Source organism: Verrucomicrobiales bacterium, assembly GCA_016793885.1.
Lineage (GTDB): Bacteria > Verrucomicrobiota > Verrucomicrobiia > Limisphaerales > UBA11320 > UBA11320.
Window position 1 is genome coordinate 115,344 of the sequence record JAEUHE010000103.1, and the last position, 57,671, is coordinate 173,014.

Here is a 57,671-nt window from a genome sequence, read left to right on the forward strand (position 1 = left end):
CGAAAATCATTCGGATCGATGTTGGGAGTCAGCTGCAACTCCTTCATCTGTCGGGAAGGCTGTTTGGCCGCCGACTCCTTCTTCCGTTTGGCCTCTTCGTATTGGAATTTGCCGTACTCAATGATCCGGCACACGGGTGGCGTGGCCGTGGCAGCAATTTCGATCAAATCCATCCCCTTGCTCTGCGCCAGCTTCAAAGCCTCGCCCAAGGACATAACGCCTAGGGGCTGCTTCATCTCATCCAGCACACGCACTTCGCGGGCTCGGATCTTTCCATTGCGGCGGTGACTAGGTTCCCGCGAGGGAAACGGTCGGAAGCCAAAGGGGCGACTCAATGAGCCCTCGAAGGTTGAAATGATTTCATGCGATCGGCTATGGGACTGGTATTTGGAGCGAACCTGCACCACTACACGGGGCGCAGAGAAGGATCCGGCAGCGTTGAACTGCCCGTTGATTGTTGTGGTTTGCGAACAACTGGCGTCAACCATGCCGCGGTTTCGGCCCCGGCACAAGGTTAATGACTCCGAGAATCCGCGCCGCGAACCATCACCGCATCGCAGGCTCCCACTCAAACCAGCCTTCCGGCTTCACACCCGTTGTGGCTTAGATACTTCAGGGAGAAACCAGGTCATCAAGCCGATCAACGGGAGGAAAGAGCTGGCCAGAATAACAAATTCAATGCTCGTCGCGTCCGCCAACCTGCCCAGCACCGCAGAGCCGATACCAGCCAGCCCAAAGGCTAACCCAAAGAAGAGCCCAGCAATCAGCCCCACCTTCCCTGGAACAAGCTCGGTGGCATACACCAAAATCGCGGGAAACGCCGAAGCCGCGATCATCCCAATCACCACGGAGAGTGTGGCCGTCCAAAAGAGGCTGGCGTGAGGAAGCATCAAGGCAAAGGGGGCAATCCCAAGGATGGAGATCCAGATCACCCGCTTCCGCCCGATGCGATCCCCAATCGGGCCGCCGCTCAGAGTACCCACCGCGCCGGCAAACAGAAACGCGAAGAGGTAAAGTTGCGACTGCTGGACGGAGAGTCCGAAACGCTTCATCAAGTAGAAGGTGTAGTAGTTCGTCATCGAGGCCAGATAGAAAAACTTTGAGAACATGAGCACGAAAAGCACCATCAAGGAACCAAGGACCTTCCCTCGCTCCAGGGAAAGCGGCTGCGGACCACGCGACGAGGCGCACTGACCCAAGTCCCGAAGCTTACCTTGATACCAACGTCCCACCCTCGACAGAATCCACATGCCCGCGCAGGCGAGGGAACCGAACCACAGAATGTGTCTCTGACCAAACGGCACGATAATCCAAGCTGCCAGCAGCGGTCCGAGGGCAGTTCCGGCGTTGCCACCCACTTGAAAGAGGGACTGTGCCAAACCATGCCTTCCCCCGGAGGCCAGACGAGCCATGCGCGACGACTCGGGATGGAACACCGCGGACCCTATTCCCACCAGGCCGGCTGCCAAAAGAACCACCACATAGCTCGGGGCGAGAGCCAGCAGCACCAACCCGCACAGCGTCACGGCCATTCCAAACGTCAACGAGTAGGGCCTCGGATGTTGATCGGTGTAGAAGCCAACAACGGGCTGGAGAACCGATCCAACCATCTGGAAGGTCAATGTGATCAGACCAATTTGGGTAAAGGACAGGTGGAATGATTCCTTAAGCAACGGATAAATGGCGGGAATGAGCGCTTGGATCGCATCGTTCAGCAGATGGCAGAAACTGAGAGCAAACAGAACACGAAGTCCCGAATTGGACGCCTCCGGAGAAGGCAGGCGTTGTGATACCGATGCTGGCTGCGATTGCGAATGCGGTTTGGACATAAAAAAAGCCCTGCTCCTCTTGGAGGAGCAGGGCGATGGAAAGTCTCGTAAAGCTATCCTCGCACACGCTGCTCCGGGAAAGCCCAGAGAATCAGGTGTGCCAGAATGATCTGGAAAATGCCGACGAAATGCGCGCGACCAGACACCATGCTGCCCGCTCGCTTGACGAACGCCGGCAACCAACCAACGGTGGACTGGATGTGAATGCGCATCCGTGAGGACGATACCAAGCCAACTTGAACTGTCAATTCCTAGCAGGCCGTCGGACTTAGAGTATCGTTCTGCAGGGAGCCCACCCGGGCTATTCCTTGGTTCCAGGGTTTTCTGGGCATCGGCCTGCTAGAATTCAAAATCCGGCTGCCGGATTTTTGAGAAACTCTGTCTGACTGCTCAGATTCGGTCTGTTTTGCCTCCATTCATCCCGCTCCGCTTGCTTTTCAGACCGCCCCCACCATTCGGTGTAGTCTCTTGAGGTTGTAGGCCGTGCTTACCAGGGTCCACTCCAGCTTCAAGCAAACCAACACCGGTTCGGCTCTTTTCCGCAGGAAAAATATCTAGCAGGGGTCTGATTAAATCCGGGTGGGGCTTATAGGAGAATCGTCACCACGGTAGGGCGAAACTCTGTCTGGGGCTGCCAAAGGAGGCTCGACCGGGGGGTGCTGCTTTGATGGAGTGTGGGCGTGACTTCTAAGCTAAGATCTCTTGGTGGCCGCGGATGCTTCCGGACGGTGCTCGTTTACCTCTTGGCCACGACGCTCCTTCAAGGCGCCAAACCGTCCCCACGACCCAACATCATCCTCGTGATGACGGACGACCAGGGTTACGGGGAAATGAGCTGCCACGGCAACCCAATCCTAAAGACGCCAAACTTGGATCGGCTTCATGCGGAAAGCGTCCGGTTCACGGACTTCCATGTAAGCCCCACCTGTGCGCCAACTCGCGCCGCTCTTCTCACCGGACGGCATGAGTTTCGAACCGGAGTTACTCACACCATCTTCGAGCGGGAGCGACCTCATTTGAGCGTGACATTACTGCCTCAATATCTCCAGCGAGCAGGGTATCAAACGGGCATCTTCGGAAAATGGCATCTGGGGGATGAGGAGCCTTATCAGCCGGAAAACCGAGGTTTCAACGAGGTGTTCATCCATGGGGGAGGCGGCATCGGTCAGACCTATCCTGGAAGCTGCGGCGACACACCCAACAACACATATCTCCATCCGACAATTTGTCATAACGGGAGGTTTGTGCGCACGAAGGGCTACTGCACGGACGTTTTCATCGAGGCCTCGATCCAATGGATGACCGCACAGAGGTCCAAGCGGGTGCCGTTCTTTGCCTACATCACACCGAACGCGCCGCACGCACCACTGATTAGTCCCGGTCCGGAGTGGGAAGCCCCCTACCGACAGCGTGGTTTGTCGGATCTAACGGTCCGGTACTATGCTGTCATCGCCCACTTTGATGCGGCGCTGGGGCGGCTTCTGGACTGGCTCAAGTCCGAAGGACTGGAGCAAGAGACTCTGGTCATCTTTATGACCGATAACGGGCACTCTCTCCAGGATGCCTACAACGCGGGCATGCGCGGGATGAAAGCCACCCCCTACCAAGGTGGCACACGGGTTCCATCATTTTGGCGATGGCGCGGCACACTGCCCGAAGGAACCGACATTCCCGCGCTCGCCGCCCATTTGGACCTGCTCCCCACTCTCACCGAGCTGGCAGGGGTCAACCCACCCGTCAAAGACCGCCGGAGCTGGGAGGGTCGCAGCCTAGCGCCTCTGCTAAGGAATCCCAAGGCCCCCTGGGCAAACCGCTATCTTGTCACCCATGTCGGCAGATGGGAGGCGGGGAGGATGAACGAGCATGAGTTCCGGCAGACTTCAATTCGGGACGATCGGTTCCGATGGGTCAACGGAGCCGAGCTTTACGATCTTCGCACGGACCCCGGAGAGACCCGAAACGTAGCCGCCGCGTATCCGAGCGTGGTGAATCGTCTGGCTAAGGAGTATCAGGCGTGGTGGGCCGACGTACGACTCCCCGCTCAGGCCAATGAATGGATCCGAGGGCCTCGGTGGAATCCCTTCAAAGCACGGTATTGGAAGCAGGAAGGCGGAGGACCGGATGGCCCATTGGAGGATAGGATGAACCCCGACTATAAATTCGACCCGGCCAGACCACCGCTGTAGCGCGCTAATCTACGGATGCTGCCGCTGAGTCCCGGCAGGCATCGGCGACCGCCGCCAAATCAGTGAGAAAGGCTTCCCGTCTCTCGGTGGGAATGCTCTCCAAAACCTCGGTCTGGAGTTTCACGGCAATCTCCCGCGCCAACTCATATTTCCGATGCCCAGATGGTCGGAGTTCAACCTGGTGCGCCCGCCGATCTTTGGCGTGCGGCCGACGCTCGACCAGTCCCGCCTTCTCCATGCGCTCCAACAAGGAAGCAACTGTATTCGGATCACTGCTCATGAACTGAGTCAATTGCCGCTGTGTCAGCCCCTCACACTCCCGCAGGGTGCGCATCACCGTGAACTGATCCGGGGTGATATTGAGGTGCGCAATGCGCCGGCGGAACGCTTGATTGAGACCATACCACGCTTTGCGCAACAGCGGAGGCAAGCGTCGGCGCTCCGGCGCATCCACTGGCAACAACGGTTCGGCTTTGATTTTTTTCTCGTTTGGCATTCGGTCCAGATCCCGGAAACAGTTTAAAGGGAGCCAGGGCCCGACAACAACCCCTCAAAAAGAGGAAATTTGGGGGTTGCGGAAAAATCATACGTGTAAGTATTATCCACCTCAACGGATCTGCTGTGGACTTTAGCCTGAGTGCAATCATGAAACCGATCATCTCTCTTAATCGTGCATCCCTTCTCACGGTGCTGACGGCAGCGCTTCTGCCTTGGACGACATTGGGCGCTGTCAACGGATGGTTATCGTGGCGGGGGCCTGAACAGTCCGGGGTTTCGCGGGAGTCCGGTCTCCCGGAGTCTCTGGACCCGAGCAAGCCGCTGTGGACCACTGAGTTCCCAGGGCAATCGACCCCAGTGATTGCCAATGGAAAAGTGTATATTAACGGCTACGTGGGCGATGGACCAGACCTCCAGGAGGGCCTGGCCTGCTTTGATGCGGAGACCGGGAAGAAGGAATGGGATCATCTCTACAGCGACTTCCTCAGCGACACGATCTACCTGCGCTACGCCACCGCCTCCCCCGCGATCGACCCAGAAACTGGCAATATCTTCTTCCAGGGAACCCAAGGCATCCTCGCCTCCTTCAGCCCTGACGGTAAGCTGTTGTGGGAGCACTCATTGATGGAGCTCTATGGACGCCTGACCTTCCCGAACAGCCGAACTGCCTCGCCTGCGATCGATCAGGATTTCGTGATCACCCGGGGTATTACCGCGAACTGGGGAGCTCAGGGCGCGGCCGGCGACCGTTTTTACGCATTCGAGAAGAAGACCGGAGAACTGGTCTGGAGTTCCACCCCGGGCGATCGCCCGAAGGACAACTCCTTCTCCCACCCTCAGTTCGGATTCTTCAAAGGCCGTCGGGTCTTCTATGCGGCCACCGGCGACGGGAGCGTGGTGTGCGCCAACGCCCGCACCGGGGAGCCGATTTGGCGAGTGCCGCTGTTCCGCGCCGGCATCAACGCCACCGTGGTCGTCCATAACAACGACAAAGTGGTTGCCATCTACGGCACGCCCTATGAGCTTGGGCAGATGGTCGCGTTGAAAATTCCCGACGTTTTTCCCGATCACCCCACCAATGCGCCGGTCGTCGTCGAGCGATCCAAAGTAGAACTCTGGGCCAACGATGTCTCCAGCTCCACCAGTTCTCCCATCCTCGTGGGGGACCGGATCTATGTGGTGGCTGAAAAAGGTGACTTATGCGCCATCGACGCCAACAAGGGGACGATTCTCTGGAAGGTTAAACTAGGCATCGAACAGCGCAATGCCTGCCCCCTCTACGCCGATGGCAAGCTTTATGTGCCCATTCTGGATGATCCCGAAGGCAAGGGCACAGGGGAATCGGAGGCCGGAACGCGAGGAGGCTTCTATGTCATCAAGCCCACGGACAAGGAGGGCCAAATCCTGCACAAGCTATCGGTCGATGGCCGTTGCTTCGGAACCCCCGTGGCCTACAACGGAAAGATTTACCTCCAAACCACTCGCCGGCTCTACTGCTGGGGAAAACCCGGCAACACGACCTCACCCGCACCTCAGATCGCCGAGACGCCCTGGCCCAAACCTGGACCAGCGACCCAGCTGCAGATCATCCCCTCGGAAGTTCTGCTCCACCCTAAGGACAAAGCATCCTTCCGGGTCCGATCGCTCGACGCCAATGGTTTTGTTGTGACGGAAGGAATCGACCCCAAATCGGTCACGTGGGCCAGCTATATTCCGCCGACCGCGCGTGTGCGAGCCGCGATGAAGGGAGCGTTTAGTGCCGATGGGCAACTCGTGGCGGGACCTGAACTCATGCCCTCGGCCGGCGCGTTCGAAGCAACGCTCGGCGATCTCAAAGGTTACCTTCGAGGCCGCGTGATGCCAGCGCTCCCCATCAAGGCGGACTTCGAAACCTTTACTCTTTCGGAAATGACCACCAACACGGTCGAGCCAGCCACGGCATTCGCCTACCCGCCTCTTCCGTGGATCGGGGCACGCTTCAAATTTGAAGTCCGCGACAAGGATGGAACCAAGGCCCTCACCAAGACCATCGACAACAAGTTCTTCCAGCGTGCCACGGTGTTCATTGGTGAGCCGACCATGAAGAACTACACGATCCAGGCGGATGTCATGAGCGACGGCAACCGTCGAAAAATGTCGGAAGTTGGGCTCATCAATCAGCACTATCTGATCGTTCTGAAAGGCAACGACCAGAAGCTGGAGATCAACTCAAACCTGGAGCGACTCAGAGTACCCGCCGCTTCGGACGCCCCCAATTTCCGGTGGCAGCCCAATCAATGGTATACCCTGAAAGCTCGCGTGGACGTGGCTCCCGACGGAAGTGGCGTGGTACGCGCCAAGGCCTGGAAACGCGACGAGGCCGAACCAGAAAAGTGGGTCATTGAGGTGCCTCACAAACATGCGCACACCTCCGGTTCACCCGGCCTATTCGGTTTCTCGCCCCAGGAGATGCGCGTCTTCATCGACAACGTCCTAGTCACCCCCAACTGAATTCCCCAGACGATCAACGCTCAACCGACATCGCCCCTGATCATCATGAAACCGAAAGTCCCCTCTCTCTGGATGTCCTGGCCTATCCGCCTTGGACTCTGCGTCACCTTCCTGGCCGGAACAGCCTCCGAGGCCGTCGATTGGCCGCAATGGGGCGGCAACGACCCGGGCCGCAATATGTATTCCCCAACGAAGGGCCTGCCTTCGACTTTCACTCCGGGGAGCATGAAGAAGGGGACCGAGGACATCGACATGTCGACCACCAAGAATGTGAAGTGGGTAGCCAAGCTCGGATCCCAAAGCTATGGGAATGCCACGGTCGCCAACGGCAGGGTCTATGTAGGGACTAACAACGAATCCCCTCGCGATCCGAAGCATACTGGCGATCGCAGCATCCTGATGTGCTTCGATGAAAAGACGGGAGCATTTCTTTGGCAGCTCGTGGTGCCGAAACTCAAATCGGGCAAGGTCAATGACTGGGAAAGCCTGGGGCTGCTCTCTTCACCTACCATCGAAGGAGACCGAATCTACCTGGTCACTAGCCGATGCGAAGTCATGTGCCTCGATGTCAACGGAATGACGAACGGCAACGACGGCCCCTTTGACAAAGAGGCCGAGTACTTCGTCAAGGATGCCGGCAAGGAGCCCGTCCCTCCCGGCTCCAAGGATGCCGATATCATCTGGGTTTACGACATGATGGATGAGTTGGGCGTTTTCCCCCATAACGCCTCCAACTGCTCCGTGCTGATCGTGGATGATCTAGTCTTCGCCTGCACCTCCAATGGCCAGGACTGGACTCACGTGAACATCCCGTCACCGCTTTCGCCCAGCTTCGTGGCACTCAACAAAAAGACCGGTGAGCTGGTGGGCGAGGACGAAGCCAACATCGGGCCACGCATCTACCACGGCCAATGGAGCTCCCCCAGCATGGGGACCGTTAACGGCCAGAAGATGGTGTTCTTTGGCGGCGGCGACGGCTTCTGCTACGCGTTCGACACCAAGGCCGTCAAGAAAGACGACACCTCGATTTTGCCGATCATCTGGAAGTATGATGCCAATCCTCCGGAGTACAAAATGAAGGATGGCAAACCCATCAAATACCCGGGAGCGGAGGGTCCCAGCGAAATCAACGCCACCCCCGTCTTCTATAAAAATCGGGTCTACGTGGCCACCGGCCAGGATCCGGAACACGGAGAAGGGGTTGGTCATCTGGTATGTCTGGATGCCACCAAGAAAGGGGATATTACGTCGAGCGGGGTGCTGTGGAGCTACAAAGGAATCCATCGAACCATCTCGACCGTCTCCATCGATCCGGAGACCGGATTGCTCTTCGTCGGGGATTTCTCGGGGTTCGTTCATTGCCTCGATGCCGAGACCGGAAAGCTCTACTGGACGCACGATATGAAGGCGCACATGTGGGGCTCCACCCTGGTCGCTGATGGAAAAGTCTATGTGGGCGATGAGGACGGAGATCTCACCATCCTCGGAGCAGCCAAGGAGAAGAAAGTGATCAGCGAGACGAACCTCGGATCGCCCGTTTACTCGACCCCCATTGTGGCCAACGGGGTAATCTATATTGCCAGCAACTCCCACCTCTACGCATTCCACGATTCGGCCAAAGCCTCCACGGATGCACCCAAGCCGATCGATGTCGAGGTCAAGAAGCCCTGATCCCGGGCAGCCCATGGGTCGAATACGCCTTTAACCAACCAAACACCAGTAAGCACCATGTCCGTCGATGCATCCTTGATCCAGAAAGCCCAGCAACAGCTGGACGCGCATACCCGTGAAACTATCCAGTGGCACTTCTCTCCCGAGACCGGCTGCCCGTTCTGGCTGCAATGGGCGGCGAAGGCGGGATGGGATCCGCGCCAGGAGGTAAAGTGTTTCGCCGACCTGATCGCAAAATTCCCCCACTTCCAAGACGAATGGTTGCGGGATGAACAGCCCGAGGTCTGGGTGCCCGCCCAGTTTAAAGGGAAGCCATATAACATCTTCGAGACCGGTGGAACCACCGGCATGCCCAAGCAACGCATCGGCTGGACCGACTACAAGGTCGACTATGAGGAGTTTTCGGGCAAGGTTTCGGACGAGCACTTCCCACGCGGGGGCGCTTGGCTGATGGTCGGGCCGACCGGACCTCGTCGGCTCAGACTGGCAATTGAGCATCTCGCGAACTTCCGTGGCAGCCCCTGCTACTTTGTCGATCTAGACCCTCGCTTCGTCAAAAAAGTGCTGTCGGACAAGAAATTTGATGTCGCCCGCTCCTACATGGACCATGTCGTCGATCAGGGAGTCACCATTCTCAAAAACCGGAAGGTAACCGGCCTGTTTACCACTCCTAAACTGCTGGAGGCGCTCGCGGAGAAAATTGATCTCTACGAAGCGGGCATCCGCGGTGTTTTCTGCGGCGGAACCACGATGGCACCGCAATACGTGCGTTATATCGTCGAGGAAGTTCTGGAGGGTCGCATCGGGTTTTATCCGACCTATGGCAATACTCTCATGGGCCTGGCTGCGAGTGTACCGTTGAAACCGGAGGACAACTTCTCCATCACCTATTACGCGCCCCAGCCCCGGGCCGTCCTGCGCGTGGTCGATCCCAAGGCGACGAGCCAACTCAGGTCGTATGGTGAATGGGGCCGTGTGGAGCTAACCACGCTCACCAAGGAGTTCTTCATGCCGCGCTTCCTGGAGCGCGATGAGGCGATCCGCAAAGAGCCACGAGCACCCTACAGCTGGGACGGCGTCGCGGAAGTCAGGCCTTTCGGAGCGATGGAAAAGCAAATCGTCGAAGGCGTCTACTAGACGCGCCTCACTTGCCATCCCAGGACTCGCCGGTGATCACCTTGTAGCGATCAGCCATCACTTTGGCTCGATCGCTCTGGGCCTGCTTCTCCAGCAAGCCGCTCAAATAGCCAAGCACTTGCGGACGGTCGGGGGTTCTTATCAAGAACCCCTCCAGAGTGGCGGTGGCAGACTTAAGGTCCCCCTGCAGTTCCTGTGCATACGCCAGACGCAAGGCGATATCCGGGTCCCAAGGCTTGAGCCCGCGTGCCTGTTCCAACTGAGCGGACGCGGACGGCAGCTCACCTCGTTGCAACGAAGCTACCGCCGTGCGCAGGATGTTCTCACCGGCGGCCGAGGCGATCTGCACCAACTGCTGGCACTGCCCCAAAGCTTCACTCTCTCGACCCAAACGGCTCAAAACATCGATCCATTTAAGACGGCTGCCGACGTGTTGCGGTTCGCGTAAAAGATGGGTCTCGAAGCAGACAGCGGCCTCCTGCCACCGTCCTTTGTCCCACAACAGCGTGCCCAAATAGAAGGGAAGCTTCTTGCATTCCCGATCTTCCCAGAGGTCGTTCCGGACGGCTTCAAATGCCGCCAAGGCCTCGGTGGACTGCCCCAGCTGAAACTGGCTGATTCCCAAAAAATAGCGAGCACGCGGATCAGCGGGAGCGAGCCGGAGCCACTCCGTCGCTGCCGAGCGCACCTCGGACCACTGTCCCACCAACGCTAAGACCTCCGCACGAGCTCTCTGAAAGACGCTAGATTGATCGAAACGCGAGGAGTACTCGCTTAAGAGGGCCAAAGCCTGGTCACGTTGTCGGATCGCGAGTAAGCCGAGGCTGGTCGCACGCACCGCTTCCGCTGAGGGTGTGAGTTGGAGAGCATGTCGGGCGTACCGAAGGGAGGCAGCATGATGGCCGTCCCGACGCGAGGCTTCACTAAGTCGAATCCAGAATCCTGCGTCGGACGAAATCTGTGGATCGGAGAGATGCGGGATCAGTCCGCTTCCAGCCTGCTCATAGAGACGCGATACCATCGACTCCGGCCTCAGGGGCGTGACCGCTCTAAGGATGACCTGAAGAGGCGCGGAGAACTCGATCACACGATTATCGTCCGTATTGTAGTTTGATCCCGACAGCTGTCCGCTCAACTCCTTGCCCCCAATCCAATAGTGCGCCAAAAGATCCTCCACACTGCCCGTCCGCATGATCCGAAACTCCTGCTCAACCGCATCGCTCCACTTCGCTCTAAGCCGCGCGAGATCGAAGGCCAGGGGCTTCATGGACCCAAGGACAACGGCATCGGTCCCACTTCTGAACAGGTGCATCTCAGGGTACACCGACCCGAAAGTTCGGAGAATCAACTCGAAATGCTCCGGCTCGATTTCATACATCTGCAGCCACAAACAAAACGTCCCAGCATCCCGAAGGCGCTTGCGGCTCAGCTCAAAGAACTCCTTGGTGAACAGATTGGCCGCACCTGGGATCCAGGGATTGGAGGGTTCGGAGATGATGACGTCATATTGACGGTCGCTCACCAACAGGTGATTGCGTGCGTCGTTGACGAGCATGTGTGTCCGCGGATCGGCAAGCGGCTTGCGGTTGTAGTCCTCGAAAAAGCGGCTGCCCTCCACCACCGCGTGCTCCAACTCAAGGCAATCCACCCGTTTAACCGGATGTGTCAGCACCGAGCCTAGCGTCACTCCGCTTCCCAAACCAATCACGAGCACGTCATCCGACTTATCACCTAACAACAAAGGCAGTTGACCCAGAAGAATCTGGGTGCCCAGGTCGCCCTGTTGAGGCTCGTCGTGCGGAGCAAACGGATTCTTGAGCCCCGACGGCACGGAGGCATCGGGCTTTCCGTTCACCGCCAGGTGGATCAGATTCCGGCTCCGTTTCACCGTCACCGTACAGGTCAATCCCTCATCGAAGAAAAGCACCTCACCACTGAGAGCTCGGAGACGTTGCAAAAACTCCTGCCGGTTCAGTCCGGTGTAATCCTTGGCATACCGAAACATCCCGGACGACATCACGGCCGGATCCCAAGGAGACGTCAGAGCCAGGCTTGCCACGCCAATCGTGAGCAAGGCCGCCCCTACGGTGCGCCGGCATCTCCGCAGAAACCCGCGCTGCATGAAGCTCATGGCCCAGGCGCCAAGTGCGGCATTGAGCAGCACCCCCATCAACATGGTCTTCTGTGTACCGAGCAGGGGAACCAACCAGAACCCGGCAACGACAGAACCGCCGATCGCACCCAGCGTGTTCCAGGCATACGCCCATCCCACGAGAGCGGGAGTTGTGCTACCCGCGGTAGGCAAGCCCTGAAGCACGATGGGAAACATAGCCCCCAGCCCAATCGTCGGCAGAATCATCAACCCAAACGCGAAGAGGAACTGCACCGATAGAAACGTGGCTGGTGAAGTCGGAACCATTTCAAAGGTCTTGAGATACAGAAAAGGAAGCTCTTCCACACACTGCACCCCAAGATAGGTCGTCAAAAGCACTCCCACCTGAACCAGAGCGACAGCGTGGAACACGTAAGCCCGGTTCCGCAGCAGCCGATTCCCTAACCAGGCCCCAAGCGCCAAGCCTAGGAGGAACGTGGAAAGCATGATCGTGTAGGCGTAGATCGAGGAGCCCAGCACCAAAACGAGCACCCGCGACCATGCCACCTCATAAAGCATCGAGATAAATCCAGAAACGGCATACATCCCAACCAGAGCACGAGCCTCATCGTGGGTCGGCTCCGACTTCCCCGCCTGCATCAGCCGAGTGCCCGGAAGCTGTTCCCGCGCATAACTTGAAGGATCCTGGTCGAAACTATTGATCAGCAGCTGCGACAATCGCCACGCGCCCAAAGCAGCCAAGCCATTCAAGCCCATCGCGATCCACTGGGTCTGCTCCAGACCTACCTTCGGAAAAAGAACGAGACCCGCGAGCGCGCAGCCCAGTACGGCTCCTGCAGTGTTCGCCGCATACAGCCAACCTACAAAGTGCCGGCTCAGTTGTTTATCCCTCGAGACCAAGTCGCTCATAAGGGGCAAAGTCGCCCCCATCAATAGCGTGGGCACAATCAGCACCAATGTGGAAAGGCCAAAACGCAACAGCGTAGCCCCGGCGAATGAGGTCTCCACATTCTTCCAAAGGGCCTGTTCTATCGGAATGAAAGCTTGAATCAGGTAGGGAGTAACGAAAGCGAGCGCAGCGATCATCAACTCGATCACTGCATAAACACGGAGAGGATGATATCGCCCGAGCCTTTGGATCCAGCGCCCCATGGCAAAGCTGCCAAGCGCCAGTCCACCCATGAAAACAGCCAGGACGGTAGCCACCGCGTAGGTGGTTGACCCAAAAACTAATTCCAGTTGCCTGACCCAACTGAGCTCGTAGATCAGGCCGCTCATGCCAGAGCCGACAAAACAAACCATCAGCCAGGAGTACAGGCGAGAGCGGGGCGAAATGCCATTCATTAGCCCCTGCATAGCAAGAGGCCTACCAAAAGGATCTACCCTCGAAGCGGAGCAACCGGATGCAGTTTGAGAAGCCAGCGGGTCGCCTCACCCAGAGAATCGGCAATAAATCTCAGAGTCAAGAAAGCACCTAGGCAAGAGATGCCTAGAGGGCCAAGCCCCAGGGTGCACTTTGAGTGACCTCGCTGGGGGTTAGATTTCGCTGAGGCGAGAGTCCTGCCGGGATCAGGGATCCGTCACCCTCACGCGCATGCGGTAGTGACGTGAGATGTTGGTGGGGCCGCGATCAAAGTAGACGAACGGCACCGATTGCGGAGGCACGGTGTTGGCCACGGGCGTAACAATGTTGGTCAACACCATCCAAGGTCCGTTCGCCAAGTCCAAGGTGTATTCCAGAGTGTTGGTCGCGTAATTCGTGTAGACCGTGTTGTTGTAGCTGACCAAGGCATTGCCAGTCAGCAAGAAGCCTCGTCGGCCTAGAGCATTGGTGGGCACCGGGGGCTGCAAATCGGTGTTCACGGAAGTCCAGACAGGTTGAGCATCGCTCGGATTGGGGATCCCGTCGTTATCCGAATCCAGGTTCGCGTTGAGAACCAAAGACAGGTTCAGATCAAAGCTCAACAGGCCATAGCTGATGTTGGTGCCGGAGAAATTACCAGCAAAGCTAGAAGCCCAGCGCAACCCATCGTCGGCTGCATGATTGACTCCATCCTGTGGTAAGAGAGGGGTTGAGTTGGCAAAATAGACCCGAATGCCCGGATCCACCACGATGGCGTCGGCAATGTTAGTCGCGTTGTTCAACAAAACCAACTCGTCGATGTAAAAGGCAACATTACTAACGCCAGGAGGCGGAGAGAATCGGAACAAGCAGTTGTCTCCCCCATCGAGTACCAAACGTCCGATGGCTAGATTGGTAGCATAAGCGTCAGGAGTCGGTCCCGCGTCAGGGATGGCGGATGAATGGATGACTTCGGTGAAGGCTCCAGCCGTGGAATAGATTGTGGTCCCCAAAAGGTTTCCGGACTTCGGTGCCCGCATCAGGACCAAGCTTTGGTTGATCGACCAGAAGTTGGAGGAGGACGGGCCCCCATCAGAAATGGAGTTCGTGACGTTGAGGATCAGTCCTCCGGCAGCGACAGCAAAGGGATTCAACCCGGCCGCCCCGGCCTCGATATAACTGTTGGTAGTTATTAAATCATTGGCGGTCAGCGTAATGTCGCCCACTACTTGGTTCGAACTGCCGCTCAACAAATTGAGCTGCCTCGCATTAAGCACCATGCCACCGTCGCTCGCGGCTATGTAATTGCTTTGAATGATCCTATCGCTAGCCAGCCGAACGTCGGCAGCGAAGAGCCCCCCATAGTTGACGATGTTGGAAAGCGGTTTGGACCGATCAGCCCCCATGTTCAATCCTCGTGAGATCACCAGATTCCCGTGATTGGTGAAGTTCTGAAGGTTGACGAGGTTGCTGCCCGCCAGGCTGGTGTTAGGCGGGTTGAAGATGTTCACGGCGTTGGTCCCAACCTGGCCTGTGATGGTCAGGTTGGTGGCATCGATCAACAGATTTGCGGCCACAGACATCGTATCGGAAAGAACCACGCTCTTGCCTCGAAGCTTCAGATCCTGAAGCAATACTTGTTGAGTGCGGGTGAAATTGTGGTCCACCACCAGAATATGAACCATGAAAACGTTCGTGACGTAGTTGGTTCCACCAGGAGTTACCGGATCGTTGGTCGAGCCACTCTGCCAGATGGCCGAATAGCAGCCCAAATCGCCAGCCCAGCGGTTGACCGTGGGTGGCACCAAGTTGGAGACAACTAGGTCCGACTGCTTGGAACGAAGGTCGTAGCTTAACAAGGGAGAGTCAACCGCGTTGGGAAGCGCGTTCCCGACCAAATCATCAGTCTGGATGATCAGGGCGGATTCAGCCCGGATCCGCGAGCGATCCAGGTTCAAACTCTTCGCCTTAATCTCAACTCGGCCGGCCAGATTCGTCACCTCGTCGCGAGGCAAGCCGGACAACCCAGGAATCGTTTCGAAGTTGTTGCCGTTCAGCTTGGACATCAGCAAATTCGACCCCCCCGCAAAGGACACTGAGTAGGCCGTGTAGGCCGCGCTCACGGTGTTGGACAACAGATCAGGATTGTAGATCATCAAAGGATCAAAGACGGCATTGGACGGGCTCCCAATGTCGCTCAGAAAGTTCACGGCCCCGAAGGAGTAGGTGTTAGGACGCGCCGTCCCGTTTCTTAGTCCACCCCGATCGAGCCCCTCAGGCGTGGGATTCCCCGCACTGGCGAGATTCGGGACCAGATACAGGTTTCGTTCAGGCCGGATCGCCGCCGAGTTTTCGCCGCGGAACGCCAAGTAGTCCCGCAATTCCAGGAAGTTCGTCGTATTGAGTCCGGTGAACGGATCCAGCTCAGGCAGCCCCAGTCGAACCGTGGCGATATTTCCAGGTCCCGGCCAGTTGGCTCCGCTGATGTTCTCAATGTTCGGGCTGAAGCCGACTTCGACGCTGACACCCTCCGTGAAGCCGTTGGTGTTCACAAACACCATTTGGATCACATTCGTCAACGGAGACCCGCCGGGGTTGACCAAATTAGTAAAGACGAACGAGTCGAATGTGGGCGACTGATAAAAATCCTGTGGGCTCACCAGGCCAAATCCCAGGGGAAAACCACCCAGGAAACCACCCAGGAAACCAGCAAATCGCGAAGCACTTCGGCTGTTGGCGCTGTGGGCAGGAGGGACTGTGGCCGGCGGCGTCAGCGCGGTGCTGAGCCCCTCCAAGGCGATACTGTTGCTCCGCGAGGCCCAATAGTTGTCAATGAATGTGCCATCGCTGAAGCCGGATGCATTGGGGGGAATGCTAGCCACGCCGGGGTCCAGGTTGGGATACTGCTCAAGGCCACCAGGCAGTCCACCGACCCGGAATCCGGTATAGATAACACTGCGCGAAACGTTAACCTTGTCGCCTTCAAGGTGAACAATCCCTCTCCCTCCGGCCTCGACGCCCCGACCCGAATTCACCAGATTCGAGGAGTTTACCCACACTGAGACATCACCGGAGATCAGTCCACGGTTCACCCAGTTCAGGAGCGGTCCACGTCCTCCCTGATAGGAGTGGTCAAAGTGAAATCCCGGGGAACCGCTCATCGTGCCCGCAGCGGCGTTGGTCACGAACAGCGTGTTAAAGGTCTCGAACGGGACATCGCTACCCAGGAACCCTCCGCCGGTCGCGACGGAAAAAGAACTCCGATTGTCGAACGCTGTGGCGTTGATCTGGGGTGTATCGTCGGCAAACGTCACCGGCGAAGTGTTAATATAGAGCGGCACTGGGGCGGCACCAAAAACCGACTCGGTCAACACACCAGTTAGCAACAGTAGAAGAGAGAAATTTCTCATCGGAGACTTACAGAAAAGTTGATCACGGAGTGGTACCAGCGGTTGTCGTGTTCGTGCCAACCACTACGATAACTGAGGACGCCCAAGGACTCAAGCCAGAGCCCGTATCCAGCCCACCAGAGGCTGCGATCTGTTGTAGAGTCTGAAAACTGGTTCCTCCGTAAAAAGGATACACCACCGGAGGCGTGGGAGAGCCGTCATACGAACCCCAAGCGGCAACCGGAGCCGTTTCGGCGATGTCGCCTGGATTGATGTTAACGAAGGCGGGATAGAGGCTGGTGAAGGCCACTTCCACCGTACCGCTAATCACCCCCGGGCCGATCGGCCCCGTGCCATCACCGCCACCACCACCTACGCCGCTATGCGTGTTGAGAGCGGCGTTCGCAGTCCAAGAACTGGGTTGGGTGACACTGAAAGCAAAGGGCAAACCCGTGGGAGAGGTGCCGATATCTCTCGCTGAGAACAAAATATCAGGCTGGGTCACCAGCCGGCTAACCCGACGTGAAACCTGCCGGAAGTTGAGGATGATCGTTTCGTTGTAATTCACCACGAATGGATTAAAGGCCTGACCTACGATCGAGTCATAGTTGACTCGACTAAACTTCAGCTTGCCCAGACCTGGCCGCAACGCAATGGAAGTGTTCGTCCCCAACACATTGGTCCCAATGATCGTGTTCGTCAGTGTGGTGACCTCCCACGGATTGCCTCCCACGACACTGGCCCCACCGGACACGATGGCGCCGGGGTATAGATTCTCAACCGCCAGGTTTTGCGAGCTGTACAGCCGGCGCAAACCACCTACGTCATCGCGGGTCAGACCAAAGAAATATTGTCCAGAGAGCAATTCTCCACTGGCAGATACCATTGTCCCGGTGACTGGATCTTGTTCCACAGAGACCACGGTATCTCCGCCGTCAGCGGTCGAGTTAGCAACCGAGCTGTACCCTCGGGTCCGAAGGTCGCTCACCTTGATCTCGCCAGCCAGCGCGGCCGTCGTGTTGTCAGGAAGCGTCAGTGGGTCGTAGATTTCGTAAGTATAAAGGGCACCGTTCACGTAGCTGGAAGGACGCAACGTCACGGGATCGTAATTATATTTGACGACCGTGTAGTTGGTAACCTGGTTCCGCACCACCCTAGACTTGATGCTCCAAACGAAGTGCTCAGCCGCCCCAACGCCCAATTGCTGCATCATCAACCCCATGGTCTGCGACTTGAGATCGATCAGACCGGTCTGCCGTGCGGAAAAGTTCAGGCCACGGGTATTCAGAGGATACTCCGATAGATCCGTCGACATCGAACCGAATGCAGGCAGATCAGAATAGACTTTCAGAGCGCTTTCCACGGCGGCAACCCCGTTGGTACCGAAGTACTCGATGAACGAGCGGTCAAATGCGTAGTAGATCGTTGGTGTGTTCCAACGGAAACCTTCGTCCGGAGGCAGCGGTCCGCCATCCTGGCTGTTGACCTGGTAACCAATGGCCTCGACCATCCACGGTTTAAAGGGGCCTATGAACGTAAATCCCTGGGCCTGACTTGAAGCAAGCAAACCGACGATCGCCAATAGGACTGAGCGCGCGAAATTCATTTTCTTTGAAACTTGGCTTTCTACTGCAGGCGTACTACCCGGTACAAATTGGACGCACCCTGCTGATCTATCCTCACCGAGTCGGATGTCTCTCGAGCGAAGCGAACGGTCCCGAGATCCTTCCAGACGGCCGGCAACCCCTCCGCCACCTGGACCTGATAAACGTAGCCGGGAACAGTGTTCCAAGTAAGAACCGTCGCGTGAGCTCTGTGGGCTACCCCAAGTTTGAGCACACTCTGCCCATCCAAGGGCAGCGTTCCCGCTCGGAACTCACTCAAATTGGAGGCACCGTCGCCATCGCTATCCGCTGCAGCGTCCGCCCAATTGCCAGCATCAGAACCCCAGTAGATCGTCTGCCAATCATCGGGAATACCATCTCCATTTGTGTCTTCACCCCACACCCGACCCGCGGCGGATGCCGACCAAAGCGACTGTTCGCCGTTCTTGAGAATATAACGAAGCTTGAACTGGTGGGTAGACCCCGGCACTAAACCTTCCACCGAGTAGTGATTCCTATCCACAATCAAACCAGCGTTTCCATCCACTGAAAGCTCATAGTGGGCCAAATCGTAACCGGTCAAAGCGGGCCAACTGGCTTGCAACGAGCGAAGGCTGCTCGCCCCGACAAAGGGCGCCTCAGGTTGCGGCACGGTGGACACTGCGGAATAGCGCTGGGCATGTAAGTCAAAGCCGCGACGATCTAGGAACGTGGAGAAAACGATGGCCGCCTGACTCACCCCGTCCGAAATGGCGACGGGTTGAACTTGTGATGAAGGTGTCCAGGAATTCACGCGGAATTCGTCGCCGCTCGCCACACCCCCACGCAGATAACGTGCATACACCCCGTTTTGGCTCCCATCCTGGCCCGTGGAGGTCCAGGTAACTAAATGAAGTGCACCTAAGCGGGTGATGCTAGGCACAATTTGGTTGCCGCGCGCATACGTGTTCAGCACGGAGGGTTCTCTGACAGTAACGCCGTCCAAACTCACCGTGGAAGTCACAATCTCCCAGCCGTTGCTGCGAATGGATGACCTCTCAGACCAAGCCACAATCAGTTGGCCCCCTTCGGTCGAGGACAAACTGGGGTTGGCACAATGGCTGTTCGATCGATTCACTCTAAACTCGCCGGTCATTGGCTCGCCCGTGGAACTGAACACCCGAGCGTAGGTATCGATACTGGCCAAACCACGTCCCTCGTTAGCCGCGAACCGCTGCTGCTCGGATATCCAGCAGACCGCAAACCCACCATTGTCCAACGCTGTAACGTCGGAGTTCCTTTGGTTGAATGCCGAAAACTCGTTCACCTGGAAGATTCCCCCTAGAAACTTACCGGTTGAATCGACGATCCGACCAAACACACCTTGAAGATCACCATCGGCTCCAAACGTGGACCATACCAGAACAGCATTACCGTTCTTCAGCACAGACACCCCAACGTCCAAGCTCTCTTGAGTGGTGGATTGGCTCACCACGGTCTCGGCCGCCGAGAAGATACCCTTCTTGCTCAGGAACCGCGCGTAGATCTTGTGCCGCCCCGGCTCTCCTCCATCCCAACAAAAAACCGCCGAACCATCCGCGAAAAGCCCCACCTTGGGCTTTTCCTGGTCACCGGCGTTGAGTTGGTTGACCCGAAAAGCGGGGGAAAGAGCGGCGGAGAATCCGGCGGACAATTGGCGAGCTACGATTCCCGAGCCCTTACCGTCCGCTGCACTATCCTGCCACACCACGAAACCGTAATTCCCTTGGTACGCCCCAGCACTGAACATCTGGTCGCCGACGTAGCTACCCACTAATGGGTACTCATCTCCTACCGGGCTGAGCGATTGGGCCCTTGCCAGTCCTGCCGTGAGCACTAGAGCAATCAGCACGGCCAGCCGGTGAACAGACGCAGACTTTGTCGAACGAGGCATAACGCTAAGCAACGGTTGTGAGGTCAAGACTGCCTTATTACTTCACCGAGCTGCCCGATTGAGCAACGGCGGTTGGTGTCTGGCTCGGAATGCCGTTCTTCGCAAAAGGCATTTCTTCCTCGGAGTGAACCCGATTTCCAGCCGGATCAATAATGGTCGGGGTCACAAAGATCATGAGGTTTTTCTTGTCCGAGATATTGCTCTCGCTTCGGAACAAACGCCCAAAGAGCGGAAGATCACCCAAGAACGGCACTTTGTCCTTCGTCTTGGTCTCACTTTCGGAAATCAAACCACCGAGCACCACGGTTTGACCATCCCACACCACCGCGGTGGTTGCAACCTGGCGCAATCGGAATTGCGGCAAGGGAATAGGCTGGCTCAGCGTAGGCACCGCAGTCGTTCCGACCGAAGTCGCACGAACTTGGAACTGCTGGGCTGTTTCAAAGTCATATCCTACGAATTCCTTCAAGGTCGGGATGATGGTCATCTGGATCGTGTAGCCGTCCGCGGAAACATAGGGAATGACGTCCAGGATGGGCCCTAGTTCCGTCGGGGTCGCGATTGGCTGAATGGCTGAAGCGACACCACCCTGACCGCCACTGTTCACGTTGACTCCCCCCGTGCCACCACCACCGCCGCCCGAACCGGTTTGGTTCAGGTCGATGTCGGTAACGACGAACTTCACGTCGACAGCCTTGATCTGGGTCTGCCGAGAACTCACCGTGACGACCTCGGGAGCGTTCAGCACGTTGATGCCACCCCGCTGCTCCAAGGCCTTGATGGCGACTCGGAACTGCGGATCAGTAAGGATGCCCGTGAACGTTCCTAGCGTCGGAGTTGTATCCTGGCGAAGGCCGCTGGTTAGCAAGCCATCATTCGCGCTAGGCGACACCCCACTTCCAAACCCAGGGAAAGGAAAGCTACCGATCGGATTAGCCGCGGTAGGCGTTCCGGAGTAGGTGGGAGCCGTTCCGCCCTGGAGCCCCATCTTACCATCGCCCACCAGCGTATTCCCAAGCATCCAGTCAAAGCCCAAAGCCTTATTCTGGCTGAGGTTCACTTCCGCAAAGCGAGCTTTGATCGAGAGCTGAGGAGGAGGAACGCTCAGAATCTGAACGGCCTGCTCAATGATGTCTAGGTCGGCTAAAGTGGCCCGAACCATCAGCAGTCCGTTACGGTCGTTGTAGAAGAGCTGCTTCGGTGGCAACAAAGTGACCCCTGCGGCCGTGAAGAAATTGCGAACCGTTTCCCCAATCACTTGCGTGTAGGCCGGCCGAGTCAGGAAGGTAACACCAGAGCTACCCAACTCACCACGGTAGGTCTGAGGATCACTGGGGATACCGGCGGCACCGCCGCCACCGCCGCCTGCACCGCCACCCGCACCGGTGGGCGCAATGTTAATTCCCGCAAAGCTCGCTCCAAATTGCTCCTGAGCCTGCTGCTGACCACCCTGGCCGCCACCGCCACCACCGCCCCGGCTGCCGCCACCACCACCTCGGCTACCACCACCACCGCCGCCACCGCCACCGCTACCACCCTGCCCACCTTCACTGCCGAAGGAGGCCGCGGTCACCGATTCAAGACCTTGACGGAATGAGTTCGGATCCACTTTGAAAGTCCGAGTGAACAACTGCTCCGGTTCGCGACTACGGAACGAGAACACAATAGCATAGTCTTCCACCGAGTATTTGATAGGGCGATCCGCGACTTTGATGATGGCGTCCAGCATCTCCGCCAGAGTGATCCCACGCAACGGAGTCGGCACATTGATGATAACATCGCTCAACAAGGGAGCGGAATCGGCCGCGGGTGTGGGAATCGGGGTGCCGTTAGCATCTAACTGAGGCACCGCGACCGGTAGATCGATGTTCGGCGCGAGCAGCATATTGACGCCCGTGCGATCCGGATCGCGCTTCTGCGACTCGTTGAACAGATCCTTGATAACCTCGGAGAGGTTCTTGGACTCAAACTTCATCTCGTTAAGCGTGATACGGCTCAGTTTCGAGAAGATCATTTGGCGGGCCCGACTGGTATGCACCATGTTCGTGCGGGCGTAGCCATTAGGCTGAGGCAGAGAGTTTCGGGTGTTGGGATCCATCCATTCCCGCGTTACTTCGGCAAACTGATCGCGGAACCATCCCTCACGCTTGAGAATCTCTCCGGAGTGGCGCTGCTCCCGAATCACGTTCAGGTAATAGTATGCTCCCTGGTTGTTGGCATCGGCCGCGAGAATCTCATTCAGCTTGGCTTCCGCTTCCTTGAGGCGCCCGGCCTCGATCAGCACTTTGGCGTCCTGGAGCTTGGTGCCTTGTTTCAGCTGCTGCTCTTTGATCTCCGGCAGCATGGCCAACGCCTCAGGGCTGGGCATCTTACCCGCTACCTGCGCCTTAACCTTGTCGAGATTGCGCCTGAACTCCTGGGCGGCCTTGTTGTCCGGGTCCACAATGAGGACCCGGTCCACTTGCTTCTCCGCCTCGAGCAAATCACCGCCGCGCTGCGCTTGCTGCGCAACCTGCAGGCGGCTCAGCCCCATGCCGGATTTCACCTCGGCATACTCCGCCTCAACACCGTTGTTAACGGTTTTGAGTTGGAGCAGACAATCCTCATAAAGGCGGTAAGCCTCGGCAAACTTGCCGGCTTTTTCAGCCTCCTGGGCCTTGGCGATTTTGGCCCGGACATCCACCTTGGCAGCCTGCCGTCTTATGCTTTCCTTTGTCGCTTCGTCGATCGCTGAGCCCGAGGACTGAGCGAAAGCTGGAGGACAAAGTGCCAGCCAAGCGGCTGTGACACCAACCAAGAATCTAAACGTGCTGAACATGTGCTTTCCCGTCTTCTGTTTAAAAACAAAAGCACCTCACTTAGGGGGTGCGTTTGAGTCTGGTTTTCTTTTCGTTTAAGCGATTGGAGACTACCACCTCGTTTTCTGTGATTTCAACGATTTTGTAGTCCTCGCCGCCAAAGCCGATGAATGCGTCCCGTCGGAGCCCTTTATACTGGCGACCCTCCGGCGGATAACTCAACTCCGCAACATACGCCTCAGCTCGAACAAAGGCCTTGTCCTTGGCCACCGAGATCCGTTCCTTTGTTTCCGTCAATTCAAACACCAAGCCATCGGGATCTTCTGCCTTACCCTTCACTTCACGAAGCCATAGCTGATTCGGATTCCTGGCCGTTCCGCCGGGCATGCGGATTTTTTCGTCCAACTTCATGGTAAACGGCCTCGGTTTTCTAAACTCTGGTCGATCGGCCGCCTCCGCCATCAACTCAACAACGTAGGACGCTCCTCCCGCAGTGCCGGAGTCGTTAGAGGCGCTCACGAGCCGCACCACCAGATTCAAAGGCTTGATGGAATCGATCTTCAAGGCTTCCGGACCGACCGATTTACCAGACCTATCCACGATCAACTTTCCATCCTGGCCGCGCATCCACTTCACCGGATTGAACAGCTTGTGGGGCAGACCAAAATCAACGCGCGGCGGGTTGAGCGCCACTTTGAGCCCCTGGTCATACGCCGCCATGTCCAGGGCCGGCGGCGGGTTCAGCTTTTTGCGAACATAGTTGCCGGTGGTCTCGTTGGCTTTCTTCTGTTCCTCTCCGCTGAGCCAATACAGGAAGCCGACCGCCACCGCCAAAATCAGCACGACAAGAACGAGAATAGCCTTCTCGTAGTTGGCCTTGGCTAGCTCGACTAATTTTTTAACTTTTTCCATGTGGAATACTATTCCGCCGGCGGCGCGGCCTTGGTCACTTCAAGCAGCATCGACACCCGGAATGCCTTCTCATCCGCGAGAGTCTCCAATCGTCGAGTTTGATTCGCGGCTGCCGCACCCGGCCCACCAGGTCGCGGCTGCCCACGCTGAGCCGCACCGGCCGGAGCCCCCGAGTTCACAGGGATGAACGGACCACTGGCCGCAGGACCCGCACCAGGCTTACCGGGCGCAGCGGGCAGCACCGAGAGCAGTCGCACGGACAAGGCCTCAGGGCTGCGTTCGACGTTCTCAAGCACCGAGGCCAACGACTCGCTGAAGGCCGTGAACGTGACGACGTGAAAGCTGCTGATCTCGCCGGTCAAATCATTGGTCATCTTCGGAATCGCATGATAGTCGACCGAGCTGACAGCCGCCAAGTCATCCTTCGAGATCGCCTGCCGCCGCAAGTTTTCGAGCGCGCTGATTTCGGATCGGAAGAGAATCCCGCAAATGAGCTTCACCTCGGCCAACTGCTCCGCGAGCAATGGTACGCTGCCCTCTGCAAAGCTGACCAACGGCTTGATATTGGAGAAGCCAAACTCCTTCTGCGCCACCGGAATCCTGGCTTGGTCAGCCTGACGGTTCAACTGAGCCAAACTGTTGTCCAAAAGAGTTTTGAAGTTCGCAGAACTGATCTTGGCATCGAAGTCCAGCGGCTTTCGAGCCGCCATCACGTTGGTCAAAAACGTTTTCAGCTCCGCGTCCTGCTGACGCAGGATCATGATGTTGGTCGCCGTCGGAGAGGTCGACTTTAGATCGTAAATCTTTTTGAGCGAGGCGTCTGTTTCCTCGAGCTGTTTTTGGACTTCTGAATTCTCGCTCCATTTGGAGAACAAGTAGTAGCTGCCAAAAAGGAACAATCCTACCGCCACCACCAGGGAGAGAGCGAAAATCAAATTGCGCTTGAGCCAAAGCATATCAATTACAGGTCCAAAGGCTTCGCCAGCTTCAACGTCAGTTCGAACGTAAAGAAGAGACCGGCATTCGTTCCACGGTCATCCACCTCCAAACGTCCCGACAGAGCGGTGTTAGTAGTAAACAAATTCGAACTAGCCACCAATTTCTGAGCCAAGGCCGAGGCCAGCTCGAAATTAGCGGAAGGTTTTACGGTCTGGTTGAGGTTCAACCCGCGACAGCTTAGGAGAATGGACTGAACCTGACTCGGTGAAGGCGTCTCGCTAGGAGGCCCCCTTCTTCCGGCACGGACTTTAACACCGGAGGTGTCCGGCGGAGCTGCTGATGGATCCACCACTGGTTCCCCTTCAGCCGGAGTCGCCAGACCCTCCATGGGCAACGGATCCGCCATCACGGGAGCCATCTTCTCCACCCACATCGAGGCCTCAACACCGGCCGCGGCTAGGATCTCCGGAGCCTTTTCCTCCGTCTCGCGAAAAGCGCGTCGGACTTCACCCAACATCTGAGACCAGTAATGACGATCCTCCAACCAGGCCAGATGAGCATCCGCCAAGGTCTGGGTCTTCTTGAGATTGTCCTCCGCCTTCGATAGTTGCGCTTTAGAAGCTTCCATCGGCTTCAGCTTCTGCCGCAGATCCTCGAGGGTCTGGGCCTTTTGCTGGGAGGTTTTCTCGTAAAAGAAGCCAATGGTGAACACGATCAAGGCCAAGCCTAGAGCCGAAGCGATGAAATAGGGCTTCTTCTGGGCAAATCGCTGCCGCGTGAGCGAACTCTCGGGCATCAGATTCAACTCAACGGGGCAGTGAGCCAGATTTCGCAGCCCCAACCCCACCGTCTCACCGAGTGAGTGAGCCACCTTAGCCAACTCATCCAAGTCCAAGGACGGGTCAATCTCGACGTTTCGAAGAGGGTTGAAGTAATCGACAGGGATGTTCAGCTTCTCGGTAAAGAACTCGCGGGTATAGGGCATGATCGAAGCCCCACCCGACAGGAACAACCGCTGGGGAGCGCTGCCCCCTTGCTGAGTGCGGTAAAACTGAATGGTCTGATTGACCTGAATGTGAAGCCGCGTCATGAACTGACGCGCAATCTTCGAGATAGCCGCCTGATTGGGATTCTCCGGCTCCGCGTAAGCACCCCCCAATCCTACGAATCCTTCCTGAATCTTGAGCCGCTCCGCTTCATCATAGGGCAACTTCGCCTCTCTGAGAAAATCCGTCGTGATCGAGTTCGCACCGATGTTGATGCCTCGGGAATAAACCTGGCCCTTATCGAAAAAGAGCAAATTGCAGGTCTTGGCCCCGATATCGAGGAGCATCGAGCAGCCTTCCTGATCCCCGTAATTATACCGAAAGGCATTACACAGCGCAGCCGGCGACACATCCGCCAACTGCAGCCTAAGGCCGGCCGCTTCAGCCACACCAAAGAGCCCTTCGACGACGTCGTTCTTGATCGCCACGAGCAAGACTTCAAGCTCGCCCGTGCTGGTGGTCCCGATGATCTGGTAGTCCCAAACAACCTCCTCCAGCGGGAATGGCACGTTTTGCTGAGCCTCGTACTTGATGATCTGGGTCACCTTCGAGGTGTCGACCGGAGGCAGGCGAACAAATTTCGAGAACGTTTGAAAGCCCGGAGCACAAACGTTAATGCGGTTAGATCCGAACTGCTTCTCCTGGTAAAGGGCCTGGAGCTTGCTCTGTAGCAAGGCTGGACGCGCTTTGTCATTGAAGCTCTCCTCACCCAGAGCAGCAAAGCCATATTTGCGCAAACGCAAACCACCAGCTTCGTTCACTTCGAACTCAGCCAGCTTCAGCGTCGTTGCGCCAAAATCTACCGCAAGAAAGGACTTTGATGTAAGCATCGTCGTCAGCCCAGCGAAAGCGCCCCACAAGAGCCGAAAACGACTCTCTCTGAAATTGCACTATCGCCGGAAGCTCGTGCGAAATACTGGATCAGACCCGTCGGGTCAAATGAAAACTTCCGCCGACACAGCGGAAATCAGCCCGGCGGACAGGTCTACACTTCGCCAATCAGGATTCCGCCGATACAGACAGAGGCGACCCACAAACGTCACGAGAAAACTTTTCTGGACCACCTGATACCACGGCACTTGAAGCGTTAGAGATCGCATAACCCTCTGGTCCGACCCCGCCCCTCCTCCGTTTGTCTGACACGAGACGCCATGGGTATAACTTGTGAATAACTCCCTAACCGACCGGCAAAGAGAACTTTCCGGAGGGTCCGTTGGCAGGATGGCCTGGGTATAACTCCCTCAATGCGGACTGCCCTTAGAGCCGAAGCATCCCGGTCACCAGCAGGCTAAGGGAGTCGAATCACGTGCGAAGAAAGAGGAGGCGAGTGGGGATGGAGCCAAAATAAAAAAGCCCGAGCAGACCGAGCCGCTCGGGCTTTGGACGGGAAAACCGGTGGGCTAAACCTTAGAACGAAAATATTTAATCGTTTGCTTGAGCCCTTCAGCGAGACCCACCTTGGGTTCCCACTTGAGAAGCGTGCGAGCCAACCGAATATCCGGCTTTCGCTGCTTCGGGTCATCCTGAGGGAGAGGGCGATGAACAATCCGACTGCTCGACCGGGTAGCCCGGATGGTGGCCTCGGCAAACTGCAACATGGTCATCTCGGTAGGATTCCCTATGTTCACGGGGCCGGGTGCCGATCCCATCATCAATCGATAGATACCCTCGATCAGGTCGGAACAGTAGCAAAAGCTCCGGGTTTGACTGCCATCGCCAAACACAGTGATCGGCTTGTTTTTAAGGGCCTGGCTAATGAAGGCGGGCACCACCCGGCCATCGCGCAGTCGCATTCGAGGACCATAGGTGTTAAAGATGCGGACGATGCGAGTCTCCAAGCGGTGCTGCTTTCGATAGGCGGTCACCAAAGCCTCGGCAAATCGCTTGGCCTCATCATAGCACCCGCGCGGACCAATGGGGTTCACATTGCCCCAGTAGGTCTCGGGTTGGGGATGCACCAAAGGGTCCCCATAGACCTCGGAGGTGGAAGCCAGTAAAAATCGAGCCCCTTTCTCCTTTGCCAGGCCAAGTGCCTTGTGGGTCCCAAGCGAGCCAACCTTAAGGGTTTGGATGGGTAGCTCAAGATAGTCAATCGGGCTGGCCGGAGAGGCGAAGTGCCAAAGATAATCCACGGGGCCGGCCAGATAGAGGAACTCCGTGACGTCCTGCTCGATGAAGTGAAAATTACTGTTCCCCGCCAAGTGAGCGATATTGTCCACCGACCCGGTCACCAGGTTGTCGATGGCAACCACGCGATGGCCGCGGTCCAACAGATAGTCTACGAGATGCGAACCAAGAAATCCCGCACCTCCGGTAACGACCGAGGTCAACTTCGTCTGACGCGCCGAACGGTTTGATGTTGCCATGCAATTGTTTTCGGCAGGCGCGGGGGTTCCTTGAGCAACGACTACTTCGCGCCGGTCCCCCGAAGCACCACCGGGATGGTCATAAAGAGGATCTTCAGATCGAGCCAGATAGACCAGTTGTCGATATACTCCAGGTCCAATCTGACCCACTCTCGGAAGTTCGTCACATTGTTGCGGCCCTTGATCTGCCACAAGCAAGTGAGGCCAGGCTTCACACTCAGCCGTCGGCGATGAGCCAAATCATCGAAACGCCGCACTTCGTCGATCGGCAGTGGCCGCGGCCCCACCAAGCTCATCTCACCCCTCAGGACATTGTAAAGCTGGGGAAGCTCGTCGATGCTGAACTTTCGCAGCCACCGGCCGACGGGGGTGACCCGAGGATCATGGCTCACTTTGAAGACTGGACCATCCATCTCATTGAAAGCGGCCAACTCATGCTTACGCTGCTCCGCGTCGGTGACCATCGATCTAAACTTATACATCGAGAAAGGCTGTCCGTTGAGCCCACAACGAAGCTGACGGAAGAAGACCGGGCCCTTCGAGGTCATCCGAATCAGCAGGGCAACCACCAGAAAAAGAGGCGAAAGAAGGATCAAAGCCAGACCTGCGGAGCAGGTGTCCATACCCACCTTGATTAGCCGAGGCCAGGAGTCATCCGGGGCCGATCGAAACACGAGCACCGGGCGTCCCCGAAAGTCATCGAGGGTGGTTTGCGAGATTTGAGGCTTGAAGAAATCAGCTAGCAGCCAAACTTCAATACCCTCCAACTCACAGGCTTGGATCGCCGCCTCGATATCACCAAAGTAAGTGTGTTGGGCGGCAAGGATCACCCCGTTGGGCACTTTCTCATGGAGCAGCTCAACGAGCTTCGCAACACCTCCCTCTTTAAGGTCGGTTTGGGCGACGATCTCAAGTCCATCAAACTTGGTCGTGCTGATGTCCGATCTCAGGTTCGCGATATCCTCAGAGGTACCCACCAGGATAAAGCGACGTTTGAACTGTGCTTGGCCGTAACGGCTCCGGATGATAAAGCGACTAATCTCCTCGCTCGCAACCATCAGGCCGAAACTCACAAATCCGTAGAGAAACAACACCACGCGGGGAAGCACGGTCTTGAAGGCCCACAAGGCCAAAATCAGCCCCAACGTAATGTACACACAGCCCTTGGCCATGGTCAGATACACGTCTTTTCGCGGCCCTGTCACCGGGCGCTGGTAGAAGCCGATCGATTCGAAGATCAACGGCGCACCCGGGATGATGATGAGTAGAAGCCAAACAAATCTATCGAAGGTCTCGATAGATCGGTCGTCGAAGAAAATCGGATGCCAGGGCTGCCACAGCAAATGGGTAAGCCACAGGGCAAACCCAAAGAGCAGAGCGTCCTTCCACTGATGCACCTGAGTGCGAAACTGTTGATTACCGCGGAGCATGGCAAATACTACTTACTCAATGTGACCATCGCAGCTGAATCACCGACACCCATCACCTCACGCTCTCCTGAAAAACAGGCCCAGCATCCCGCTGAACAAGGTCTCCAGACTGAGAATCAGACACACCTGCCAGAGGCCTGCCCTGAACTTCCTGAAAGAGCGGTACCGACTCTGAAACTAGGTTCTTGAGCCGTTCGAAGGTGACCTGCTCAAGCCCAGGCGGGCACTCCGCAAAATAGGTGACATAGGCCCAACGTTGCAATAGTCCTTGCGTCAAAAGGTCCCGAGCCATCCACCATTGCCGATCCAAATGATCCGCCGTCAACTGGTCCTGGGAGACAAACCAATAGAGGTAGATTCCACGAACCCGATCCTTGGATCCATCCGCTTGTTGGCGCTCCTTGCTCAAATCTAGTCGCATCACAGGCAGTTCGTAACGGGTAGGCCGGTCAATCACCAGGTGAGTTGCCTGAGACCTGTCAATCTTCCACCCCTGAGCCACCAAACAGATTTGAGGCTTGTGAATGCTGCTTCGATCGCTCCCCATCAGCACCACGGACGTCGAGACATACATCCCATCTGCCGACTGATACAGCCGCTGCCCGTAGGTCGTGTCTTTGGGCAGCAGATCCAAAACCATCTGCGCCACCGGCATCGGACGGCTGTCAAAGGACAAAACCTTTTCCGGCAGGTAGACGCTGTTGGTTCCAATCGGGTTTCCCTTCACATCCAAGGAGGGCACGCTCACCACTTTAAGCCCCGGACGTCCCATGCGCTGATTATTGCGCAATTTGTCAATAAAGACCCCTGTAGCCGCCACCGCCAGCCACACGGAGACGAGTGCGAAGGCCCCTTGCCGGCCAAAGGAGGACCGGACGGGGATCGGCTCGGGCACCGGAGGGGGCGGGGCCACAGGAGCGGATGCGCCAGGCAATTCCTTCTCCTGGAGGAGCTTAACCAAAAGCACCAAACCACCAATCGCCGGCACATAGGGAAGCAAACTGAGCCAACTGCTGTCGTGAACGTACTTTCCAGCCAGAGGTCCAAACGCTTCGGACGCCACCACGATGGCTACCAGGCGGATGGCATTACCCAACACTGCCAGGGGAAACGCCGACAAAAACGTGACCAAACGCCGCCATGGCGCCCGGAAAAAGACGAACCCTCCGATAAGCGAAATTGCCACCGTGGCCGTGAGGCTCTTGATGCCGCTGCACGCCGCAGCGATGTCGTACTGGTACCTGCCTTGAGGGTCAAACAGCTGAGTCCCATCACTTAAGACATTGATACCTAGGATAGTGCGACACGTAAACGCAGTGATCTGCGTCGCATACAAACGGAGCGGAAGGGTAATTCGCTCCGTTTCCGTGGCTAAGGGAACGCAGAAGACGAAGAGGCAGAAAGGGAAGAACGTGGCCAAGAGCCAACGCCAGCCCCAGACCAGACCCGTGATGCCGTAGAGCCCAATGAAGAATCCGACGATCGAGACCCGGGACTGCTGAACCACGTAACCCACCACGTGAATGGCCAACCCTGCCAAAACCAAGAGAAGCGCCGGCCACCACCTAGACTTTCTCACGGCGATCAGCTGCTCGCGCTTCCAATAGGCCAAAGCCAACACGATCGCTGGCATATAAAGCCCCAGTTCGTCACCCTCCGAAGTCGTGAACACGTAGTGCATCCAACCGAACAAGGACGTCTCCTTCACATATCCTTGAGTGGAATTGCCCAATAAATGGAACAAAACAACCCACCCCGCGAAGAGGAGCAGGAACAGGAGCTTATCGGGTAGCGCTTGGGAAAAGCGCTTTAACTCAACCGGGATTTTTTGCAAATCCTCTGCCAAACTTTTCGGTTCTTCAGACATAATACGTCACAATAATACCCGGATTGGAACATGGTTACCCCCTCTCCGTTCAAAGAGAGGTAGCCAAAGTCCGATGATACGCAATCAGAAGCTGTTCCACCGATTTTTCCCAATTGAGTTCGGTTCGAAACCGCTCCAACCCTGCTGCCGCCATCCGATCCCGACTGGCTCCATCATCCAACACGCCGGCGATGGCTTCCGCTAATCTAATCGGCGAGTTTTCGCTGACATAAACCGCCGCCTCACCCGCCGAGAACCTACCCTCCTTCAGATCAAAAAGCACTTGAGCCTTTCCAAAGGCCATGTACTCCAGGACTTTGTTCATCGTGCAATGATCATTGTAGGGATTAATGGGATCACAAGAGACACCCAAATCGATGGTCCTCAACGCCGAAAACAAGAACTCGTTGGTCACTCGTCCCGGCAGGTCGACATGCTGCTGTAACCCCAGGCGATCACGCAGGGTGACCAACTTAGCATGTTCCGGGCCCGTTCCCATTAAAAGAAAATGGATATCGGTCCGCCCCATCACCCGAATCAGGTGATCGGCCGCCTCGAGGAGGTACTGCAGCCCATCCGCATCCCCCATCACTCCGACGTATCCAACCAAAAACGTCTTTCCCTTCCGCAGGCCGGGATCCGGGGTGGCTTGATGAACGGCTATCTTCGGAGCAGTTCGAACGATAAAAACCTCATCAGCGCCTTTGCCACCACGATCCAGCGCGATCCCGCGAACGGATTGATTCGTAGCCAGCACGGTGTCGGCGCAGGCGTAAGTCAAACGCTCGGCCATGCGAACCGCCCAATAGAGCAAACCGCGACGTTGAAACTTGGCTTCGAACATCTCCGGCCAGGCATCATGAACATCGTAGATCACTTTCACCCCAAAGAGGAGTCGGAACGGCCATGCAACCAAGAAGAGCAAATCGGGCGGATTGCAGAGATGAATGAGCTTAAAACGGTGGCGCCACCAAGCCTTGCAGGTCAGGCGAAGCTCTCCCAGCAACGCCGAAGCATACTCCCCGATAAAACCCAGAAGTCCACCCGCTTCATCGCTAATCCAATGCCGATAGATCTGAATGCCGTCGAGAACCTCTTCCGCCTTCACGTAACCGCGCATCTTCGGGCAGATGACGACCACCTGGTAACCCGCGTCTCGAAGGGCGCAGGACTCCTGCCATACCCGGCGATCCAAAGGCACCGGCAGGTTCTCCACGATAATCAGAACGGTCTCCCGCTTCTGCGGCTGGTGAGCTTGAGAATCCATGTCAGTTCCGTTCCCTCATCACTCACCAACAAAATCCCTGATACGGCACATCGAGAGCCCGCAGCTCCTTCCAGCCGTTCACGTCGAGAATCGAGTGTTTAGCCGTCAGATGCGGCTTCAGCTCGTCCAAGGTGGCACACTTCTGCGCAGCCACCACAAATCCACCGGAACCCAGCGCGGCAGCCAAATCCGAACGCAGTAACGAAGCCAGATGAGGCATCCGGGTATCGATGACTCGCTTGTTGCTGCCAACCAGGGCCGCCAGGTTTAGGGCCGGATCATAGATGCGCACCTGATACCCGCGTCCCAAAAGCGTCTGCGCCACCTCCACCATCGAGCTTTCGCGCAAATCATCCGTGTTTGATTTAAAGGACAAACCCAAAATCACAACCTCGGACGCCCCCGATTCCATGATCAGCGTGAGCAGGCTCTGCAGGTGCCGTTCGTTGCTGGGAAGCAAGCTCTCCAGCAAAGGAAGCGAGACGCCTTCCAAACGGCCGCATTGGGTCAGCGCTCGGACGTCCTTCGGAAGGCAGGACCCGCCAAACGGGTTACCCGGTTTCATGTAGTAGGGGGACAGGTTCAGCTTAGTGTCTCGGCAGAGGAGTTCCATGACCGCACGGGCATCGATGTGAAGCTGCTTGCCCAAGCGGCCGATTTCATTCGCAAAGGTGATCTTCGTAGCATGGAACGCATTGCAGGCGTACTTGATCATTTCCGCCGTGGGCCAGTTCACCACTGCCGCCTCGGGTCCAAACAGCGATTTCATCAAGTCCTCAGGCGGTCGGGCTCCCGTGCGTGAGCCGACGACGGCTAAGGAGGGATGCTCGAAATCAGAAACAGCGGTGCTCTCGCGCAAGAACTCGGGATAATAAAAAATCTGCAGCATCCCGGACTGCTCCAAATCGCCCAGAATCTCGTCCACCAAGGCCTGGGTGCTGCCCGGAAGCATGGTGCTCCGAAGCACCAGGGTGTGCGGCTTGCTTAGCTTCCGAAGCACCGCTCCCATTTCTGCGAGAACTCCGCGAACGAAGCTAAGGTCAAGGGACCCCGACAACGCGGACGGTGTCCCGACACACACAATCGACGCCTCAGTGGCCAAGAGGGCGTCAGAGCAGCTGGTGGTTGCCCGAAGCAGCCCGGCCGTCCGCGCCGCCTTCAGAAGCTCAGGCAGCCCGGGCTCGATAATCGGCGCCACGCCTGCGTTCAAGGCCTCCACTTTGGCCGAACTCACGTCGACTCCCACAATGCTATGCCCTTGGCCGGCCAAACAGCCCGCCGTCACGGCACCCACATATCCAAGGCCAAAAATGCTGATCTTCATGAAGAGATGGAAGCTAGAAAAGTAGTGGTAAAAACACAAGAATTGTCCCCTGCGGGCGGGGCGGTCAGCAAAAGAAAAGGAGCCCGTTCCGTTTTCCGAAACGCCTGAGAAACAGTGCCGGGACCGGAGACAACCGAGCTTGAACCAGAGTTCAGGTCCCCCAGCTCCACTAGCTCAACGCTTTGCCACCCTGAACCAAGCACCACACGAACCTCCCGATCCTGGCGCCGAAGGATAAACTCACGATCGCTTTCCCGGCGCACGGTGCACCCAGGTGCAAACTGCCATCGAACGGAAAAGGCGCAGCTGCCGCCGTCCTTTTGAACACACGAATCCGAGACGCACCAACCCGATCCGTCCGGCTGACTGGAGATCTGGCGCCTCATTTGCCAACCCGGGATTTCAAATACACCTTCAATGCTGCCCTCCGACTTCGCCCCCCACGCCGGCGGCTGATGGTGGCTTTGCCAAAGGAAGGGACCGAGTCTCCGAGGAAACTCAGGAACACCAATGGGATGTGGGCCGTTATGGGCATCGCGTGAAGCCAGCCAGGCCCGCAATTTCGGGTCGGCATAATAGGCTCCTGTGCCTGGATCGACCACAAACGCCACCCCCTTAAGCCAGATCGAGAGATGCAGCGCATCCAAGTGTCCATGAGCCGCGGTGGAAAGATAGCCCAGGGGCGACAGATCCCACCGCAACCACCAAAAACCCGAGGCCTGAATCCCGATCCCGGCATCCGGATAAACCCACCAATCGCCCACCTTCCGAGTGTGCGGCGGCTGTGCTCCGCGTCCCAATGGAACCCCAAATGAAGGCGGCTCCCCCAGCCAAAAACCCAAAGAGCGTCCCATCCTCGTCTGCTCCATCCAGCCCGCCCACTCCGGCACAACACTCGAATCTCGAGCGAACAACGGGCTCACGTAGGCGCTGTCGGAATCCCCATAATCCCAGGGTTCCTCACGGACCTGAACCTCCCAGAAGAACCGCGCGGCACCGGTCAAACGTCTCTCAACTTCAGGAGAAATCGTTCGGCCAAAAGCCTTCAACGCCAGTCGGGCCTGCCAACAAAACTCAAAGGAAAAAAGCTGATAGTTGAGGGCCTGCTCGCGATTGCCGCCGTCAGCGCCGAACTGAGCGAGCACCTCGCGCTCCCAGATCCGCTGGAGCCGGTCGATGGAGGTCGACACCTCGGCAAGCACCGGCCAACGAACCAATGCCAAAATCAAGCCCACCAACTCGCCCAACAAATGATTGTTGGCTGAGGAGCCGAAGGACTTGTAGCGCCACGCATAGGAAACATGAGGCACCAAGACCTGCGCGCGCAGCTGATGCAGCCGCTCACGAACACGGGTCGAACTTTGATCCAAAAGCGCGTCGATCCACGTGAACTGGATCAAGCGCATACCCACCTCCAGCGCGCTGGTCCAGTTCCAGCCCACTAAGGGGGGGTTCTTTCGGAGCCAGTCCTCCAACCAATCCAGACACTTCATCGCGGCCCGGTCGTCCCTCAGCAGATACCCAGCCTGTGCCAACCGCAGGAGCTGATACCATCGGCTCAACTCCCAGATCAATTTGACATCAGCTCCGTTGGGAAGAGCTCGATGGTTCAGCCCAAAAGCTGAAGCCGTGGTGGTCAAGTCCTGCTGCACCAGGTAATCCCGATGCCAGCGGGGGGGATCGTCCACCTGCAGGGCCAGGTGGCCGAATGCACGCCAGCGACCGGCCAGGATTTCCCGAGCGTCTTGTTCAACCGCCGTCCGCAATTCCTCCGGAGCTTCCGTCGGAGACCGGAGCACGGGGAACCCGGACGGGCTGCCGAAATCTAAAGGCGGCAGAGGCGATCGACCCATACGGTCGGTCCGCTGCAGCCACTTCTTGCGCGCGTGCGCCCACATCTCCTCCGGGCTCATCGCCCGAAGCCGATGCCAGTACCACGAGAGGTCCTTCACTGGCCGTCCCTCACCTCGATGGATCGGCCCTGCTGAATCGATTCCAACGCCGCAAATGTCAGGCACATGCTCTGCCGCGAGAGCGCGTACGGCAGGGGATGGCTGCGCTCACCTCGCAAAAACGAGGCCCATTCGGCCATCTGCTCGGCATGCCCCTTGGATAGATAGGAGAAACTCTTCTCCTTGCGCCCCCGATGGAGCACAAGCTTCTGGTAGTTCTGAAGCCCGGCGACAAACCCCGCTCCGAACACGGTCAACTCCTCCTTGGGCCAGGAGGTGTCGCCTTCGGCCGAGTAAATCAACTGTCCCGACGATCCATCCGCAAATTCAACCTGCGCCGTGATCGTGTCCGGAAAGGGCAATCGGCCGGTAGCCGGCCAGGTCGTCTGAGCACTGACGCGCACCGGGGCTGAATCGAACAGGAAGCAGAAGTAATCAAAGAAGTGACAGGCCTCGCCCAGCACCCGACCACCGCTCTCTGCGTAATTGGAATACCAGTGGGTAGGATCCAACTTCCCTGCCATCACGCGAAAGCTCGCGCTCTTCGGTCCAGCCGCCCCCGCGATGCATTTTTTGAGCTCCAGACTGGCGGGTGCAAAACGACGGTTGAAACCGACCTGCACCGATCCAGCAGTGCTGCCCATCACCGCATCTATCTGAGCCAGTTCAGCTCGGGTCAAACACAGGGGCTTCTCCACAAACACATGACGTCCCTGATTCAAGGCGGATGTCACCAGCGGTGCGTGCAAGTGATGGCGAGTCGCAATCAGCACCGCCGCATTCTCTCCACCCTTGCCTTGAAGCACTTCCTCGTGACTCGTGCCCGCGCTCGCGAAGGCAAATTTCGTTTTGACATGATTGGCGCTAAGCGCGGTCTGGTTAACAACCGTTCCAAAGGGGACCTTGCCCTGCAGGTGAGGCAGCAGCATGGTGCGGGCAAAGTTTCCAGCGCCAATCACATCCAGTCGGGTCGCTGGACGCGAAAGCCGAATCTCTGCGGCTGCGCCGCGCGATAGGCTAGCTATCTTCGGCTCCAAGGCCGGGGCGTTGGCTGACGCGTCGATCCCCGGCGTGGCGTACTCCATCACCACCCCGATATCCTTGGCCCCTTCGGCCATGAGGTCGCGGTAGACCTCCAGGCATCCTTGAAACGGAACTCGCCGAGTGGTGATCGAGCCAAGCTTCAAATCACCGGTCTTCATCAAGTGCAACACGGATTCGAAGTTGCGCCCCTCGGTCCACCGCACGTAACCGATAGGATAGTCCACTCCTGCCCATTCGTACGCCGGATCGTAACGACCTGGGCCGTAGGAACGCGAATAACGGACGTCCAGCTCCTTCTCGTAGAAAACTTTCCAGGCGCAGTCGGCTCGCGTGTTTCCGATGATGACGATCCGACCGCGATCTCGCAGCGCATCGGCCGCCTGCTCGAGCGGGGCATTGTTGTTGCCTGCCGTGCACAGAACTACTGAGTCTACGCCGTAGCCCTCCGTCCAGGCACGCACTTCATCCGCAAGATTCTGCTGACCAACGATGACTACCCGTTCCGCGCCGACGCCCAAGGCGAAGGGTTTTCGGGCGGCCGCCAAGTCGACTGCCATCACACGACACCCGCTGGCTGCCAGAATGTTGGTCACCAACAATCCAACCAAGCCCTGGCCCATCACCAAAACTCGATCCCCCAGCTGAGGCTCCAACTGCCGCACCCCTTGCAGCGCGATGGCGGCAATGGTGGTGTAGGCCGCCTGCCAGCCTTCCACGCCTTCCGGCACCTTGGCCATCAGCAGGTCGGGCACAGCGACCCATTCGGCATGAAATGCACACTCGGCTCCGCTGCAGCTTACCAAGTCACCGACGCGAAAACGCGTGTTGCCCGGGTCAATGGATTCAATGATCCCCGCAGCGCTGTACCCCATCGGCGTCGGTGTCTCGAGCCGATTTCGGACCTTCTCCAGGGCGGCCTTCCACCCCAGGTTCCTGGCCGTGTCCAGCACCTTCCGAACTTGATCAGGACGCGCCTTCGCCTTCTGAAGCAGGTTCATCTTGGCCTGCTCTACCTTCATCTTCTCCGTACCGATGCTGATCACGGAGTGGGTCACCCGGACTACCGCGCCACCCGGAGGTGCTGTGGGAACAGGCACTTCCTGGAGCTCGAGCCGGCCATCTTGATATTGGGCAATCTGCTTCACAAAATTCAGTAACTAACTCTCGGTTTTCGGGTTCCGTTCCCGGTCAGCCAACTGCCTCGCCTGGCGCGCCAAGCTTGGAGGCTTGAGCAGTGATCCGACTGATTAACCACCGATGCTTGCCACGAGCCGTTTTTTCCGTCTCGCGAACCTCCCGAATCGTGAGCTGGAAGTCCTCGCCGAGCTTCCGTCGAATGCCGGACTCGATGCGGCCGAGCTTTTCTCGATTGAAGTTCGGACCTGGAACGTAGCGAAACTCTGCCGAACCCGCCGCCTCCTGCACAAACTGCACGGCATAGAGGTCGTCGAATATCGCATCGTGCATGTTGAATGCGGTTAGGGAAATCCGCCGCCCCGTGGCGCTGATCAGGAATTCCTGCTCCCGGCCCGCGATCTCGGAAACCGCAGGCCAGGGAAACTCCAACCCGCCATCTCGCGACGGATCGGCCAGCCGCACGTAATCGCCTGTTCGATATCGGATCAACGGCATGGCCAGGTTGTGAAAGCTCGTTCCGATCACTTCGCAGAAGCCCTCGGCATCAGGAGCTCCAAACTCCACCAAACCGTAGGTCGGCCAAAAATAGAACAGATCCGATCGTCGGCCTTCCGCGGCCAGAACCGCTCGCTCGGAATGGCCATACCAGCGAAAAACCCGGCACCGAAACACGCGTTCGAGCAATCGTTTCTGCGGCAGGTTGAGTCGCTCCGAGCCAGCCAGCAGGCCCTTCAACGGCACTTCCCACTGCAGCCCGGCCTTTTCGAGAAACTCGGCGAGTTGAAGGGCCGCCGAGGGATACGCGTGGAGCAGGTCGGGGCGAAACCGCTTCACCTCGGCGAGATACTCCGGGAGTCTAGCCTCTGTCAGATGGTAGGATGACAGCATCAGCCAATCACGGGTCGCGTCATAGCTGGCGATCCTCCCTTGAGATTCGTCGCTCGTGACATGACCGCGAATCACCACCAATCGCGCGCCCGGAAAGTAGCCTCCGCGCGCCCACTGAGCCTCCAAAAATGCCTGCTCCTTCGGACGACTGACTCCGCGCTGCAAGTAGAATCCCACCGGAACTCCCGTCGATCCTCCCGTCGTGATGTACAGCCGTTCCTTCTTGGGCACGTGGCTGCACACCAATTCCTCGCGAGACTGCAACAAGTCCTGCTTTTCTAGAAAGGGGCAACCCTGAAGATCCTCAATCTCGCGAACAAGCTCCGGTCGGAAGCCAGCCTGAGCAAATCTTCGTTGATACCCAGTCGAGTAGTTCCCCGCGTGAATCAGGACCTTCCGCAACTCTTTCAACTGATAATCCCGGATCTGATCCACCGACCAGGATTCAACTTCGGCAGCCAGACGTTGAAACTCAGGAAAGCGGGCACCCTGCCTCCAACGGACCGGCAGACGACGGTAAGTCCCGCCGATCGCCCGTTTAAGGCCCTGGGGCATCCGCTCGTAAACCGCCAATAGCGGATAGAGTTTATCCTCTAAGCTCATGCGGTCACAGCACGCCGGTCACTCTCAATGGCACCGACCCAACCGAAATGTGGTTTGAACTCGAATACATCGCTCATTCCCCCCAGCTTGCCCTGCCAAGCCGGATGGTTGGACACCACTTCCATTTCCTCCGGCTTGAAGTCGACAAAGCTGGCCTGCTTCAATTCGAAGCATCCCCGCAGCATCCGGAGTTTCCTCCAGTCGAATCCCATCACGGTTGCAGCGGTACAATCCACGGCCGTGGGATGCGTGCCCGCCACGACCACCCCGATAGGCCGTGCATCCGGGGCCATGGGACCGTTGCCCTCTCCACCGATGATTCCATCCACCACCGCCAGATAGCGCAAGGGAGCCTTTCGCAGACTTCCGTCGCCGCCGTAGCCAAATAAACACTTGTTCAGGTCCACCACCATCCGCCAGCAAGTATCGTTGCCATGCCAGTTGCCGGAGCGAACCACTTTCTGAGTATCTCCAAAATACAGCCTGCCCAGCTTCTTCAAGGGCACAAACAAACGGGATAAGAGCGTGTTTCCCTTCAGCACTCGCTTGGCCGTTCCCATCCAAGAATGCTCCAGCTTGGCCTTGGTGGTCGCATGAGGAAATTGATCTCCACCCCGGTCAGGGGTGCCCTCGGTATGATGCGGAAGCCAATTTTTATTGGCATTAATTCCCACCAAGTTCTTGAGGGCACAGGTAATTCCCACTTTCTTGTGCGTCTTGAGCTTGGGTAGGTTGATTAGCACGTCCGCATCCATGGGCGTGCGGCACAGCAGATACTCGTGCGTGGTGCCCTGATGCTTGGTGTTCGTCTCGTTCATGTCATAGGAGGCCCCATAGAGCTGGCCACAGCCACGAAATCCGACAAATTCGCTCGCCGCATTCAGTCGCACATGGGTGCTGCCCAAAGGATCACCGGGTAGCGAGGTCTTGGAGACGGTAACTCCATCCACGGCATGCCACTCCTCCGGACGCAGATCCAACAGGGCAATGTGGAGGGTCGAGAAATCCCGCTTCAACCGCGCCACCATCTCATCCAGACCGCAATAGGCCCTCAAAGTCGCAAAGGAACTGTCGGTCTGAGGCGCGTCACAGATCACAATCGAACCAGCCCCGCTCAAGCGTGGCGCCACCCATCGGATCACCGCTTCGATGACGGACGGATGCGTGACCACATAATCCCATCGATCCGGCCCCGGATGCCGCTCGTCGTGCTCCTTAACCCAGTTCGGCTTGAGAACCACCCGGTCTCCCGTTCGGATGAAGTCCGCCGGCAGCCGCAGGGCGTCCAGCGCTTGGTGCACCAAGCCCGCCACCGCCTGAGTATCGCGGTAATTGTCAGGGCCGCGATAACAAGCCACTCTTGAGTTGGTCACATTCATCATTTCATCTTAATTCCGAACCACTTGCAGTCTAGCCTAGACGCGACAAGCATGTCATGAAACTTCCATCATGCCCTTCGCAGGGCAAGCCCATTCGTCGCAAACACCCCTCAAGGAGGCGTCCCAACCACCACAACAACTAAAGAAGTATCGGCGTTCAAAAAAGATTCTGTCTCATTTTTGATCATTCTCCCGCAAAGATCTTGCAGAACTGCCGATTCAAATCTAGGTAGGACGGAACTTAGACTCTGCCGACAGAGACAATCCATGACATGACGCGTTGTTTTACTCAGAGTGCCGGTCGCCTCAAGGCGCTCGTGCACGAGAACCTAAAGCGGGATCTTGGACACCTGCAGCCCAAGCGGATCGTGCTGAAGCCGAACTGGGTGCTCCATGAAACCGACCCCCATTTCCCTATCCAAGCTCTGGTGACGGATGCCCGGGTCATCGAAGCCACGCTGGATGCTTGCCTTGACCTGTTTCCCCATGCGGAATCCATTCTGATCGGAGATTGTCCCCTCCAATCCGCCGACTGGCCGGCCATGTGTCGCCAAAATGGGCTGGACCAAGTGATCGCCCGGCTGTCCCGTACCACCGGAACCCAGGTCAAGTTCCGCGACCTGCGCAAGGAGGTGTTCCGCAAGGACGCAGGCGGGTTTATGATTCCCAGCGACGTGGAACACGGGGATCCCAAAGGCTACCTGGAGGTTCATCTGGGCGACCGCAGCCATCTGGAACCCATCTCGGATCAAGCACATCTCTTCGCCGTCAACGATTACACGTCCAGCGTCACCCGCAGCAATCACCGCAAAGGCGACCATCGCTATTTCGTCAGCCAGAGCATCTTGGAGTCCGATCTCTTCATCAATCTTCCCAAATGGAAATCCCACGCCAAGAGCGGGCTCACCTGCGCGCTGAAAAACTTGGTGGGGATCAACGGGGACAAGGCCTACCTGCCCCACTTTCGTCGGGGAGCGCCCAAGTGGGGTGGTGACGAATACCGCGATGAAAGCCGCTGGCTCTACTGGGCTCAGACCACTCTCCGCGAGAAGCTGCAGAAAAGAAGTCAGTTTGCTTTCAAGCTGCTCAAACCCGGATGGGAGCTCCTGAAACGGGCGCGCGGCATCGAGACCAAACTTAAGGATCGCAAGGCTCAGCCTAAGGAGTTTTATGTCGCGGGCGGGGCCTGGTACGGCAACCAGACCATCTGGCGGATGATCTACGACCTCAACCTCATCATCCACTGCGCCGATCGCGCCGGCGTCCTTCAGCGCTCCCCCCAACGAACCTATTACTGTGTGGTGGACGGCCTGGTCAGCGGCGAAGGAAATGGCCCGCTCGAACCCCTGCCCCGCGAGACGGACTGGCTGATCTTCGGTGACGACCCGTTCCAGATCGATTGTTCGTTGGCCTGGTTCATGGGTTTCGACCCGCGACTCATGCCGGTTCTCGAACAACGAAGCCAATACCTAGGACCCAACTGGGGCGATTTCGAACTAGGTCAGCTCGAAGTGCTCCTGGACGGAGTGCCGACGCGCGTCCTGGAATCCGCTCTCAATCTGCAATTCGTACCTCCTCCGGGATGGCGACATCATATCGAACGTGAACGTCAACTGGCTCTTTAAACTTCCGGCGCCCGTGCGGCGCTCCATTTACTTTGGCCTTCAAACAGTCATCGGCTCCAAGGTGGCATCCACTTGGAGGGAGATGCAGTCTTGGGAGCGTCTCTCCCCCGAAGCACACGACGCCAAGGTCGAGCAGTCCCTGAGCCGAACTTTGGAAGGTGCCGTCCAACATTCCGAGTATTACCGACAGCTTGGCCTCGTTCGAAAGCCCGGGGAATCAGCAGCCCAGTTCCTCCAACGCTTTCCCATCCTCGACCGGGAGATCATCCGATCCGACTTCACTCGTATCGTCATCGACCCTCTCCGATCGGAGATCACCTCCCCTCAGTCCGTCAGTTCCAAACGGTATGACTGGTTGGTCGTGAAGACTGGCGGCACCACCGGCAACCCCACCACCATCGTCCATGACGCCAGCGCTCGCGACTGGGGGCGCTCGACCCGACTGCTCGCCGCCAAGATGTGCGGCCATCCCTTGGGAGTGCGCTACTTCCGCCTGTGGGGATCGGAGCCCGACCTGCTCAAGGAGCAGGCTAGCCTGCAGCTGCGCGTGCTCTTCAACCTCGTGGGAGCCATGCCTCTCAACGCCTTTCGCGCCAAGGAATCCGATCTGCTGCGACATCATGCGACCCTCATGGCTCATCCTGAGATCGACAGCATGATGGCCTATGTCGACGCGGCGGCCGGCCTGGCGGAATTCATCGAAGAGCGCGGATTACCCCGTCCCAAACTCCGCACCATCATGGCCTGTGCAGGAACAGTGACTCCGGAGTGGCGAGCGCTGTTGCAGCGTGTGTTCCAAGCCGAGGTTTTCGACAAATATGGATCCCGTGATTGCTGCGACATGGCCTGTGAGTGTTCGCAGCACAACGGCCTGCACGTCTACTCCGCGAACTGCTTCATCGAGATCGTCGACGATAATCTGAAGCCCTGTCCGCCCGGAGTCACCGGCCGTATTCTGGTGACCTTGCTCAACAACCCTACCTTCCCGATGATCCGCTACTCCGTAGGTGACCTCGGGCAATGGGCACCGCCCGGACCCTGCGCCTGCGGCCTGGCTTGGCCACGGATTCAGAGCCTGCAGGGCCGACTCGATGACATGCTCACCACCGAGGATGGCACCCAGCTATCCTCCGTGTTTGTGAGACATTTTGTGGGAGTAAGCCTCAACCGGCAGATCATTCGCGAATGGCAGCTCGAGCAATCCGACGCGAAGAAATTCATCTTCCGCTACATTCCCACCCGGACCGAAGGGCTGGCCGAAAACCTGGAAAAACTGAAGAGCAGCTTCCTGTTGGCCTTCGGCAAGAGCGTCGATATCGAACTGGTGCAGGTGTCTGAGATCCCCCCCTCCAAGACCGGCAAAGTCCGCTGGATCATCAACACCTACAAAAAGCGTGGTTGAGGTATGCAACGTGTGACAAAGGCAAGGGCTTGGAGTCACCCGACTCCGTCGGGTTCTGAAAAGCTGTAGAGGGCTACAGCACTCCCAGACGCTTTGCGAGAATTTGGGCTAATCTGGAGTGCGTGCAGCCCTCTGCCGCTTTTGACCCGCCGACGGAGTCGGTCCCCCCAAAAAACTCTCCCCTTTTGCTCACACGCGCTCCGCCACCTGTCATGCACCCAAGATTGACCCCGGATAAAACTTCGTCTAGACGAACGCATGACCTCTTCCCGACTTTTACGGCTGGCGAGCTTGCGTCCCGGCATCTTGCTGGTGGCCGTCCTGCTGGCGCTTCACTCCGCAAAGGCCGCTGACTACTTTCCGCCGCCCGACTCAGACGGCGGGTGGAGAACCCTGTCAGACGACGCTTCGATTCGAGAGAAAGCGGGCCTGCGGTTGGATCGCCTCAATCAGGCATTCGAGTTCACGCAACGGTGCAGCCAGAGCGGCGGGCTGTTGGTGTTACGCCACGGATATCTCGTCTACGAAAGATATTACGGACGCGCGCATCGCAACGCCAATCCCGATATGGCATCCACCGGAAAGGCCTTCACGAGCATCGCGTGCGGCATCATGCTTCAAGAATTCCGCTCCGCGATTCCGGATGGCTTGAACCAAAAAGTGTTTACCGAGAAATACCTCCCCGAAGCCTTTCCCCTGGACGACCCTCGCAAGGCCGATATCACCTTCGGCCAGCTGCTGTGCATGACCGCCGGCTATCATGGGGAAGGCAGCAGCCCGGGTGTAGTGATGGGGCGAGTCGTGCCGTTGCAACCCGCACCCGGGCAAAACATTCGCGATCTGGACACTTCCTCCCTTCGTACCGTGCTATGGACCAACGCAGGTGCCGGCTATTCCTACTCCTCGCCCGCCCCTCACATCGCCTCCATGGTGCTCCGCCGAATCACCGGAATGGAGCTTCAGGACTATATCAACGAGCGACTGGCCAAGCCCATGGGTTGGGGCACCTGGGGCTATTGTCTGCATTTGGGCGACGTCCACCTGCCTCACGCCAACGGCGCCGGCAGCATCGCCCTGCACTCAACCGATGCCCTCCGCTTCGGATACTGCCTACTGCAGAAGGGCCGATGGAAGCAGCAGCAACTGGTGCCCGCCGACTACATCGCCCTCTGCAATCAACCCTCTCCCCACAACCCACACACCCCGTACAGCCTGATGTTCGAGCACAACTCGGACGGCCATGTCGCCGGCGCCCCGCGCGATGCCTACTATAAGTCCGGGGCCGGCGGCTTTGGCCTCTTCGTGGTGCCTTCGTTAGACCTGGTGATCTACAAGCTCGGCGGCCACAACGGTCAATACGATCCCAAGCTGACCGGGATCCCGCAAACGGTAGCCCCCGACACCAGCCGCGATACCTGGAAAGCAATCCCGCGCACCCCGTTTAATGAAGGAAGTATGGGCGGGGACGATGGCCTCCGACGGGTGCTCGAGATGGTATCGGCCGCGGTGGTGGAATAAAATATTCCATCAGCGGATCGGCTCTTTTCCGCAGGAAATTATCTAGCAGCCTGTCGCGACGGTTCCCAAGAGATAACTCAGCACAAACGAGCCCCACAGCCGGACTCACGTCCGGTTTGGAAAGGCCCGACAGGCTGCTAGTTCGTCAAAATCTCTTCCTCGTTCAAATAGCACGCCGGATCAGGCGCCCACAAATTGTTATGGACCTGCACGGCTCTGACTCGGAAACCGCCGCCGCAAATACCCAGAAAGCGACAGGCGGCACAGCGACCTTCCAACTTCTCGCGTCGGTTCCGCAGGGCATTCAAGGTCGGGTTGTTTTGGTTCTGCCAGATCTCACTGAAAGGCGTCTGCTTGACGTTGCCGAGAGTGAGGGACTGCCAGAACTGATCGGGATGAACATTGCCTTGGGTATCGATGTTGCCGATGCCTGTCCCCGATCCATGTGACCCCCCACCGTTCCACTTAAGCAACTCCAGCACTTCACCCGCGCGATCCGGGTCTTCCTCCAGCAAGCGCAGATAAAGATACGCTCCATCAGCCGGCTGATCCACGGTAAGAACCTCGCGCGCTCGGCCAGACTCGGCCCAGCGCTCGGTCCGGTCTATGATCTTATCCAAGGCCATGCGCGAATCCTCGTGGGTAACGTCCACCATCGTGCTGCCGCGCCCGCTGTACACCAGGTGGTAGAAGCACACCCGATCGATGTCCTCCTTCTCAATGAAATCAAGGATCTGATCCAAATCATCGATGTTGCTTCGCGACAACGTCAAACGCAGACCAACCTTCTGCCCGACCGCCTTGCAGTTCCGGAAGGCCTGCACGGTCTTGTCAAAGGCACCTGGTCGGCCCCGAAAATAATCATGGGTCGCCCCAATGCCATCGAGCGAGATCCCGACGTAGGCAAATCCCACCTCCTTGATCTTCTCGGCAGCCGCGCGATCAATCAGGGTGCCATTGGTGGAGAGAGTCAGCCTCAGGCCTTTGCTGCGAGCATACCTGGCCAGGTCGAAGAAACGCGGGTGGATCAACGGCTCTCCCCCCGATAGCAGCAATCCAGGAACACCGAAGGAGGCTAGGTCGTCGATCACCCCTTGACATTGCTCCCAGGTCAGCTCTCCCGGATATTCCCGCGCCTCAGAATCCGAGTAACAATGGATGCACTTGAGGTTGCAACGACGAGTGATGTTCCAAACCACGATCGGTTTGCGCGCCGCCGCAGTCTTCGGGGCGGCATGCCCTTGACCGTAACGAAGCGCATCCGCCGATTGGGAAAGGCCGCAGTAGAGCCGAGTGATGTTGATCATACTGGTGACATTAAATAGGGAGGGCCAACGGCGTGCCTAACCGATTTTGCTCAGCAGCGCACGGGAATTGCGAAGTCGATGCCCCCCGAAGGCGTTTCCACGCCAGCGGGAATTCTCCCAACTCCGTCGGGTGCTGAAAAGCTGTAGAGGGCTACCGCACTCCAAGACGCTTCGCGAGGCGCTTGACGCTATGGAGTGCTGTAGCCCTCTACAGCTTTTGTCCCGCGACGGAGTCGCCCCCCCAATCTCACCCCCCTGGCGCATCGGCCGGCGCCCCGTACCTGGGTCGTCCGTGCCGGACGATGGGGAGGCCAAGATTGTCTTGGCCTACGAAAGCCCCGGCCCTAAGTTACGAATTCAACGTTTTCGAACGTTTCACCAAAAATGGCGCAGGATGTGATCAGGATCGGCGGGGCTCGAGAGCACAACCTAAAGAATCTCACTCTCGAAATCCCTCGTCACAAGCTAGTGGTATTCACTGGCTTAAGCGGCTCAGGGAAGTCCTCCCTGGCCTTCGATACCATCTATGCGGAGGGCCAGCGAAAGTACGTCGAATCCTTGTCGGTTTATGCCCGGCAGTTTCTCGATCAGATGCAAAAGCCCGAGGTAGACTATCTGGAGGGTCTGTCGCCGGCCATAGCCATCGAGCAGCAAGGGTCCGGAGCCACCCCTCGATCCACCATCGCCACCACCACTGAGATTTACGACTATCTCCGATTGCTCGTGGCTAACGTCGGCCAGCGCTTTTGTCCCGCCAGCGGAGTTCCCATCATACCCCAGACCACGTCGGATATCGTCGATAAGCTCCTCGCCCTCCCCGCCCGCAGCAAGCTCATGATCCTGGCCCCGGTCGTGCAGGACCAAAAAGGGGAGTTCCGAGATGTGCTGGAACGGCTGGCTCGCGAAGGTTTTGTGCGGGCCCGAATCGATGGAGAACTGGTCGAACTCGGCGGCAATGTCCGCCCCAAGGTAGATCCGAAGGCTAAACATAGCATCGACGTCGTGGTGGATCGCTTGGTCGTGGACGACAAGATCCGCGTGCGGCTGAGTGACTCCGTGGATACGGCCATTAAATGGGGGGAAGGAAGGCTCATTGCGCTCCACCAGGTTCCCACTGAAACGGGGACCTCGGATTCCAACCTGTGGATTCAAACACTCCACTCGAATCGTGCTTACAGCCCAGCCACCGGACAAAGCTTCGATCTCGTAACCCCCAAACACTTTTCATTCAATTCGCCGGCTGGCGCCTGTCCCGTTTGTCATGGGCTGGGTCAGAAGATGGTTTTCGACGAGTCACTCATTGTTCCCGACTCGGAGAAATCTTTGGATAAGGGAGCCGTGCTCCCCTGGCGACGAGGCGGAAAAAGGATGGTGGTCTACTACAAGGCCTTGATCAGAGGCCTGGCCAAACACTTTCAGGTTAGTCTGGAAGTCCCCTATAAGGACCTGCCCGAGTCCTTTAAAAAAGCCCTGCTGCACGGCAGCGGTGACACTCCAGTGGAGTTCCATTTTTCTCGCGCCGGGACCACCTCCAGTTCCAGCAAGCCTTTCGAAGGTGTCATCCCCAACCTGGAACGTCTCTTTCAGGAAAGCGAAAGCGAGTTCACGCGAAACCGCCTCAAAGGGTTCATGAGCCCTACCTTTTGCGACGCGTGCAACGGAAAACGCCTGAAGCCCGAGATTCTGTGCATCCGCATCGGATCCGGAGACTGCTCCGTGCTGGTGCGCACGCCCCACCCGAAGCTTCCCAAATTACCGGGACTTTCCATCATGGATCTTTGCTCACTTTCAATTGAGCAAGCCGACCAGTTCTTCGCCGAACTGCGTCTCACGGAGTTCCAGCAGAAAATCGCCCAGGAGGTGATTCGCGAAATCCGAGCGCGCCTGGGATTTTTGAAGGACGTCGGACTTGGCTATCTGACCCTGGATCGAGAAAGCGGCACTCTGAGCGGAGGAGAAGCCCAACGGATCCGTCTGGCCACTCAAATCGGAGCCGGATTGGTAGGGGTGCTGTATATCCTCGACGAACCCAGCATCGGGCTCCATCAACGCGACAATGATCGGCTCCTGCACACGCTCCACCACCTCCGAGACCTAGGGAACTCCGTGCTGGTGGTAGAACATGATGAGGACACTATTCGGAGCGCCGACTACGTGGTCGACCTCGGGCCCGGAGCCGGGGTCCGTGGCGGTGAACTCGTAGGCGCCGGAACCGTGGATGAGATCATCGCCAGCCCGCGCTCGCTCACGGGCAAGTACCTGTCTGGGGAGCTCTCCATCGCGATTCCCAAAACCAGGCTGAAACCTTCGAAGGAACGGGGATGGCTCGAGGTGCTGGGGGCGAGCGAGAACAACCTCAAACACATCGATTTCAAGATACCGGTGGGCCTAATGACCTGTGTGACCGGGGTTAGCGGCTCCGGTAAAAGCACCGCGGTGGACGATATCCTACGGCGCGCCCTGTTCCGCCTCTATTACGGCTCCAAAGAGCGTCCCGGTGCTCATCGCGAACTCAAGGGACACGACTTGTTCGACAAGGTGATTGTAGTCGACCAAACGCCGATCGGCAGGACCCCGCGGAGCAATCCAGCCACCTACACGGGGATCTTCAACCAGATCCGCGACCTGTTTGCGCGGCTGCCCACCGCCAAAGTCAGGGGATATGGAGCGGGACGGTTCAGCTTCAACATCAAGGGTGGGCGATGCGAAAAATGCCAAGGTGACGGCCTGATCAAGATCGAAATGCATTTTCTCCCACCGGTCTACGTGACCTGCGAGGGATGCAATGGCCGACGCTACAATCGCGAAACCTTGGAGATTGCTTACAAAGGGATGAACATTGCCGACGTCTTGGCGATGACGGTCGACGAGGCAGTGACTTTTTTTCGGGCCGTTCCACAAATCTACGAACCGTGTCTCGTGCTGGCAGAGGTCGGCTTGGGCTATCTTCGGTTGGGCCAGTCCGCCACCACCCTCAGCGGCGGCGAGGCCCAACGGCTCAAGCTGGCAGCCGAACTGAGCCGCAAAGCCACCGGCCACACTCTCTATATTCTGGACGAACCGACGACTGGACTTCACTTTCACGATGTAGCAAAACTTCTCGAGGTGCTCTTCAAGCTGCGAGCTCCGGGCAACACGCTGGTTATCATCGAACACAATCTGGATGTCATTAAGACCGCCGATTGGGTGATCGATCTCGGGCCTGAGGGAGGAACTCGCGGAGGCGAAATAGTGGCCCAAGGCACGCCGGAGGAGGTCGCCCGGTCAGCAGCCAGTTACACCGGCCAGTTCCTCGCACGTATCCTGGCGCGGCAACCGAGTCTTAGCCGGGGTGGCACCTGAACGCAGTCATGCCGTTTTAATGGCTTACAACTGTCCATGAACCTTAGTCGCTGTCGCACCATTCATTCACCAAGAGCGCTTCTAGCGAGCGCGCTGGCGCTGAGCGCGGCGTTGCTGCTAGGATTTGCTACCGAACTTCTCTGCCAGGAGAAAACCCCGGCACCCGCTCCGCCAGCCCCAACCGCTGCACCCTCGCCTGACGAAGAAAACAAGGCTTTCGTGGCAGCGCAGCGCGCGTTTGAGTCGGCCAGCTACAGCGTAGCCGAGAGTTTCTTTTCTGAGTTTCTGAAAACGTATCCCTCCTCAGACAAAGCACCGGAGGCTGCCCTCTTCATGGCTAGGGCTATTCTCAAACAGGGGGATGCGGATCGCTGCCTGGCCGTCCTGCGCGAACACCTGACCAAGAGCGGGCGGGTGACGGACCAGTATCTCTACTGGATGGCCGAGTCGTATTACCAGAAGGGCGACCTGAAGTCGGCCAGTGATCAGTTTGCGCTGCTGCTCAAACAACATCCGACCTCGACCTGGCAGCTGGAGGCGTCCTACAGCGCCGCCCGATGTCATTTTAAGCTGGGAGAGTGGGGTCGCGTGGTAGAGCTGCTCAGCAATCCGAAGGGGAATTTTCGCGAGGCCACCAAAGTCCGCTCCAATGACAACCTGGTGATCTCGGGTGACCTGATGCTGGTCGAAGCCCTGTTGGAACTCAAAAACTACTCCGCAGCGGAGGAGGTGAGTCGCAGCCTGGCTAGAAGAACGCTCGTTCCAGAGATGAAGTGGCGGCAAGAACAACTGCTCGGACGTGTACTGCTGGAGAGCCAGCAGCTGCAGCCGGCTCTCAATCAGAGCTCGAACGCAGTCACGAGCGCCGCTGCCACAGGGCTGGCCTCGGCCTCCGCGGAAGCCTATGCCCTGCAGGCAACAATCCTGACGCGACTGAACCGACTCGAGGAGGCCGCCAAGGTCTACGAACAGAATCTGGGAGCGGCGAGCCCGATTCCACGCCAGAAGGAAGCGCTACTTCAAATCATCCAGCTGCGCCTCGCTCAAAATGAGTTCGGCCTGGCGACTCAGAAGCTGGACGCCTTGCTGACCAGCAAGCTGATCACCACCAATACAGACATCGCTCTTCTGACCTACGGCGAGATCTTTCTTCGTGACTACGTTCTCCGCCATCACCAAGCACTTTCCGGTACCAATGCCTACCCCTCGGCGGGAACAAACCTGCTTTCCGAAGCCCTCCAGCGCTTCGATCAAGTGATTCAAGCGCGGCCCAGCGGGCCCATACTGGGGCTTGCCCAACTGAACAAAGGTTGGGCCCTGTGGGCGCAAAACCGTTTCGTGGAGTGCCGCCAAGCCTTCCAGGACGCCACCGAAAACCTGACCTGGTCGGAGCAGCAAGCCACTGCCCAGTATAAACTGGCGGAAACCCAGTTTCGCCTCAACGAGTATACCAATGCGCTGACGAGCTTCCGCAAGTTTACCAATCAATTTCTCACCCTGCCGCGCATCAGAAACACGCTGCTGGATCAGGCCCTGATTCACATGGTCCGGATCGGGTTCGAGCTCAACGACACTCGCAGCGCTTCCGAGGCCATGGAGCGACTGCTGAGCTGGAAGCCGGACAGCGCCTATGTGGATCGAAGCCTGCTGCTGATGGGCCAGCACCTCACCCTGCGAGACCAGCCTCAAAAAGCCCGCGAGTGGCTCAGCAAGGTGCCGGATCTCTCCACTCAAAAGCCCGTGGCGGAGCTTCTCATCGCCGAATCCTACACGCGGGAAGGACGCTGGACCAACGCGCTCGGCAGCTATACCGGATGGCTGAGCCGATTTGCCACGAATCAGGAGTTGCGACCCAATGCGGAATACTATTTGGCACTCGCCACTTACGGTGCGGGAGGCGAGAGCAATGCGTTCATTCTGTTCACCAATTTCGTGGCTACGTACCCGGATCATCTCCTGGCGCCGCAAGCGCAGTTCTGGATTGGAGAATACTTTCTACGCCAGCAGAACTACACCAATTCCGAGATTCATTTCAGGCGGCTCTACCAGAACACAAACTGGCCCGTCACCAAGCTCACCTACGACGCCCGAATGCAGGAAGGACGCGCGGCCTTCGCCCGTCAGGGCTACAATAATGCTCAGGAGCTCTTTACCGGCATCGTCAACGAGAAGGATCCACCATACCCCAAACTCGTGGCAGAAGCCTTCTTTGCCCTCGGCGACTGTCTCTGGATGCAGGCCACCACCTCGACCAACGCCGTGCGCCAGTTGGAGCTTGCAAGCACCGCTTTTCGGAACATTACGCTGCTCTACCCCACGAATGAGGTGGCCCCTAAAGCATGGGGCAATCTCGGAAACTGCTATTTGCAGCTGGCGCAACAGGATTCGGCGGATAACTACAAGAAGGCGACGAACGCTTACCATCAGGTGCTGCTCCACCCTCTATCCAGCGCCAGCAACCGCAGCGAGGCCGAAATCGGAATCGCTCTCGTGCTGAAAAAGCTCGCGGAATCAGCCACCCAGACTCGCGACCGACAGGCTCTTCTGGATCGTGCCCAGCTTCACCTCCAGAGAGTACTCTACGAAAAGAATCTCCAGGAGAGCGAAAGGCCCGATCCCTTCTGGCAGAAAAAAGCCGGGCTCGAAGCGGCGCTCATCTCGGAATCCACGCTGGATTGGCGGGCAGCGGCTGGAATCTACGAGCGGCTGAAGCAGATCTTTCCCCAGGTCTCACCTGATCTCGAACGCCGCCTGGCCCGCGCCAAATCGCTCATCCCTCAAGACCAACCGTAGATCACGGCCTGGCTCAACTGAGCCAGGAGTCCCGATGGCGTTCCACGAACTCGTCATCGCGCAGATGCGGATAAGCCGCCCAGATTCGGTCGATTTCCTCAAGCTGTCCCGGCCCAAGCGTCTCTCTCGGGTTGAGACACCAAACGCCCCGCATCAAGCCTTGCCGACGCAAGGCCTCATGAATTCCAGCAATACATCCGCCAAATCCGTTCGCCGCGTCAAAAAGGGCCGCATTCGCATCCGTAAGCTCTGCGGCCAGCTTGAACATCGCGGGAGGGATCGGCACAGCGGTTTGACGTAGATGAGTGCAGTCCTTCAAAAAGGACACCGCTTTCGCTGTCCAAACGGCCCACTGGCCCAGCAGGCCACCCACAAATCGGCCGGAGGCCCGTCCTGCCTTCCCCTCTGTGGGTCCAGGACAAAGCAGATCGAGCAAAATGTTGTCATCGTTGCCGGTGTACAGGGCGACGTCCCCCCTTCCCGAGTCGACTACTGCACGCAGAACATCCTGCGTCTGATACCGATTGAACGGCGCCACCTTGATCGCCGCCAGCCCCTCCAACTCACAAAGACGCCGCCAAAAGCGATAGGAGAGCCGGCGTCCACCGACGGCCGCCTGAAGATAGAATCCCATAATGGGTAGGATCTGGGCGACCTGCCGGCAGTGCTCCACCAAGTCTTCCTCGGACTTTTCCGAAAACCCGCGAAGCGCAACGAGGCCGACCTGATACCCCAACTCACGCGCCAACAGCGCTTCGCTCATCGCCTGACCGATTTCTCCGCAAATTCCGGCGATCCGAACGGTGGTGCGGCCACTGCGCTGATCACAGTCCTGCAACGTGTTGACTGCCAGCTGGAGCACCGGTTGAAGCAGACCATGTGCAGGTTCCCGAATCTCAAACTGAGTCGTGTGGACCCCGACCGCAATCCCTCCGGCTCCGGAGGCATGATAGTAGCGCGTCAGTGCTCGCTGATATTTCTCGTCTAATCGACGTTCCGCGGTCAAGGCGAGGGGATGTGCGGGAATCACCAAGCCCTGCTGCAGCAGGGACCGGACGGCAACCGGAGCTCGGTCAGCTTTCACGCCACCTTGGACGGATTTAGTATTTCCCATCACGAACCTCAAAATGAGTTGGGCGATTATAAAGACGCCCTCCCGTCATGACCCATTCCGCTACCCATTGAATCATCGACTCCAGTGAGGTGGAGGGAGATCCGAGGGTTTCTCGCATGAGTTCTGTATTGCTGAGCAGTGCCGTCTGAGCCTCTTGACCTACGAACACGGGTTCGCGCCCCATCCGTTTACCCAAGGCTAAGGCGGCCTCACGAACGGACACCGGCGCCTCGCCCGTCAGATTCACCGGCAGCGGGGGAGAGGTAGCGTGGGCCAGTGAACGAATCACCATTTCGTTGGCATCACCTTGCCAGATGCAGTTGAAGAACGGCGTTCCAACCTCTACAGATTCCCCCCGCCAGACCTTAAGCGCCAGATCAACCAGAACCCCATAGCGAAGATCGATGGCGTAGCTCAGGCGCAGGAAGGTCATCGGGGTGCCGTGGCGTCGGGAGAAGAATTCAAAGACTCGCTCCCGGGCGACGGCGGCGTTCGCATACTCGCCGATGGGTGTCAGTGGGTGATTCTCTCGGGCTCCGCCGGAATGGACATCTACCAGCGGATAGACGTTGCCGGTCGAGAGGATCGACCATTTCGCTCTGGGGTATCGGGTCGCAGCCCAAGTAGGGATAACGGTGTTTGCCGCCCAGGTAGCAGATGGATCAGCGGAGGTGCCGAACTTCAGCCCCACGAGGTAAACCACGTTCAAGGCCTCCGGCAGGGACCGGTATGCTTCGTGATTCAAAAGATCTGCGGAGACTGTCCGAACCCCCTGCGTCTGGAGCCAGCGAGCAGCACCGGTATCTGTGAACCGGCTCACAGCAATCACCTCGATGTCTCGTTTCGCTTCAACCGCCGCACGTTTGGCCAGCACAGCCAGGCTCGGTCCCATTTTTCCACCTGCACCTAGCAGCACCAAGGGAGACTCCACCGTGCTCATGTGGTCGATAAGACCAGCCGTAGGGGTGGTCATACGCTCGAGCAGAAGCTCCTCCGTGTTCATATGGGAAGTCCGCATTTTCATGATTCCAACCCCCTTCATGGGCGAGGATGCACACCTTCGTCAACCCTCAAGATCGGCGAGAAGTCTCAAACCGAAACGGTGCCGACCTCACGACACCTCCGTGTAGGCCTCACCCAACCATCCACTGCCAAAAACAAAAAAGCCGCCCATTGCTGGGCGGCTTTGTGAATTAGCTTTTGCTAAGCCTTAGATTACTTGCGGCGGCGGAGGAGCAGAGCTCCGAGTCCGAGAGCGCCGAGAGCAACCACAGAGGGCTCAGGAACGGTCAAGCTGAAGTAGGTCAGACCATTGGCAATGCTGCCGGTGCCCAACTTCGGGGAGCCATCAGCGCCAACGCCAGCCAGTTCATGAGTGAACAGGTTGGAGGCACCCTTTTCAACGGCATTGTCCCAGCTGGTGATCGTGCCGCCCTCGTTGTTCCAAACGCGGAGCTGCAGAGTGACTTTGTCGCCACCCACGGTGCCGGCAATGTCGAGCTTGGACTTACCAGCGATCAAACCAGCAGTGGTGCCAGTCCGGAAAGCGACCAAAGAGCCAGCAACGGCCTTCAGGCTGCTTTCGGCAGCGCCTTCGCCAGCAGCCCAATAGAGCTCGGCGGAGTAGCCAGCGCCTTCAACCTTAGAGAAACCAGCGTAGTCAGCCAGGGTTCCACCGTTCTTAGCAACGGTCGGAGCGGACGGATTGGGCTGGAAGATATACTTTTCCTTACCGACACCGAGGGTCGACTGATAGGTCAGAGAACCCTGAGCAAATGCACCCACAGCAACGGTTGCCAGGGCGAGTGTTACGAACAATTTTTTCATGATGGTTGTGGTTGTTATATGGTTGGAAAACGAACTAGATGCTCAAGAGGTTCAGGGAACGTTGAACGTCCGGGACCAGCTGCCTCCAGTGGAGAACAACAGCGCGGATTGACCCACGGCGAGCGTCGGCTCTGCGGGATCCCAGGTGTTGTCACCGAAGAGGTTGTAGGTGGAGGCCGAGAAGCCGCCGTCCCACTTGTAGAGGACATCTCCGTCCTTAGCGGTATATCCCAACGCGCTCAGGGTGCCTTCTTGAGGAACCTGGGAGCTGATGAAGGAGAAACCGTTCGGGATGGTGGTGGTGAGGGTGCCCTGCTTCACTTCACCAACGAAGGTGACAGTGAAAGCGGTCGCAGTGGCGTTGTAGATCAACGCACCGCTTCCCGGGGTCAGGATGGTGTCCGGATTATCCCAGGTCTCGTCACCGAAGAGGTTGAACGAGTTAGCAGCAAAACCATTGTCCCAGGTGTAAACAACCGTTCCGTCGGGCGGGCGGCTGATCAACGCAGAGATCTTTTCGTTTTGAGCAGAGAGCTGATTCGCGATGAACGAGAATCCAGCCGGGACGGAGACGTTGATGTATCCGACCACGTTAACCGAGGTCACCCCAGCCGCCATCGTGGCCATAACGCCAGCAGCGGAAAGAGCAGCCGTAAGAAGTAGTGTTTTTGTTCTCATGTGGCTTTGTGTTTTGTTCTGTGTGTAGGCGCACTGTGCCAAATGTGAGGGCAACAGTCAACACCTTTTTTCCTTCCGTTTGAACAGAAGTCTGATTCTGTTGTCTTCAGGTTTTCTGATCGCCTTCGAGTTTCCTCTGTAAGTCTCAGATAACTGGCATATTTTGCCGCTCGATGTTTCAGCATCCGGGATTCCCCTAGCCCAGGGCCGCTGCTTCCCCTAGTTTCGACGCGAACCACCACCCAACACCACTTCGCGGTTTTTCTATGCGGCCGCCTCCGAGATTCTCTCCGGAGAAATCCGCGGTTCTACGACAAATCCACCAAATCAGGTAGGCAGCGAGGCATTTTCCTGTTAACCCTCCGGAAACTCAACGCGTCTGAATCTTTATGAACGGCCTGCTGCTCCCACTCACCTTGGCGATCTCGCTCGTGCCCCTGATTCTCCAACCCAACGCCCGAGCCTCTGCGATCGAACCCCTGAACGCTTCTGAATCAGCCAAAATCTTCGCTCCCAACACCGATGTCGAGAAGCTGGCCTCCGGATTCAAATTCGTGGAAGGACCGGTCTGGATTCCAAAGGACGGGGGTTTTCTCGTGTTTAGTGATATCCCGGCCAACGAACTCAAACGCTGGAGCCCCAGCACCGGTGTCACGCTTTTCCGCTTCCCCAGCCGCCATGCCAATGGAAACAATCTGGATCTCAAAGATCGGCTAGTAACCGCCGAGCACAGCGGCCGACGCCTTTCCTTCACGACGCGAAAAGACAACGTCAAAACGGTCGTCGACGAATTTAACGGGAAAAAGTTCAACTCTCCGAATGATGTCGTGGTCAGGAGCGACGGGACTTATTGGTTCACCGATCCCGACTACGGACTACCCAAGGAAGCCACCAAGGAGATGGAGGGAAACTATGTGTTCCGCTTCGATGAAAGCCAGAAGG

The 57,671-nt window shown here is 57.7% G+C and carries 36 protein-coding genes (2 of these 36 cut by a window edge); 10 read left to right on the forward strand and 26 right to left on the reverse strand.

Features of this window, described 5'->3' with window-relative positions; all coding sequences use genetic code 11:
- From JNN07_11985 to JNN07_11995, 3 genes are all read right to left on the reverse strand, one after another.
- Positions 1-488 carry the 5' portion of a translation initiation factor IF-3 gene (locus tag JNN07_11985; GenBank protein MBL9168453.1) on the reverse strand. 373 nt of this gene lie to the left of the window's left edge, so 488 of the gene's 861 nt are visible here — the first part of the coding sequence; it begins with the start codon at positions 486-488; its stop codon lies beyond the left edge, outside the window.
- A 99-nt stretch (positions 489-587) separates the two neighbouring features.
- Positions 588-1,829 (reverse strand): MFS transporter, encoded by a 1,242-nt coding sequence (locus JNN07_11990; GenBank protein MBL9168454.1) that lies wholly within the window; start codon positions 1,827-1,829, stop codon positions 588-590.
- Between the two features lie 53 nt (positions 1,830-1,882).
- The gene (locus JNN07_11995) at positions 1,883-2,041 is read right to left on the reverse strand and encodes a hypothetical protein (protein ID MBL9168455.1); all 159 of its coding nucleotides are present in this window, start codon (positions 2,039-2,041) and stop codon (positions 1,883-1,885) included.
- A 591-nt stretch (positions 2,042-2,632) separates the two neighbouring features.
- On the opposite strand from JNN07_11995, the gene JNN07_12000 reads away from it, so the two are divergent.
- Positions 2,633-4,015: an arylsulfatase gene (locus tag JNN07_12000; GenBank protein MBL9168456.1), complete on the forward strand. Its 1,383-nt coding sequence runs from the start codon at positions 2,633-2,635 to the stop codon at positions 4,013-4,015.
- Between the two features lie 4 nt (positions 4,016-4,019).
- On the opposite strand, the gene JNN07_12005 is transcribed toward JNN07_12000, so the two are convergent.
- On the reverse strand, positions 4,020-4,511 hold the full coding sequence (locus JNN07_12005) for a MarR family transcriptional regulator (GenBank protein ID MBL9168457.1): 492 nt from the start codon (positions 4,509-4,511) through the stop codon (positions 4,020-4,022).
- 149 nt (positions 4,512-4,660) lie between these two features.
- Here JNN07_12005 and JNN07_12010 point away from each other — a divergent pair, with 149 nt between their 5' ends.
- The 3 genes from JNN07_12010 (at position 4,661) to JNN07_12020 (ending at position 9,811) form a co-directional block, all read left to right on the forward strand.
- Positions 4,661-7,003 carry a PQQ-binding-like beta-propeller repeat protein gene (locus tag JNN07_12010; protein ID MBL9168458.1) on the forward strand — a complete coding sequence of 781 codons (2,343 nt, stop codon included), beginning with the start codon at positions 4,661-4,663 and terminating at the stop codon, positions 7,001-7,003.
- A gap of 72 nt (positions 7,004-7,075) precedes the next feature.
- Positions 7,076-8,674, forward strand: a complete 1,599-nt coding sequence (locus JNN07_12015) for a PQQ-binding-like beta-propeller repeat protein (GenBank protein MBL9168459.1) — start codon at positions 7,076-7,078, stop codon at positions 8,672-8,674.
- 57 nt (positions 8,675-8,731) lie between these two features.
- Positions 8,732-9,811 (forward strand): hypothetical protein, encoded by a 1,080-nt coding sequence (locus JNN07_12020; protein MBL9168460.1) that lies wholly within the window; start codon positions 8,732-8,734, stop codon positions 9,809-9,811.
- A gap of 7 nt (positions 9,812-9,818) precedes the next feature.
- Here the strand turns inward: JNN07_12020 and JNN07_12025 are convergent, their stop codons facing one another.
- The 17 genes from JNN07_12025 to JNN07_12105 all read right to left on the reverse strand — a co-directional run bounded on the left by JNN07_12025 (position 9,819) and on the right by JNN07_12105 (position 41,117).
- Positions 9,819-13,268 carry a fused MFS/spermidine synthase gene (locus JNN07_12025; GenBank protein ID MBL9168461.1) on the reverse strand — a complete coding sequence of 1,150 codons (3,450 nt, stop codon included), beginning with the start codon at positions 13,266-13,268 and terminating at the stop codon, positions 9,819-9,821.
- A 225-nt stretch (positions 13,269-13,493) separates the two neighbouring features.
- A complete protein-coding gene (locus JNN07_12030; protein MBL9168462.1) occupies positions 13,494-16,676 on the reverse strand; it encodes a hypothetical protein in 3,183 nt (1,060 codons plus the stop codon).
- 22 nt (positions 16,677-16,698) lie between these two features.
- Positions 16,699-18,261 (reverse strand): hypothetical protein, encoded by a 1,563-nt coding sequence (locus JNN07_12035; GenBank protein ID MBL9168463.1) that lies wholly within the window; start codon positions 18,259-18,261, stop codon positions 16,699-16,701.
- Between the two features lie 20 nt (positions 18,262-18,281).
- Positions 18,282-20,171: a hypothetical protein gene (locus tag JNN07_12040; GenBank protein MBL9168464.1), complete on the reverse strand. Its 1,890-nt coding sequence runs from the start codon at positions 20,169-20,171 to the stop codon at positions 18,282-18,284.
- A 37-nt stretch (positions 20,172-20,208) separates the two neighbouring features.
- Complete coding sequence (locus JNN07_12045; GenBank protein MBL9168465.1) at positions 20,209-22,989, reverse strand: hypothetical protein; 2,781 nt, start codon at positions 22,987-22,989, stop codon at positions 20,209-20,211.
- Between the two features lie 40 nt (positions 22,990-23,029).
- On the reverse strand, positions 23,030-23,881 hold the full coding sequence (locus JNN07_12050; protein ID MBL9168466.1) for a hypothetical protein: 852 nt from the start codon (positions 23,879-23,881) through the stop codon (positions 23,030-23,032).
- 8 nt (positions 23,882-23,889) lie between these two features.
- Entirely contained in the window at positions 23,890-24,837 is a 948-nt protein-coding gene (locus JNN07_12055; GenBank protein MBL9168467.1) for an Amuc_1100 family pilus-like protein, read from the reverse strand.
- A gap of 5 nt (positions 24,838-24,842) precedes the next feature.
- Positions 24,843-26,696 carry a type IV pilus assembly protein PilM gene (pilM, locus tag JNN07_12060; protein MBL9168468.1) on the reverse strand — a complete coding sequence of 618 codons (1,854 nt, stop codon included), beginning with the start codon at positions 26,694-26,696 and terminating at the stop codon, positions 24,843-24,845.
- Between the two features lie 570 nt (positions 26,697-27,266).
- Positions 27,267-28,232, reverse strand: coding sequence for an SDR family oxidoreductase (locus tag JNN07_12065; protein MBL9168469.1), 966 nt, complete (start codon positions 28,230-28,232; stop codon positions 27,267-27,269).
- A 41-nt stretch (positions 28,233-28,273) separates the two neighbouring features.
- A complete protein-coding gene (locus JNN07_12070; protein ID MBL9168470.1) occupies positions 28,274-29,662 on the reverse strand; it encodes a sugar transferase in 1,389 nt (462 codons plus the stop codon).
- 52 nt (positions 29,663-29,714) lie between these two features.
- The gene (locus tag JNN07_12075) at positions 29,715-31,529 is read right to left on the reverse strand and encodes an exosortase-associated EpsI family protein (protein ID MBL9168471.1); all 1,815 of its coding nucleotides are present in this window, start codon (positions 31,527-31,529) and stop codon (positions 29,715-29,717) included.
- Positions 31,530-31,578: 49 nt separating this feature from the next.
- Complete coding sequence (locus tag JNN07_12080; protein ID MBL9168472.1) at positions 31,579-32,796, reverse strand: glycosyltransferase family 4 protein; 1,218 nt, start codon at positions 32,794-32,796, stop codon at positions 31,579-31,581.
- A 22-nt stretch (positions 32,797-32,818) separates the two neighbouring features.
- The gene (locus tag JNN07_12085) at positions 32,819-34,120 is read right to left on the reverse strand and encodes a UDP-glucose/GDP-mannose dehydrogenase family protein (GenBank protein MBL9168473.1); all 1,302 of its coding nucleotides are present in this window, start codon (positions 34,118-34,120) and stop codon (positions 32,819-32,821) included.
- Positions 34,117-36,072, reverse strand: coding sequence for a heparinase II/III family protein (locus JNN07_12090; protein ID MBL9168474.1), 1,956 nt, complete (start codon positions 36,070-36,072; stop codon positions 34,117-34,119). Before JNN07_12090 ends, JNN07_12085 begins: the two co-directional genes overlap by 4 nt.
- Entirely contained in the window at positions 36,069-38,261 is a 2,193-nt protein-coding gene (locus JNN07_12095) for a bi-domain-containing oxidoreductase (protein ID MBL9168475.1), read from the reverse strand. The genes JNN07_12090 and JNN07_12095 overlap by 4 nt, the downstream gene beginning before the upstream one ends.
- A 43-nt stretch (positions 38,262-38,304) precedes the next feature.
- The gene (locus JNN07_12100) at positions 38,305-39,744 is read right to left on the reverse strand and encodes a phenylacetate--CoA ligase family protein (protein ID MBL9168476.1); all 1,440 of its coding nucleotides are present in this window, start codon (positions 39,742-39,744) and stop codon (positions 38,305-38,307) included.
- Positions 39,741-41,117, reverse strand: coding sequence for a DUF362 domain-containing protein (locus JNN07_12105; GenBank protein MBL9168477.1), 1,377 nt, complete (start codon positions 41,115-41,117; stop codon positions 39,741-39,743). The genes JNN07_12100 and JNN07_12105 overlap by 4 nt, the downstream gene beginning before the upstream one ends.
- Positions 41,118-41,395: 278 nt before the next feature.
- On the opposite strand from JNN07_12105, the gene JNN07_12110 reads away from it, so the two are divergent.
- From JNN07_12110 to JNN07_12120, 3 genes are all read left to right on the forward strand, one after another.
- A complete protein-coding gene (locus JNN07_12110; GenBank protein MBL9168478.1) occupies positions 41,396-42,748 on the forward strand; it encodes a DUF362 domain-containing protein in 1,353 nt (450 codons plus the stop codon).
- The gene (locus JNN07_12115; protein ID MBL9168479.1) at positions 42,726-44,150 is read left to right on the forward strand and encodes a phenylacetate--CoA ligase family protein; all 1,425 of its coding nucleotides are present in this window, start codon (positions 42,726-42,728) and stop codon (positions 44,148-44,150) included. Before JNN07_12110 ends, JNN07_12115 begins: the two co-directional genes overlap by 23 nt.
- A 258-nt stretch (positions 44,151-44,408) precedes the next feature.
- Positions 44,409-45,668, forward strand: coding sequence for a serine hydrolase (locus tag JNN07_12120; GenBank protein ID MBL9168480.1), 1,260 nt, complete (start codon positions 44,409-44,411; stop codon positions 45,666-45,668).
- 137 nt (positions 45,669-45,805) lie between these two features.
- On the opposite strand, the gene JNN07_12125 is transcribed toward JNN07_12120, so the two are convergent.
- Positions 45,806-46,975 (reverse strand): radical SAM protein, encoded by a 1,170-nt coding sequence (locus JNN07_12125; protein ID MBL9168481.1) that lies wholly within the window; start codon positions 46,973-46,975, stop codon positions 45,806-45,808.
- Positions 46,976-47,359: 384 nt separating this feature from the next.
- On the opposite strand from JNN07_12125, the gene uvrA reads away from it, so the two are divergent.
- On the forward strand, positions 47,360-50,317 hold the full coding sequence (uvrA, locus tag JNN07_12130) for an excinuclease ABC subunit UvrA (protein MBL9168482.1): 2,958 nt from the start codon (positions 47,360-47,362) through the stop codon (positions 50,315-50,317).
- 36 nt (positions 50,318-50,353) lie between these two features.
- Positions 50,354-53,110: a tetratricopeptide repeat protein gene (locus JNN07_12135; GenBank protein MBL9168483.1), complete on the forward strand. Its 2,757-nt coding sequence runs from the start codon at positions 50,354-50,356 to the stop codon at positions 53,108-53,110.
- 13 nt (positions 53,111-53,123) lie between these two features.
- Here JNN07_12135 and JNN07_12140 read toward each other — a convergent pair whose 3' ends face one another.
- The 4 genes from JNN07_12140 to JNN07_12155 form a co-directional block, all read right to left on the reverse strand.
- Positions 53,124-54,194 (reverse strand): hypothetical protein, encoded by a 1,071-nt coding sequence (locus JNN07_12140; GenBank protein MBL9168484.1) that lies wholly within the window; start codon positions 54,192-54,194, stop codon positions 53,124-53,126.
- Between the two features lie 16 nt (positions 54,195-54,210).
- A complete protein-coding gene (locus tag JNN07_12145) occupies positions 54,211-55,248 on the reverse strand; it encodes an NAD(P)-dependent oxidoreductase (protein MBL9168485.1) in 1,038 nt (345 codons plus the stop codon).
- Between the two features lie 191 nt (positions 55,249-55,439).
- Complete coding sequence (locus JNN07_12150; GenBank protein MBL9168486.1) at positions 55,440-56,051, reverse strand: PEP-CTERM sorting domain-containing protein; 612 nt, start codon at positions 56,049-56,051, stop codon at positions 55,440-55,442.
- Between the two features lie 51 nt (positions 56,052-56,102).
- Positions 56,103-56,729, reverse strand: a complete 627-nt coding sequence (locus tag JNN07_12155; protein MBL9168487.1) for a hypothetical protein — start codon at positions 56,727-56,729, stop codon at positions 56,103-56,105.
- A gap of 389 nt (positions 56,730-57,118) precedes the next feature.
- Here JNN07_12155 and JNN07_12160 point away from each other — a divergent pair, with 389 nt between their 5' ends.
- Positions 57,119-57,671 carry the 5' portion of an SMP-30/gluconolactonase/LRE family protein gene (locus JNN07_12160; protein MBL9168488.1) on the forward strand. It continues 419 nt past the right edge of the window, so the window shows 553 of its 972 coding nt (coding positions 1-553); the start codon lies at positions 57,119-57,121; its stop codon lies beyond the right edge, outside the window.

What these genes read in the sequence shown, in the direction of transcription:
- JNN07_11990 (MBL9168454.1), bottom strand. Translation starts at nt 1,829, where the DNA reads ATGTCCAAACCGCATTCGCAATCGCAGCCAGCATCGGTATCACAACGC.
- JNN07_11995 (MBL9168455.1), bottom strand. Translation starts at nt 2,041, where the DNA reads ATGCGCATTCACATCCAGTCCACCGTTGGTTGGTTGCCGGCGTTCGTC.
- JNN07_12000 (MBL9168456.1), top strand. Translation starts at nt 2,633, where the DNA reads ATGACGGACGACCAGGGTTACGGGGAAATGAGCTGCCACGGCAACCCA.
- JNN07_12005 (MBL9168457.1), bottom strand. Translation starts at nt 4,511, where the DNA reads ATGCCAAACGAGAAAAAAATCAAAGCCGAACCGTTGTTGCCAGTGGAT.
- JNN07_12010 (MBL9168458.1), top strand. Translation starts at nt 4,661, where the DNA reads ATGAAACCGATCATCTCTCTTAATCGTGCATCCCTTCTCACGGTGCTG.
- JNN07_12015 (MBL9168459.1), top strand. Translation starts at nt 7,076, where the DNA reads ATGTCCTGGCCTATCCGCCTTGGACTCTGCGTCACCTTCCTGGCCGGA.
- JNN07_12020 (MBL9168460.1), top strand. Translation starts at nt 8,732, where the DNA reads ATGTCCGTCGATGCATCCTTGATCCAGAAAGCCCAGCAACAGCTGGAC.
- JNN07_12025 (MBL9168461.1), bottom strand. Translation starts at nt 13,268, where the DNA reads ATGAATGGCATTTCGCCCCGCTCTCGCCTGTACTCCTGGCTGATGGTT.
- JNN07_12030 (MBL9168462.1), bottom strand. Translation starts at nt 16,676, where the DNA reads ATGAGAAATTTCTCTCTTCTACTGTTGCTAACTGGTGTGTTGACCGAG.
- JNN07_12035 (MBL9168463.1), bottom strand. Translation starts at nt 18,261, where the DNA reads ATGAATTTCGCGCGCTCAGTCCTATTGGCGATCGTCGGTTTGCTTGCT.
- JNN07_12040 (MBL9168464.1), bottom strand. Translation starts at nt 20,171, where the DNA reads ATGCCTCGTTCGACAAAGTCTGCGTCTGTTCACCGGCTGGCCGTGCTG.
- JNN07_12045 (MBL9168465.1), bottom strand. Translation starts at nt 22,989, where the DNA reads ATGTTCAGCACGTTTAGATTCTTGGTTGGTGTCACAGCCGCTTGGCTG.
- JNN07_12050 (MBL9168466.1), bottom strand. Translation starts at nt 23,881, where the DNA reads ATGGAAAAAGTTAAAAAATTAGTCGAGCTAGCCAAGGCCAACTACGAG.
- JNN07_12055 (MBL9168467.1), bottom strand. Translation starts at nt 24,837, where the DNA reads ATGCTTTGGCTCAAGCGCAATTTGATTTTCGCTCTCTCCCTGGTGGTG.
- pilM (MBL9168468.1), bottom strand. Translation starts at nt 26,696, where the DNA reads ATGCTTACATCAAAGTCCTTTCTTGCGGTAGATTTTGGCGCAACGACG.
- JNN07_12065 (MBL9168469.1), bottom strand. Translation starts at nt 28,232, where the DNA reads ATGGCAACATCAAACCGTTCGGCGCGTCAGACGAAGTTGACCTCGGTC.
- JNN07_12070 (MBL9168470.1), bottom strand. Translation starts at nt 29,662, where the DNA reads ATGCTCCGCGGTAATCAACAGTTTCGCACTCAGGTGCATCAGTGGAAG.
- JNN07_12075 (MBL9168471.1), bottom strand. Translation starts at nt 31,529, where the DNA reads ATGTCTGAAGAACCGAAAAGTTTGGCAGAGGATTTGCAAAAAATCCCG.
- JNN07_12080 (MBL9168472.1), bottom strand. Translation starts at nt 32,796, where the DNA reads ATGGATTCTCAAGCTCACCAGCCGCAGAAGCGGGAGACCGTTCTGATT.
- JNN07_12085 (MBL9168473.1), bottom strand. Translation starts at nt 34,120, where the DNA reads ATGAAGATCAGCATTTTTGGCCTTGGATATGTGGGTGCCGTGACGGCG.
- JNN07_12100 (MBL9168476.1), bottom strand. Translation starts at nt 39,744, where the DNA reads ATGAGCTTAGAGGATAAACTCTATCCGCTATTGGCGGTTTACGAGCGG.
- JNN07_12110 (MBL9168478.1), top strand. Translation starts at nt 41,396, where the DNA reads ATGACGCGTTGTTTTACTCAGAGTGCCGGTCGCCTCAAGGCGCTCGTG.
- JNN07_12120 (MBL9168480.1), top strand. Translation starts at nt 44,409, where the DNA reads ATGACCTCTTCCCGACTTTTACGGCTGGCGAGCTTGCGTCCCGGCATC.
- JNN07_12125 (MBL9168481.1), bottom strand. Translation starts at nt 46,975, where the DNA reads ATGATCAACATCACTCGGCTCTACTGCGGCCTTTCCCAATCGGCGGAT.
- uvrA (MBL9168482.1), top strand. Translation starts at nt 47,360, where the DNA reads ATGGCGCAGGATGTGATCAGGATCGGCGGGGCTCGAGAGCACAACCTA.
- JNN07_12135 (MBL9168483.1), top strand. Translation starts at nt 50,354, where the DNA reads ATGAACCTTAGTCGCTGTCGCACCATTCATTCACCAAGAGCGCTTCTA.
- JNN07_12145 (MBL9168485.1), bottom strand. Translation starts at nt 55,248, where the DNA reads ATGAAAATGCGGACTTCCCATATGAACACGGAGGAGCTTCTGCTCGAG.
- JNN07_12150 (MBL9168486.1), bottom strand. Translation starts at nt 56,051, where the DNA reads ATGAAAAAATTGTTCGTAACACTCGCCCTGGCAACCGTTGCTGTGGGT.
- JNN07_12155 (MBL9168487.1), bottom strand. Translation starts at nt 56,729, where the DNA reads ATGAGAACAAAAACACTACTTCTTACGGCTGCTCTTTCCGCTGCTGGC.